At 68.3% G+C, this 57,671-nt stretch carries 47 protein-coding genes and 1 pseudogene (1 of these 48 running past the window's edge); 28 read left to right on the plus strand and 20 right to left on the minus strand.

All coding sequences use genetic code 11. The features are described from left to right. On the plus strand, positions 1-278 hold a 278-nt coding region (locus BM009_RS22820; RefSeq protein ID WP_217644249.1), incomplete at its 5' end, for a hypothetical protein. A gap of 75 nt (positions 279-353) precedes the next feature. Here BM009_RS22820 and BM009_RS20940 read toward each other — a convergent pair. Further along, positions 354-1,538 (minus strand): M24 family metallopeptidase, encoded by a 1,185-nt coding sequence (locus BM009_RS20940; RefSeq protein WP_093299296.1) that lies wholly within the window; start codon positions 1,536-1,538, stop codon positions 354-356. A 12-nt stretch (positions 1,539-1,550) separates the two neighbouring features. Then, entirely contained in the window at positions 1,551-2,777 is a 1,227-nt protein-coding gene (locus BM009_RS20945) for an NAD(P)/FAD-dependent oxidoreductase (RefSeq protein ID WP_093299531.1), read from the minus strand. A gap of 128 nt (positions 2,778-2,905) precedes the next feature. On the opposite strand from BM009_RS20945, the gene BM009_RS20950 reads away from it, so the two are divergent. Continuing rightward, positions 2,906-3,550, plus strand: a complete 645-nt coding sequence (locus BM009_RS20950) for a GntR family transcriptional regulator (RefSeq protein ID WP_093299298.1) — start codon at positions 2,906-2,908, stop codon at positions 3,548-3,550. 4 nt (positions 3,551-3,554) lie between these two features. On the opposite strand, the gene BM009_RS20955 is transcribed toward BM009_RS20950, so the two are convergent. The 3 genes from BM009_RS20955 to BM009_RS20965 are packed head-to-tail and all read right to left on the minus strand — an operon-like array spanning position 3,555 to position 6,916. Then, the gene (locus BM009_RS20955; protein WP_093299301.1) at positions 3,555-4,961 is read right to left on the minus strand and encodes an amino acid permease; all 1,407 of its coding nucleotides are present in this window, start codon (positions 4,959-4,961) and stop codon (positions 3,555-3,557) included. A 25-nt stretch (positions 4,962-4,986) separates the two neighbouring features. Continuing rightward, a complete protein-coding gene (locus BM009_RS20960) occupies positions 4,987-5,985 on the minus strand; it encodes a 4-hydroxyproline epimerase (RefSeq protein WP_093299304.1) in 999 nt (332 codons plus the stop codon). Positions 5,986-5,992: 7 nt separating this feature from the next. Then, entirely contained in the window at positions 5,993-6,916 is a 924-nt protein-coding gene (locus BM009_RS20965) for a dihydrodipicolinate synthase family protein (RefSeq protein WP_093299306.1), read from the minus strand. 209 nt (positions 6,917-7,125) lie between these two features. On the opposite strand from BM009_RS20965, the gene BM009_RS20970 reads away from it, so the two are divergent. The 3 genes from BM009_RS20970 (at position 7,126) to BM009_RS20980 (ending at position 13,763) form a co-directional block, all read left to right on the plus strand. Continuing rightward, positions 7,126-10,065: a TonB-dependent receptor domain-containing protein gene (locus BM009_RS20970; RefSeq protein WP_254772396.1), complete on the plus strand. Its 2,940-nt coding sequence runs from the start codon at positions 7,126-7,128 to the stop codon at positions 10,063-10,065. A gap of 108 nt (positions 10,066-10,173) precedes the next feature. Then, positions 10,174-13,368 (plus strand): helicase-related protein, encoded by a 3,195-nt coding sequence (locus BM009_RS20975; protein WP_093299308.1) that lies wholly within the window; start codon positions 10,174-10,176, stop codon positions 13,366-13,368. Positions 13,369-13,436: 68 nt separating this feature from the next. After that, positions 13,437-13,763, plus strand: coding sequence for a hypothetical protein (locus BM009_RS20980; protein ID WP_093299311.1), 327 nt, complete (start codon positions 13,437-13,439; stop codon positions 13,761-13,763). A gap of 6 nt (positions 13,764-13,769) precedes the next feature. Here BM009_RS20980 and BM009_RS20985 read toward each other — a convergent pair whose 3' ends face one another. From BM009_RS20985 to BM009_RS21010, 6 genes are all read right to left on the minus strand, one after another. Continuing rightward, positions 13,770-14,537, minus strand: a complete 768-nt coding sequence (locus tag BM009_RS20985) for a ThuA domain-containing protein (protein ID WP_093299314.1) — start codon at positions 14,535-14,537, stop codon at positions 13,770-13,772. Beyond that, positions 14,534-15,820 carry a M20/M25/M40 family metallo-hydrolase gene (locus BM009_RS20990; protein WP_093299316.1) on the minus strand — a complete coding sequence of 429 codons (1,287 nt, stop codon included), beginning with the start codon at positions 15,818-15,820 and terminating at the stop codon, positions 14,534-14,536. The genes BM009_RS20985 and BM009_RS20990 overlap by 4 nt, the downstream gene beginning before the upstream one ends. 108 nt (positions 15,821-15,928) lie before the next feature. Continuing rightward, positions 15,929-16,162 carry a DUF6894 family protein gene (locus tag BM009_RS20995; RefSeq protein ID WP_093299319.1) on the minus strand — a complete coding sequence of 78 codons (234 nt, stop codon included), beginning with the start codon at positions 16,160-16,162 and terminating at the stop codon, positions 15,929-15,931. A 531-nt stretch (positions 16,163-16,693) separates the two neighbouring features. Then, positions 16,694-17,872, minus strand: a complete 1,179-nt coding sequence (locus BM009_RS21000) for a replication initiator protein A (protein ID WP_093299321.1) — start codon at positions 17,870-17,872, stop codon at positions 16,694-16,696. Positions 17,873-18,038: 166 nt separating this feature from the next. Beyond that, on the minus strand, positions 18,039-19,124 hold the full coding sequence (locus tag BM009_RS21005) for a ParB/RepB/Spo0J family partition protein (RefSeq protein WP_093299324.1): 1,086 nt from the start codon (positions 19,122-19,124) through the stop codon (positions 18,039-18,041). A 34-nt stretch (positions 19,125-19,158) separates the two neighbouring features. After that, complete coding sequence (locus BM009_RS21010; protein WP_093299326.1) at positions 19,159-20,358, minus strand: AAA family ATPase; 1,200 nt, start codon at positions 20,356-20,358, stop codon at positions 19,159-19,161. A gap of 183 nt (positions 20,359-20,541) precedes the next feature. On the opposite strand from BM009_RS21010, the gene BM009_RS21015 reads away from it, so the two are divergent. Then, positions 20,542-20,823: a type II toxin-antitoxin system Phd/YefM family antitoxin gene (locus tag BM009_RS21015; RefSeq protein WP_093299328.1), complete on the plus strand. Its 282-nt coding sequence runs from the start codon at positions 20,542-20,544 to the stop codon at positions 20,821-20,823. Further along, complete coding sequence (locus tag BM009_RS21020) at positions 20,820-21,152, plus strand: type II toxin-antitoxin system RelE/ParE family toxin (protein WP_093299331.1); 333 nt, start codon at positions 20,820-20,822, stop codon at positions 21,150-21,152. Before BM009_RS21015 ends, BM009_RS21020 begins: the two co-directional genes overlap by 4 nt. Before the next feature lie 7 nt (positions 21,153-21,159). Here BM009_RS21020 and BM009_RS21025 read toward each other — a convergent pair whose 3' ends face one another. Then, complete coding sequence (locus BM009_RS21025; RefSeq protein ID WP_093299333.1) at positions 21,160-21,390, minus strand: response regulator transcription factor; 231 nt, start codon at positions 21,388-21,390, stop codon at positions 21,160-21,162. A gap of 262 nt (positions 21,391-21,652) precedes the next feature. Between BM009_RS21025 and BM009_RS21030 the strand changes: the two genes are divergently transcribed. Beyond that, complete coding sequence (locus BM009_RS21030; RefSeq protein WP_093299336.1) at positions 21,653-22,330, plus strand: FadR/GntR family transcriptional regulator; 678 nt, start codon at positions 21,653-21,655, stop codon at positions 22,328-22,330. Here the strand turns inward: BM009_RS21030 and BM009_RS21035 are convergent. Then, on the minus strand, positions 22,320-22,865 hold the full coding sequence (locus tag BM009_RS21035) for a gluconokinase (protein WP_254772397.1): 546 nt from the start codon (positions 22,863-22,865) through the stop codon (positions 22,320-22,322). The two genes, BM009_RS21030 and BM009_RS21035, sit on opposite strands and share 11 nt — an antisense overlap. Before the next feature lie 137 nt (positions 22,866-23,002). Between BM009_RS21035 and BM009_RS21040 the strand changes: the two genes are divergently transcribed. The 4 genes from BM009_RS21040 to BM009_RS21055 all read left to right on the plus strand — a co-directional run bounded on the left by BM009_RS21040 (position 23,003) and on the right by BM009_RS21055 (position 30,186). Further along, on the plus strand, positions 23,003-26,023 hold the full coding sequence (locus tag BM009_RS21040) for a glycosyl hydrolase family 28-related protein (protein ID WP_093299341.1): 3,021 nt from the start codon (positions 23,003-23,005) through the stop codon (positions 26,021-26,023). Positions 26,024-26,149: 126 nt separating this feature from the next. Then, positions 26,150-29,122, plus strand: a complete 2,973-nt coding sequence (locus tag BM009_RS21045; RefSeq protein WP_093299343.1) for a TonB-dependent receptor plug domain-containing protein — start codon at positions 26,150-26,152, stop codon at positions 29,120-29,122. Positions 29,123-29,255: 133 nt separating this feature from the next. Continuing rightward, positions 29,256-29,462 (plus strand): hypothetical protein, encoded by a 207-nt coding sequence (locus BM009_RS21050; RefSeq protein WP_093299346.1) that lies wholly within the window; start codon positions 29,256-29,258, stop codon positions 29,460-29,462. 112 nt (positions 29,463-29,574) lie between these two features. After that, complete coding sequence (locus BM009_RS21055) at positions 29,575-30,186, plus strand: TetR/AcrR family transcriptional regulator (RefSeq protein WP_093299349.1); 612 nt, start codon at positions 29,575-29,577, stop codon at positions 30,184-30,186. A gap of 29 nt (positions 30,187-30,215) precedes the next feature. Here BM009_RS21055 and BM009_RS21060 read toward each other — a convergent pair whose 3' ends face one another. Beyond that, positions 30,216-30,683 carry a hypothetical protein gene (locus BM009_RS21060; RefSeq protein ID WP_093299351.1) on the minus strand — a complete coding sequence of 156 codons (468 nt, stop codon included), beginning with the start codon at positions 30,681-30,683 and terminating at the stop codon, positions 30,216-30,218. Between the two features lie 495 nt (positions 30,684-31,178). Between BM009_RS21060 and BM009_RS21065 the strand changes: the two genes are divergently transcribed. The 4 genes from BM009_RS21065 to BM009_RS21080 all read left to right on the plus strand — a co-directional run bounded on the left by BM009_RS21065 (position 31,179) and on the right by BM009_RS21080 (position 37,765). After that, the gene (locus BM009_RS21065) at positions 31,179-31,592 is read left to right on the plus strand and encodes a hypothetical protein (RefSeq protein ID WP_093299354.1); all 414 of its coding nucleotides are present in this window, start codon (positions 31,179-31,181) and stop codon (positions 31,590-31,592) included. Then, a complete protein-coding gene (locus tag BM009_RS21070) occupies positions 31,570-32,820 on the plus strand; it encodes an efflux RND transporter periplasmic adaptor subunit (RefSeq protein WP_093299356.1) in 1,251 nt (416 codons plus the stop codon). The genes BM009_RS21065 and BM009_RS21070 overlap by 23 nt, the downstream gene beginning before the upstream one ends. Before the next feature lie 116 nt (positions 32,821-32,936). Continuing rightward, complete coding sequence (locus tag BM009_RS21075) at positions 32,937-36,113, plus strand: efflux RND transporter permease subunit (protein WP_093299359.1); 3,177 nt, start codon at positions 32,937-32,939, stop codon at positions 36,111-36,113. A gap of 245 nt (positions 36,114-36,358) precedes the next feature. Continuing rightward, positions 36,359-37,765, plus strand: a complete 1,407-nt coding sequence (locus BM009_RS21080) for an efflux transporter outer membrane subunit (protein WP_093299362.1) — start codon at positions 36,359-36,361, stop codon at positions 37,763-37,765. A gap of 51 nt (positions 37,766-37,816) precedes the next feature. Here the strand turns inward: BM009_RS21080 and BM009_RS21085 are convergent, their stop codons facing one another. Then, positions 37,817-38,251, minus strand: a complete 435-nt coding sequence (locus tag BM009_RS21085; protein WP_093299365.1) for a pyridoxamine 5'-phosphate oxidase family protein — start codon at positions 38,249-38,251, stop codon at positions 37,817-37,819. Between the two features lie 258 nt (positions 38,252-38,509). Between BM009_RS21085 and BM009_RS22825 the strand changes: the two genes are divergently transcribed. From BM009_RS22825 to BM009_RS21110, 5 genes are all read left to right on the plus strand, one after another. Next, positions 38,510-39,157, plus strand: a complete 648-nt coding sequence (locus tag BM009_RS22825; protein WP_093299367.1) for a PEP-CTERM sorting domain-containing protein — start codon at positions 38,510-38,512, stop codon at positions 39,155-39,157. Positions 39,158-39,279: 122 nt separating this feature from the next. Then, complete coding sequence (locus BM009_RS21095; protein ID WP_254772398.1) at positions 39,280-39,870, plus strand: RNA polymerase sigma factor; 591 nt, start codon at positions 39,280-39,282, stop codon at positions 39,868-39,870. A gap of 3 nt (positions 39,871-39,873) precedes the next feature. Beyond that, positions 39,874-40,500, plus strand: a complete 627-nt coding sequence (locus BM009_RS21100) for an anti-sigma factor family protein (RefSeq protein WP_093299371.1) — start codon at positions 39,874-39,876, stop codon at positions 40,498-40,500. After that, on the plus strand, positions 40,497-41,690 hold the full coding sequence (locus tag BM009_RS21105; protein ID WP_093299373.1) for a S8 family peptidase: 1,194 nt from the start codon (positions 40,497-40,499) through the stop codon (positions 41,688-41,690). The genes BM009_RS21100 and BM009_RS21105 overlap by 4 nt, the downstream gene beginning before the upstream one ends. Beyond that, a complete protein-coding gene (locus BM009_RS21110; RefSeq protein ID WP_175488160.1) occupies positions 41,638-42,372 on the plus strand; it encodes a TorF family putative porin in 735 nt (244 codons plus the stop codon). Before BM009_RS21105 ends, BM009_RS21110 begins: the two co-directional genes overlap by 53 nt. Here BM009_RS21110 and BM009_RS21115 read toward each other — a convergent pair. Then, positions 42,355-43,383: a LacI family DNA-binding transcriptional regulator gene (locus BM009_RS21115; protein WP_093299377.1), complete on the minus strand. Its 1,029-nt coding sequence runs from the start codon at positions 43,381-43,383 to the stop codon at positions 42,355-42,357. The genes BM009_RS21110 and BM009_RS21115 overlap by 18 nt on opposite strands. Before the next feature lie 12 nt (positions 43,384-43,395). Further along, positions 43,396-44,613 (minus strand): MFS transporter, encoded by a 1,218-nt coding sequence (locus tag BM009_RS21120; protein ID WP_368085949.1) that lies wholly within the window; start codon positions 44,611-44,613, stop codon positions 43,396-43,398. A gap of 315 nt (positions 44,614-44,928) precedes the next feature. Between BM009_RS21120 and BM009_RS21125 the strand changes: the two genes are divergently transcribed. The 4 genes from BM009_RS21125 (at position 44,929) to BM009_RS21140 (ending at position 52,809) form a co-directional block, all read left to right on the plus strand. After that, positions 44,929-47,160 carry a beta-glucosidase gene (locus BM009_RS21125; RefSeq protein ID WP_093299382.1) on the plus strand — a complete coding sequence of 744 codons (2,232 nt, stop codon included), beginning with the start codon at positions 44,929-44,931 and terminating at the stop codon, positions 47,158-47,160. A gap of 116 nt (positions 47,161-47,276) precedes the next feature. After that, entirely contained in the window at positions 47,277-50,507 is a 3,231-nt protein-coding gene (locus BM009_RS21130; RefSeq protein ID WP_093299385.1) for a TonB-dependent receptor, read from the plus strand. A 68-nt stretch (positions 50,508-50,575) separates the two neighbouring features. Further along, entirely contained in the window at positions 50,576-51,283 is a 708-nt protein-coding gene (locus BM009_RS21135; RefSeq protein ID WP_093299387.1) for a SapC family protein, read from the plus strand. A 35-nt stretch (positions 51,284-51,318) separates the two neighbouring features. Next, positions 51,319-52,809 (plus strand): tryptophan halogenase family protein, encoded by a 1,491-nt coding sequence (locus BM009_RS21140; RefSeq protein ID WP_093299390.1) that lies wholly within the window; start codon positions 51,319-51,321, stop codon positions 52,807-52,809. 9 nt (positions 52,810-52,818) lie between these two features. Here BM009_RS21140 and BM009_RS21145 read toward each other — a convergent pair whose 3' ends face one another. After that, on the minus strand, positions 52,819-53,028 hold the full coding sequence (locus BM009_RS21145; protein WP_254772399.1) for a hypothetical protein: 210 nt from the start codon (positions 53,026-53,028) through the stop codon (positions 52,819-52,821). A gap of 115 nt (positions 53,029-53,143) precedes the next feature. Here BM009_RS21145 and BM009_RS21150 point away from each other — a divergent pair, with 115 nt between their 5' ends. Both BM009_RS21150 and BM009_RS21155 read left to right on the plus strand, forming a co-directional pair. Further along, on the plus strand, positions 53,144-53,878 hold the full coding sequence (locus BM009_RS21150; RefSeq protein WP_093299395.1) for an ABC transporter ATP-binding protein: 735 nt from the start codon (positions 53,144-53,146) through the stop codon (positions 53,876-53,878). Then, positions 53,875-55,320: a hypothetical protein gene (locus BM009_RS21155; RefSeq protein ID WP_254772400.1), complete on the plus strand. Its 1,446-nt coding sequence runs from the start codon at positions 53,875-53,877 to the stop codon at positions 55,318-55,320. The genes BM009_RS21150 and BM009_RS21155 overlap by 4 nt, the downstream gene beginning before the upstream one ends. Positions 55,321-55,322: 2 nt before the next feature. Here BM009_RS21155 and BM009_RS21160 read toward each other — a convergent pair whose 3' ends face one another. Next, positions 55,323-55,874 carry a hypothetical protein gene (locus BM009_RS21160; RefSeq protein ID WP_093299399.1) on the minus strand — a complete coding sequence of 184 codons (552 nt, stop codon included), beginning with the start codon at positions 55,872-55,874 and terminating at the stop codon, positions 55,323-55,325. A gap of 250 nt (positions 55,875-56,124) precedes the next feature. On the opposite strand from BM009_RS21160, the gene BM009_RS21165 reads away from it, so the two are divergent. Further along, positions 56,125-57,117: a phosphatase PAP2 family protein gene (locus BM009_RS21165; protein WP_093299401.1), complete on the plus strand. Its 993-nt coding sequence runs from the start codon at positions 56,125-56,127 to the stop codon at positions 57,115-57,117. A 13-nt stretch (positions 57,118-57,130) separates the two neighbouring features. Here the strand turns inward: BM009_RS21165 and BM009_RS23050 are convergent. After that, positions 57,131-57,671 (minus strand): annotated as a pseudogene (locus BM009_RS23050) (RNA 2'-phosphotransferase) (it continues 158 nt past the right edge of the window).

A 57,671-nucleotide genomic window follows, 5' to 3' on the forward strand; every position in this document is an offset into this window, starting at 1 on the left:
GCCGCCGCCCACATGTCCCTTCATCTAAACCAACAATGTCAAAGAGCGACAAAAATCGACGCTGCGCCTTTCCCCTTTTTCCGGGGCGGCCGCTGCGCCTGAATTTCGGTGACCGCCGCTGCCTCAGTGAAGAGCACCGCGTCGGTGAAGTGGCTTCTATGCGGGAGGTTCCCACCCGTCAACACCGTTTTGCATTTTTGTGGCGCAGGAGCATCGTGCTGCCTGGAAATCCGCAGAAAACCGCCATTTCTTGGCGGCACAACCTCCGGCTCGCATGACCATTTGATGACCTTTGCGCGCCGAATCACTGCGAATCACAGCCGAATCGCTCCTCAGAACGGGAGAATCGGGGCTCAGGAGAGCCGATCGATCGCCTCTTGCGGTTCGGTGAACCAGCGCGGGCCCGACTCGCTCATGTAGAAATGGTCCTCGAGGCGAATGCCGAAGCGATCGGGCACGACGATCATCGGCTCGTTGGAGAAGCACATGCCGGTATCGAGCGGCGTCCTGTCCCCGCGCACCAGATAGGCCGGCTCGTGGATCGACAGGCCGATGCCATGGCCGGTGCGATGCGGCAGGCCGGGCAGACGATAGTCGGGCCCCAGCCCTGCTTTCTCCAATACGCCGCGCGTGGCGGCATCGACCTGCTCGCAGGGCACCCCCGGTTGGGCAGCGGCGAAAGCGGCGGCCTGGGCTTCCTTCTCCAGCGCCCAGATCGCCTGCTCGTCGTCCGACACCCGGCCGAAGGCATAGGTGCGGGTGATGTCGGAGTGGTAGCCTTCGACGGTGCAGCCGGTGTCGATCAGCACGAGCTGGCCTTCCTCCAGCGCCTGCTCGCCGGGCAGGCCATGCGGGAACGCCGTCGCATGGCCGAACTGGACGATGCAGAAGGTCGAGCCCGCGGCGCCCAGCGCGCGGTGCGCCTGGTCGATGAAGCGCTTGACCGCACCGGTGGTGATGCCGGGCGCCAGGATGCGCGCGGCGGCGTGGTGGACCGCCAGCGTCATGTTCTTGGCCTGCTGCATCAGCGCGAGTTCGGCGGGCGACTTGCGCATCCGGCAGCCGTCGATCGCGGGCGCGCCGTCGACCAGCACCACATCCGGCGCGGCGCGGCGGAGGCGCTCGGCCATCTGGAAGGGGAGCGCGGGGTCGATGGCGAGCGTGGTGACGCCGCCCAGTGCGTCCGCCACCAGCGCGAAGGGATCCTCGTCCTCCTCCCACAGCCGCATGTCCGCGGCATAGGCCATGTCGGCAGTGAGCGAGCCGAGCTCGAAGCGCGGGCAGATCATGATCGGCTCGCCGTGGAGCGGTAGCAGCATCGCTACCAGCCGCTCGGTAGCGCTCCAGGGGACGCCGGCGAAATAGCGCAGCGACATGCCCGCATTCACCAGCAGCGCCTGTGCCCCCATCGCTTCCATACGCTCGCGCACGCGCGCGAGACGATCGCGGCGCTCGCCAAGCGTGATGGCCGGGGCGCGATCGGCCCAGGGCACGAGCGCGGCGAGTTCGATTTCCGCGGTGGATCCGCCGATGGTCATGGGGAGACGTCCTTATGCGTGGAAGCGGTGAAGATCGAAGCGGGCGAGATCGGCTGCCCCGCCCTCGGCCAGCGCGGCGACGCGTTCGCCGGTGATCGCCGCGAGGGTGAGGCCGAGATGCTGGTGGCCGAAGGCGTAGAGCAGATTGCCGGCCTTGCGGCTGCGGCCGATCGCCGGGAGATAATCGGGCAGGGTCGGGCGCGCGCCGGTCCAGCGGCTGAAGGGCGGGCGCAGCGGCAGGCCGAGCGCGACGATATGCGCCTCGAGCCGTTCCCACTTCGCCGGATCGGGGGGCGTGTCGATGCCCGCAAACTCGACGAAGCTCGCCGCCTGCACGCAACCGGCATAGCGGGTGACGATCATCGAGCGGTCCTCGAACACCAGAGGCGGCAGATCGGCGGGCCAGTCGTGATCGGTCGCGCGGAGATGATAGCCGCGCTCGGCGATGATCGGGACGCGGTGGCCGAGCGGTGCCAGCACGCGGCCCGAGGCGACGCCGGCGGCGACCAGCAGCTGGTCCGCATCGGGCACGGGGGCGCCATCGATCGCGAGCCGCGCCTCGCCGCCCGCGAGGCTTAGCGTCGCGTCACCCGAGAGGATGGTCCCGCCCGCTGCGACCAGAGCCGCCCGCAGTGCACGATCGAGCGCGCCGAGGTCGCTGATCTGCGCGGTGTTGGTGAAGCGGATCGCGCCGGCCATCGCCCTGCCCGGCAGCTGGAGCAGTTCGGCGGGGGTGGCGTCGCGAAACGCCGCGGTGCCGATGTCCGCCGACGCCCAGGCGCGCCGCCCCGCCTCGACCGACGCAGGGCTGCCCCAGGCAACGATATGCCCCTGGTCGCGCAGCAGCTCGGGGGTGTCGAGGCTGGCGCTCAGCCGCTGCCAGGCGGGCATTGCCTCGGCGAGCAGCCCGCCCAGCGCCGCCTGCCCGCGCGCGAACACGCTCGGCCGCGCCGCGCCGAGCAGCCGCAGCCCGAAGGGCAGCCAGTGTCGCCAGGCCGAGGGCGGCAAGGACACCGCGCCCCCTGCCCCGAAGCGCCGCCGCGGCAGGCTGCGCACCGTCGCCCAGGAGGCGAGCGGCGCAACCTGCTCGATAGCGATATGTCCGGCATTGCCCCAGGAGGCGGCGCGGCGATCGGGATCGGCATCGACCAGCCGCACCGACCAGCCGGCGCGGGCCAGGGCGAGCGCGCTCGCCAACCCCACCACGCCGCCGCCGATCACCAGGATATTGCACTGCATCAACTTCGCCTTGCCGATTTCGAGGTACAGGTATACCGTATTTGTGCGTTTCGCCTGCCACATTCCGCGCCCTCGGGACGGGGAAATCCCGGTGCCGGCAGCAGGCATTCCAGGGGAAGACCAAGCACATGAGTATCGTCGTCCGCACGCTGTCGGAACAGATCTTCACGATTGTCCGCGAGCAGATCGTCTCCGGCAAGCTGCCGGTGGAGCAGGCGATCCGCCAGGACGCGCTGGCCAACCAGCTGGGCGTGAGCAAGATCCCGCTGCGCGAGGCGCTGGCCCGGCTGGAGCAGGAAGGGCTGCTCGTCGGCCAGGCGAACCGCGGCTATTTCGTCCGCGCGATGTCGTCGGGCGAGGCGGAGGAAATCTTCGCGCTGCGCCTCGCCATCGAGCCCGATGCCGTCGCCGCCGGGGCGCTTTCCGCAACCGACCTCGACCGCGCCGCCGCGCGCGAGGCGCTGGCCGCGCTGGATCTCGCCGCGAACGAGCATCTCGATGAAGTCGCCGCGCGCAACCGCGAGTTCCACATCGCGATGGTCCGCCCCGGCGGACGGCTGCTCACCACGCAACTGGTCGAACGGCTGCAGATCCTCGCCGAGCGCTATGTTCACAAGCATCTTGAGCCCGCCGGGCGCGAGGATCGCGCGCATCTGGAACATGCCGAGCTGATGACGGCGTGGGAGCGCGGCGACGCCGATCGCACCCGCGCGCTCGCCCGCGCGCACATCGAAGGCACCCTCACCGATCTCCGGCGCCAGCTGAACGGCTGAGCCCTCAGCCGCGCGCCAGCACGCTGCGCGCGCGGCCGTAGAGGAAATAGACGGCGAGCCCCGCGACGTTCCAGATCAGGAAGCGCACCAGCGTCTTCTCGGGCAGCGAGAAGAGCAGATAGAGGCAGCCGAGCACCGCCAGCGTGCCGACCAGATAGGGCTGCGGGCAGCGGAAGATGCGCGGCGCATCGGGCGCGCGGCGGCGGAGCAGCATCATGCAGACCCCGACCGCGATGAACGCGATCAGCGTGCCGGCATTGGCCAGCTCGGCGATCTCGTCGAGCCGCAGGAAGCCCGCGACGGCGGCGACGAACAGCCCGGTGATGCCGGTCACTAGCACCGGCGCACCGGTGCGCGGCGAAACCTTGGCCAGGCCGCGCGGCAGCAACCCGTCGCGCGCCATCACGAAGAAGATGCGGCTCTGGCCGTACATCATCACCAGGATCACCGACGGGAGCGCGATCAGCGCGGCGGCGGCGATCGCCCAGGCGGCGAAGGGGTGGTCGAGGGTGCGCAGCACCAGCGCCAGCGGCTCGGGCGAGTTGCCAAGCGTGGTGTAAGACATCGCTCCCACCGCCGCGACCGCGACCAGGATGTAGATGGTGGTGCACAGCGCCATGGATCCGACGATGCCGATGGTCAGGTCGCGGCCGGGATTCTTGGCTTCCTCGGCCGAGGTGGCGACGGCGTCGAAGCCGTAAAAGGCGAAGAACACGATCGCGGCGGCGGCCATCACGCCGCGGGTGCTGGTGCCATCGGCATGGGAGGCGAAGCCATAGGGCATGAAAGGGTGGAAGTTCGCCGCGTCGAAGCCGGGCAACGCGAGGGCCACGAACACGGCGAGCGCCACCAGCTTGATGACGACCAGCACGATGTTGAGCGTCGCGCTCTCGCGGGTGCCGAGCATCAGCATGCCGGCGATCGCGAAGGAGACGAGCACCGCCGGCAGGTTGACGATGCCCCCGGCATGCGGTCCCTGGAGCAGCATCGCGGGCAGATGAATGCCCGCCGATTGCAGCCAGCCGACCAGATAGCCCGACCAGCCCACCGCCACCGCCGAGCAGGCGAGCGAATATTCGAGGATTAGGCTCCAGCCGACCACCCAGGCGATCGTCTCGCCGAGCACCGAATAGCTATAGGTATAGGCGCTGCCTGCCGCCGGGATCATCGTCGCGAGTTCGGCATAGGCGAGCGCGGCGCAGGCGCACACCGCGCCGGCGATGACGAAGGCGAGGATCACCGCCGGCCCTGCCCGCTCGGCACCGACGCCCGTCAGCGTATAGATGCCGGTGCCGACGATCGCGCCGACGCCCAGCGCGATCAGGTGCGGCCAGGACAGCGTGGGGCGCAGCCGATGCGCGCTATGGCCCGTGCTGCGTTCGATCGGCTTGATCGGTCCCCAAAATCCCATGCAACCCCCGCCTTTGTCGTTGTCGTCAGACGACCGAGAAGCCGGCCCAGAACGGGTCCGCGCGGTCGATCCAGATGGTGTTGAAACCGGTGGCGATCGCCGAGCCTTCGATCGAGGGGATGATGCCGGGGCGATTGCCCACCATCACCGCTTCCTCGACCCGGCCGATGAACCGGCTGCCGATATAGCTTTCATGGACGAAGCGATCGCCGACGCTCAGGCGCCCCTGCTGCTCCAGATGCGCCAGCCGCGCCGAGGTGCCGGTGCCGCACGGGCTGCGATCGATCGCGCGCTCGCCGTAGAACACGGCGTTGCGACCATCGGCCCCCTCGCTCCTGGGCCTGTCTGCCCAGAGGACGTGGCTGACGCCGCGGATACGGTCGTCGAGCGGGTGGACCGGCTCCACCTTGTCGCGCACCAGCGCGCGGATCGTCCGACTGAGCTCGACGATGCGCGAGGCGCCGAGATCGTCGAGCCCGGTATAGGGCCCCTGCGGCTCGATGATCGCATAGTAATTGCCGCCATAGGAGACGTCGATGCGCAGCGGGCCGAAGCCCGGCACCTCGATCTCTATGCCGGTCGCCGCGACATAGGCGGGCACGTTGCGGATCCGCACCCAGCGCACCCGGTCGTCCGTCATTTCATAGGCGATATCGATCACCCCCGCCGGCACTTCGATGCGCAGCTGGCCGGGCGTGCGCGGGGTGATCAGCCCGTGTTCGAGCCCGAAGGTCACCATCCCGATCGTGCCGTGCCCGCACATCGGCAGGCAGCCCGAGGTCTCGATGAACAGGATGCCGCAATCGGTATCGTCGCGGGTGGGCGGATAGAGGAACCCGCCCGACATCATGTCGTGCCCGCGCGGCTCGAAGCAGAGGCCGGTGCGGATCCAGTCGAAGCGTTCCTGGAAGTCCGCGCGCCGCGCCAGCATGTCGCCGCCGCGGAGCAGCGGTGCGCCGCCCGCGACCAGCCGCACCGGGTTCCCCGCGGTATGGCCGTCGATGCAGAAGAAGGTGTGGCGCATGGTTTCCTCAGGCTGCCTTGGCGGCGCGCTGGCTCGGGCGGGTCGCCGCGGCTTCCTCCACCCAGCGGATTACCTGTTCGCGGCGGGCACCCGAAAGCGGCAGGCGCGGCAGGCGGACGCGCTCGCTGCCCCGGCCCATGATCTGCTCGGCGAGCTTGATCGACTGGACTAGGTCATGCTCGGCATCGAGGTGGAGCAGCGGCATGAACCAGCGATAGATGGCGCGGGCCTCGTCATAGCGGCCCTCGTTGAACGCCGCGATGAGGCGCACCGACTCTTCGGGGAAGGCGCTGGTCAGGCCCGAGACCCAGCCCGAGGCGCCGAGGAACATGCCTTCCAGCGCGACATCGTCAAGGCCCGCCATCAGCGTGTAGCGATCGCCATAGCGGTTGAAGAGATCGGTGAAGCGGCGCGGATCGGGCGCGCTTTCCTTGACCGCCACGATATTCTTCACATCGGTGAGGCGATCCAGCGTCGCAGTGTCGATCGACACGCGATAGGCCGGCGGATTGTTGTAGAGCATGATCGGCAGCGCGGTCGCCTCGGCCACCGCGCGGAAATGGGCTTCGAGCTCCTCAGGCGTAGGCACATAGACCATCGCCGGCAGCAGCATCAGCGCGTCGACGCCGATCTTCTCGGCATCGCGGGCATATTGGATCGCGCGCGCGGTGGTGAATTCGGAAACGCCGGCGACCAGCGGCACGCGGCCTCCGACTGCCTCGACGCCAGCCTGAAGCACGACGCGCTTCTCGTCCGCCTCGAGCGAATTGTTCTCGCCGCAGGTGCCGAGCAGGATAAGGCCGTCGACGCCGTCATCGACCAGCGCGGTCTGGGTGCGCTGGGTGGCATCGAGATCGATCGAGAGATCCTCGGCGAACTGGGTGGTCGCCGCGGGATAGACGCCGGTCCAGAGCGTCTTGGCTGCAGTCATAAGAACACGATCCTCCACTGGGTTGATCGATTTCGTATACGGTATGCGAGAGTGACGCAAGGGCTGTCTGGATCAACGCATATTTTCGGCATTCCCGAAAGGGGTAACGCCGCGCCCACCTCCAGCATTTAGATATCGTATAATGTATTTGACGGAATGATGCTTCTTATGTTGCATATGCGCGACTCAGAAAAAGGGGTGTGCGGCACATGCGAAATTTTCTTACGATGCGAACGGGTGCGGCGCTTGGCGCGCTGGCGATGGCACTGGTCTCCAGTGCGGCTTTTGCGCAGGACGCAGATAGCGGCGTGGCGGGCGCCGACAACGACCGCGCCGAAATCACCGTCACCGGCACGCGCATCCGCCGCCCCGATCTGGAGAGCAACAGCCCGCTGACCAGCGTCGATGCGCAGGAAGTGCGCTACCAGGGTGCCGTCAACGCCGAGACGATGCTCGCGCGGCTGCCGCAATTCACCGCCGACGGCAACGAGAACGTCTCCAACGGCTCGGACGGATCGGCGCAGATCAACCTGCGCAACCTCGGCTCGAACCGCGTGCTGACGCTGATCAACGGCCAGCGCATCCTCTCCTCGCAGGCGACCGACATCAACTTCGTCCCGACCGCGCTGATCGAGCGGGTCGATGTCGTCACCGGCGGTGCCTCGGCCGTCTATGGCTCGGACGCGATGTCGGGCGTGGTCAATTTCATCCTGCGCGACCATCTCGACGGGCTGCGGCTGGATGCGCAGACCAGCGTCGCGCAGCACACCAACGACAATGCCTATGTCCGCGGCCTCGTCTCGGCCAAGGGCTATCAGCTGGCGCCGCGCAATGTGTTCGACGGCGCCAAGCAGGACATCAACGGCGCGTTCGGCAAGAATTTCGCGGACGGCCGCGGCAACGTCACCGTCTATGGCGGCTATCGCCACACCGATCCGGTGCTGCAGGCGACGCGCGACTATTCGTCCTGCGCGCTCAATGCCGACGGTGCCAGCGCACTGGTCTGCGGGGGATCGAGCAACACCACCTACGGCACCTTTGCGCCGCTCGACGGTCCCAGCAAGGAGCTGGGCTATCTCACCAACGCCCGCGACGGCTCCAAGAGCTGGGTGCCGTACGACGCCAGCTACGCGTACAACTACTCGCCCACCAACTACATCCAGCGTTCGGACGAGCGCTATACCGCCGGCGGCAGCGCCTCGTTCGAGATCGCGCCGGTGGCCAAGGTCTATGGCAGCTTCATGTGGATGAAGGACCATACCTTCTCGCAGGTAGCACCCTCGGCGCTGTTCCTCGGCACCACCTTCACCCTGCCCTGCGACAACCCGCTGATGAGCTCGGGCCAGCAGGCGGCGTTGTGCGGCCCGGCGGCCGGCACCTCCGCCACGATCGACACGCTGATCGGCTATCGCCTCAACGGCGCCTATTCACGCCGAGACGATCTGCGCCACCAGGATTACCGCTATAACGGCGGCGTGAAGGGCGATCTCGGCCGTGGCTTCAGCTACGACGTCGGCTACCTCTATTCGCTGTCGCGCTATAATGAGACCTATCTCAACAATGTCGACAATGTGAAGGCGCAGCGCGCGCTGGACGTGGTGTCGGTGAACGGCACGCCGACCTGCCGCTCGAAGATCGACGGCACCGATCCGGCCTGCGTTCCGATCGACATCTTCCGCGCCGACGGCATCACCACCGATCAGGCGCGCTATCTGTTCAGCCCGTCGAGCACCGCGTCGCGCAACACGCTCGAAGTCTTCTCGGGCTCGATCAACGGCGACCTCGGCACCTTCGGCATCCAGAGCCCTTGGGCGACGCGCGGCGCCGGGCTGGCGGTCGGCGTCGAGCGCCGCCGCGAGACGCTCAACTTCACCGCGGACGAGGTCGCCAAGCAGGGCGGCAGCGCCGATGCCGACGGCTCGATCACCGTCAACGAGGCTTATGGCGAGCTCGAGCTGCCGCTGGTCGCCAATGTGCCCTTCATCCACGACCTGACGGTGAACGGCGGCCTGCGCTATTCAGACTATACCAACCGCCAGGGGTCGACCGCGACCGAATCGCACTACAAGGCCTGGACCTACAAGGCCGAGCTGACCTGGTCGCCGCTCGATGGTGCCCGGTTCCGCGCCAGCTACAACCGCGCGATCCGCGCCCCCAATATCAGCGAGCTGTTCGGCGCGCGCGGCATCGGCAACGTCTCGCTGACCGACCCTTGCGCCGGCGCCACCCCCGACGCGTCGCTCGCGGCGTGCAAGCTGACCGGGGTCAGCGATGCGCAGTACGGCCATATCATCCAGTGCCCGGCCGAGACCTGCTCGCAATCCTATGGCGGCAACCCGGCGGTGAAGCCCGAAGTGGGCGACACCTACACCTTCGGCGTGGTGCTGACGCCCAAGCAGCTGCGCGGCTTCTCGCTGTCGGTCGATTATTACCACATCAAGGTGAAGGGCTATATCAGCTCGATCGCGCCGTCGCTGGTGGTCAGCCAATGCACCTCCACCGGCGATCCCTATTATTGCGGGCTGTTCCACCGCGATCCGCGCTCGGGCGCGCTGTTCGGCACCAACGGCTATGTCGTCGGCAGCACGCTCAACACCGGTTATCTGCTCACCTCCGGCATCGACGTCGCCGCGGCCTATGCGACGAGGATCGGCAATCTCGGCAAGCTCGACGCCAACATCGTCGGCACCTGGTTGCAACAGCAGGTGCAGGAGCCGCTGCCGGGTCTCGGCAGCTACGACTGCAAGGGCTATTACGGCTATAGCTGCGGCCAGCCCAACCCGACCTGGCGGCATGTCGCGCGCCTGACCTGGACCGTGCCCGGCGAGAAGGCGACGCTGTCGCTCGCCTGGCGCCACTTCGCCAAGACGGCGCTGTCGACCTCCTCGTCGAACGCCTTCCTCAGCGAGGCCGGCCCGATCAGCATCATCAACGCGACGATCCCCGCGACCGAATATTTCGACCTCGCCGCGACCGTGGTGCCCGCCAAGCAGCTGCAGTTCCGGATGGGCATCAACAACCTGACCGACAAGTCGCCGCCGGCGATCGCCTCGGGCGTGCTGGCCAGCTTCGGCAACGGCAACACCTATCCAGGCGTGTACGACCCGATGGGCCGCACGCTGTTCGTAGGCGCGACGCTGACCTTCTGAGCTCTCCCCGGGGCCGGTGTTCCCTCACCGGCCCCACCCCTGCCCTCTGGAACGGCGGCGCAGGCCGCTCGTTAGCGGTAGCTCGTCGTTCCAAAGGCTTATTCCCGCATGGCTTCTTCCCGCGATCCCGTTGCCCGCGCGATCGCGCCCACCAAGGCCGCCCCTGCCCTTGCGACCGGCGAGACCGCCGCGCTGCTGGCGGAGGCGCTGGTCGCAGACGACCTGTTCTTCGCCGCCGCCGACGAACCCCGCGGCATCGCGATCGCGCGGGCGCTGACAGCGCTGGCGCCCCAGGCTTGCGTGGTGTTCTGCCCCGGCAGCGACGCACTCCCCGGCGATGCCGCCCCCGCCTCCCCCGCCAATGTCGGCGAACGCGTCGCCGCGCTGCGCCGTCTGCGCCTCGCGCAGGCCGAGGCGGAACGACCCCGGATCGCCTGCATCACCACCGGGGAGGCGCTGGCACGCCTCTATCCCTCGCCCGAGGCCTTCGAAGCCGCCCCGCCCCGCGTGGCGACCGGCGAGCCCATCGACTTGACCCTGTTGTTCGAAGCGCTGGTCGAGGCCGGCTATGTCGAAGACGAACGCGTCGACGAGCCCGGCGAGGTCGCGCTGCGCGGCCAGGTGCTCGACGTTTACCCCGCCGATGCCGAGGAACCGCGGCGGATCGAAGTCGCCGACGGCGTCGTCGTGTCGCTGCGCAGCTATGATCCCGGCACCCAGCGCACCACCGGCGACTGCGAGGCGCAGGAGCTGGGCCGCGTCTCCGAGCCGCCGCTCGGCAAAGACGGCGTGCCGCTCATCGCGCACCTGCCCAGCGCGCTGCTGGCGATCGAACCCGCCGCGGAGGACCGGCGCAAGCGCTTCCTTGCCCTCGCCGCGGACTCGCAGCGCCGCCGCCCGAGCCGCGCGCTGCGCGACGTGCTCGACGACAAGCAGTGGCAGGGTGCGGCCAAAGCGCATCCGCCGCTCGCGCTCGACGCCTCCGGCGATCCTCCGCCGCGCTTCATCGAAGGCCGCGCCCCGCTCCGCGCCTTTGCCCGTGTCGCGCGCGATGCCATGGCAGCGGAGACGCGGCTGGTGTTGCTGGGGAGCGCTCGCGATCTGCGCTTCCTGCGCAGCCGCATCGCGGGCGTACTGAAGACCGATCCGCAGGACGTGCCCGGCTGGGTCGCACTGCAGGACCGGCCGACCGGTGCCGTCGCGCTGCTCGAGGCGCCCGTCGACCGCGGTTTCCGGCGGGAAGGCATTCTCGCGATTGCCGCCGCCGACCTGCTCGGCAGCCGCGCCGAACGCGACACCGCCCAGACCGGCGCCGCCGATCCCATGCTGTTCGGCCAGACCGAGATCCGTCTCGGCGATCTCGTCGTCCACGAGGATCATGGCATCGCCGAGGTCACCGGCCTGGCGCCGATGCCGGGCGAAGCCGAGGCAGGCGGGGACGCGATCGCGCTCACCTATGCCGATGGCGGCGTGCGGCTGGTGCCGGTCGCCGAGGCCGATCGGCTGTGGCGCTATGGCGGCGACGCCGACGCGGTGGCGCTCGACAAGCTTGACGGCTCCAGCTGGCAGAAGCGCCGCGGCGCGATCGACCTTGCCATTGCGGAGACAGCGCGCGGGATGATCGCACTTGCCGAAGCGCGGCTAAAGCTAACCGCTCCGGTTCTTTCCCCGGATGCTGCCGCATATGAACGGTTCGTCGCCGGTTTCCCATATAATGAAACGCGCGATCAATCGCGTGCGATCGAGGCCGTTCGTCACGATCTTGCGGCCGGCACGCCGATGGATCGGCTGGTGATCGGCGATGTCGGGTTCGGCAAGACGGAGGTGGCGCTGCGGGCAGCGGCGCTGGCGGCGCTGTCCGGGCATCAGGTCGTGGTGGCCGCCCCCACGACCGTTCTGGCCCGCCAGCATCTCGAGACCTTCACCGAACGGTTCGAGGGTACGGGAATCGAAGTCGCCGGCCTCTCCCGGCTTTCCAGCGCGGCGGAGAAGAAGCGCGTCAAGGCCGGGCTCGCCGACGGGTCGATCCAGGTGGTGATCGGCACCGGCGCGGTCGCCGGCAAGGGCGTGGCCTACGCCAAGCTCGCGCTCGTCATCATCGACGAAGAGCAGCGCTTCGGCGCGGCCGACAAGGCCAAGCTGCGCGCGCTCGGCGCAGGGCATGTGCTGACACTCAGCGCCACGCCGATTCCGCGCACGCTGCAGGCGGCGCTGGTCGGCATCCAGCACCTCTCGGTCATCGCCACGCCCCCTGCCCGCCGCCAGCCGATCCGCACCGCGGTGGGCGTGTTCGACGAGGCCATGGTGCGCGCCGCATTGCTGCGCGAGCGCAGCCGCGGCGGCCAGAGCTTCGTCGTCGTGCCGCGGATCGAGGACATGGCGCCGCTCGCCGCCAAGATCACGCGGCTGGTGCCCGAGCTGGAGCTGCTCCAGGCGCATGGCAAGATGCCCGCCGCCGAGATCGACGAGGCGATGGTCCGCTTCGGCCGCGGCGACGGCGACGTGCTGCTGGCGACCAACATCATCGAGGCCGGGCTCGACGTGCCGCGCGCCAACACCATGGTGCTCTATCGTGCCGACCGCTTCGGCCTGAGCCAGCTCCACCAGCTGCGCGGCCGGGTGGGGCGCGGCAGCCGGCGGGGGCAGGTGCTGCTGCTCACCGAGCCCGACAAGCCGATCGGCGCGCGGACCCTGAAACGACTCCGCACGCTGGAGGCGTTCGACCGGCTCGGTGCCGGCTTCGCGATCAGCGCGCAGGATCTCGACATGCGCGGCGCCGGCGACCTGCTCGGCGAGGCGCAGGCCGGGCACATGAAGCTGATCGGCGTCGATCTCTACCAGCACCTGCTCGAAGCCGCGCTGCGCACGGCGCGCGGCGAGACGGTGGAGCGCTGGACGCCCGAGCTGCATCTCGGGCTGCAGGGTTGCCTCCCGGAGGCGTGGATCCCCGATGAAGAGCTGCGCGTCGGCTTCTACGTCCGCCTCGCCCGCGCCGAGGACGGGCCTGCCATCGACGCGCTGGAAGCGGAGCTGGAAGATCGCTTCGGCGCCCTGCCCGAGGCCGCCATGACCTTGCTAGCGATCGCCCGCGTACGCGCCCAGGCATTGGCGCTGCGGATCGCGCGGATCGACGCTGGCCCCGCCGCGATCGCCTTCACCCCGCGCGCCGATTTCGCCGGGGATGCGGCCGCGGCGGCCCTCGCCGCCAAGGGCGAGCGGCTGCTGCTCGCCGAGCGGATCGACGATCCCGCCGCGCGGCTGGCTCGGATCGAAACGCTGCTGGAGGCGATGGCGGGCGATTGACGCATTGTGCTGCCCCCTCCCCCGGCCTAGGCTGCCCCTAGAAAACAGAACCGGAGAGGAATGGCGCCATGATTCTGCCCGTCCTGCTGCTGATGCTCCAGACCACCCCGGCGTTCAACGCCGAGGAGGAGATCATCGTCGTCTCGCGCCAGCTACGCATGATCAAGGTCGACCTGAAGACCGACAAGCGCGAGGATGGCCTGCATCTGCGTCGTTGCCGCATCTTGCGCGGCTCGGGGCATAGCGATCTGGATGCGATCCCCTGCGGCGTCGCCGAGCAGTGCGTCGCGGACGGGGTGCCTTCGCGACGCCTGCTGAAGGACTGTGTCGAAGATCGCTCGACCAGCCGGATCAACCTCGTGCTGGCCTCGCGGCGGATGGCGCGGGCCGACTGATCCCGCTCAGCGCTGCTCGCCGAGCCCCGTCGCTGCCCAATAGATGCCGCCCAGCAGGTGCTGGAGATAGCGGTCGTCGCGGTACATCTCCGCCTCGTGGCCGAGCAGGGTGACGAACACCCTCCCCTTCTCGTAGCGATGGTACCAGGCCTCGGGATGGTCCTTGCCCATCCGGTGCCCCACCTGCCCCGGCCAGATTCGGGTGGGATCGTAGCTCGCCTCGTCGACCCCGAGCACGCGGTGGATCGCGATGTCGAACGGATTGCCGGTCACGTAGAACTCGTCGCTCCACAGCCAATGGTCCGGAAGCCCGAACGCCGCCGGAAAGCTCTTGTCGAGCACGTTGACGACGGCGGTCTGGATCATCGGGTGGTTGATGAAGGTCCGCCCGACCAGCTTCTCGTACCAGGGCCACACCCCGGTCGGTATGATCGCCGCGCGGTGCACCACCACTGCATTGCCGCCGGCCTGCAGATAATGCTCTAGACCAACGCGCTGCGTAGGGGAGAATTCGTCGGCAGGCGTGTTGAGCAGCATGATCGCCGCATAGTGGGTGAGGTCGCCGTCGAGCGGCGCGCCGTCCTTGTGCCAGTCGATCGCAAAGGCGTGGAGGCGGCCGAGCTTTTCGAGGCTTTCGCGCGCGACGGGGATGTATTCGTAATGATATTTGCTGGGGGCCGCGATCACCAGCAGCGTGAATTGCGTATCGGCGCGCCCCACCGCCGGCAGCAGCAGTGCGGCGAGCGCCACCAGGGCGCGCAGCAGGCGGCTCATCGCGTCGATCGCTCCGCGCTCAGCCGCGACATCAGGATCGCCGCACGCTTGGCCTGGCGGCGGATGCTGGCAAGGTCCACCGTCTCGCCGGGTGCATGGTCGCCGGTGCTGTAAGTGCCCAGCCCTGCGAGGCTGTCGACATCGGCGGCGACGAACGAGATGTCCCCCGCCCCGCGCTTGAGCGGATCGAGTGCCGGCATTTCCGGCAGCCCGAGGTCGCGATTGACGCCGTTGAGCGCCGCCAGCAGCGCGCGGTTGCCGGCGGTCGGCGCCATCGCCGGATAGCCCTCGCCGAAGCTGATCTTCGCCTCCGTGCCCGGCGCATGCGCGGCGACGATCGCTTCCATCTTGGCCTTCACCCGCGCGGTCTGCTCGGGGCTGAGCGTGCGGAAGTCGCCGGTGGCGATAGCAGTGGCGGGGATGATGTTGGTCTTGCCCGCCGCCGTCGCGTTGCCGCTCTCGTCGACAGTGGCACGCGCCCCGCCGGCGATCACCCCGGTGTTGAAAGTGAGGTTGGGTTCGGGCAGCTCCTTGCGGAAGGCGGCGAGGATGCGCGTGAGCTCGTTGATCGCCCCGTCGCCGAACTCGGATCCGAAGATCAGCGAGCTGTGGCCGGTCTTGCCCGTGGCGGTGATCCGCCAGTCGATCGCCGAGCGCCGCGCGACCGACCCCATGTCGCGCCCACCGTCGATCACCAGCCCCTCGAAATCGAGCGCGACATCGGCGCGCTTGCCGGCCGCGATCAGGTCGGCGCGGGCGATATTCTGCGGGCTGCCCGCCTTTTCCTCGTCGCCGGTCAGCACGATCTCGATATTGGCGTCCTTGAGCGTGCCGGCAGCCTGCATCGCCCGGAGCGCCGCGAGCATCACCACCATGCCGCCCTTGTCGTCCCCTGCCCCCGGCCCTTCCGCCAGATCGCCCTTGCGGACGAATTTCTGGAAGGGCGAGTCGGGCTCGAACACGGTGTCGAGATGGCCGATCAGCAGCAGGCGCTTGGTGCCGGGCTTGCCGCGATGGACGGCGATCAGATGACCCGCGCGTTGCACGGCATCCATCGGCTTCCAGGTCACCGCAAAGCCCAGCGGCGCCAGCTCGGCCCGCATCCGTTCGCCGATCTTGGTAACCCCGGCGAGGTTGAGCGTGCCGCTGTTCTGGTTGACCAGCGTTTCGAGCAGCGCGACGGACCGATCATAGTCGGCGTCTACGGTGCGCGCCATTGCCGTTTCGGCCGCCGAGAGCTGCTGCGCGGCGGCCGGCGCAATGGCAGCGGTGCCCAGCAGCATCGCGGCGCAAAGGCGGGAGAAGCAAGACAGATCGGTCACTGGAGCCCCTTTTGCTGAGGGCTTCTTCAAACCACGCTCTCACCCCTGGAGCAAGCCGCACCCGTCGCGTCAGGAAAGCTGTCGGGCGAGATCCGCGAGCAGGATGCGGGCGACGGGCTGGTCGCCATCGTCCTCTATGTCCAGGCTGCCGCGTACCGGCGTGCGCCCGTTGCGGTGCCGAAGGAGGGCACGAGCTAGACTGTGGCCGGCGATCAGTGCCTGGCGAAGATCGGGCAGTTCGCGACGCTCGGCAGTATGGGGGTGGTGGTCCGGGGTGCAGAGGCGGAAGCGATAGGCGGGCATGCGGGGATAATGCCCATGCCTTCAACAAGTTGCTGCCGGTTGATGTATATCATTGTTGCAGTGGCCTTGCGGGTTGGACGTTGGTGGGCTGGCGCGTCGTTACGTGCGGCTCCCCACGCCTCTATCTCTATCCAAAAAGAGAAAACTCGAAACCTGGTTAGAGGGTTTCTTGAGTCGTTACGGAGTTATGCGACGTCGCCGCTCTGCCGAATCGCGGTAACTCCACGATTCGCCGAAATGCTGCGTTCCCATTGTGTCGAGGATCCGTTCCCAAAAGGTCGACAGTGCCGTTCCCGAAAGGTCGATAGACGGTTCCGGAAGGGTCGAAGGGCGTTCCCGAAGGGTCGAAAGGCGGTGCAGCCTGGCTGATTTATGAGGCGTTTGGGGGTGCGGGATCGCGAGGTTGAATCAGTTGCAGGGTGGCTGTGGATAAAGAGGTTCAAACCACCGTCCCAAATGGCGACGCCTTCTCCCGCGCGCCAACCCTGCCCGACACTTCGGGAACGGTTCGGGGCGGCATCGGCCGAACCTTCAGCGCAGCTGGTGCTTGTTGCGGGCGTGCCACTGGCGAACGAACCCCAGAAAGGCGTTCTGATAGTTGGCAGGCGTCCGCGCCGGATCCGCTTCCACCCAGTCGCGAAACTGGCGGTGGAGATCCTGATAGTCCCAGCCGGGGCATTCGCGCCGGGCCTGTTCCAGCGTCGCGTCGGTGAGCATGCCGCTGGTACCCCGCGTCGCTAGGCTGGTGACCGTCCGGCGGAGCAGCGCGCGGGCCTCGGCACCGAGCGGTTGGGGCTCGACCTCATCGGACTGGTTGGCAGGACGCGTGGCGGGTTCCACCGGCGCGACCGAAGGCGCAGGGCGAACCTCGCCCTCCCCGCGCCGCCGCATACGCAGGCTGGGCTCGCGCTTGCCCGCGGGCGTTTCCAGCGACAGCGTATAGCCCGGCAGCTCGTCGCGCTCGACGATCTTGGCGATCTCGAACTTGAAGCGGCGATATTGCCCCTCGGCGCCCGACTTCTCGAACAGCGTCGGCATAGAGATGGCGAAACCCGCCTCCCCTGCCCCGCCGGCATGTTTGCGCGCGACCTTGTAGAGCCAGCGCTCGCGCCCGCCGGTCAGGTCGAAATAGGCGCGGTCGATCGACAGCACCCCGCCGGTCATCAGCACGCCCTCGTAGAACCAGCTCGACAGCTCGATCGTCATGCCGCGCGAGCGCTCGGTGCGCTCGTCGACCAGCTGGGTCCAGCCGTCGAGCCAGCTGAACGTCGCCTCGCGGCGGTTCTCGGCGCGGATGTTCGTCTTGATCGTCGTCGCCACCAGCCGATCCAGCGACTGGCCGAGCAGTTCATAGGCGCGCCCCGTCGTCGGACGGCCGATCGCGCGGAGCAGGTCATATGGCATCAGATGGAGCTTGCGCGGGATGTCGTTGCGGCCGCGCCGCGCCATGTCGGCAAGCACGCTGGCGCAGTAGATCAGGATGTCGGCGTCCCAGATCGTCGCCATGCCGTAATCGGGATTGGCGGAGACATGGACCCACAGCTTGCCGTCCGGGCTTTTGTAGTCGATCGGCTTCACCCGCTTGGTCTTGGCCAGGCTGAAGAACGGGCGCTCCATCATCTCGCGCTGGTCGCGCAGCGGCATGTCGGCGAGATAGGGAAGGAACAGGTCGAACTGTTCGGGGATCGACTGGCGATCGGCCTGGGTCATGAAGCCTCTGGAAGCAGGGTGGGGGAGGGGCGTTTCCCCGGGGAAACGAAGGGCGATTCCGGGATCGCGAAGTAGGTCGGAGGTTGGAAGGCTCGTGGCCGAAGCCATGTTTCCCGGGGGAAACGGCCGCCGCATTCGGCGCCGTCGTTTCCCCGGGGAAACGCGCTCATGGCTGCAACCCGCGGCCTTCGCGCTCGAGCTGGTCGAGCGCATCGCGGAAGGCGTTGACGAGATGGTCGCGGCTGGCGCCCGAGCCGGCATGGAGCCGCACGGTCACGCCCTGGCGGTTCACCGACAGCACGCTCAGCGCGGTGCGTCCGCTGGGCATCGACCATTGGTACAGCTCGTCGGCCACCTGCGGGCCCGAGGGCGCGGCGAGCAACCGGCGCAGCACATCGGCGGCGGCGATCGGCGCATGCCCGCTGGCGCGGCGATCGGCCTGCTCTCTGGAAAGCGCCTTGGCCTCGGCGACGATCGCCTTTGCCGCGGCCTTGTCGTCCAGCGCCTGGGCGAGCGGATAGGCGGGCTTCAGCAGCATGTCGGCAGGCGACGCGAAGGCAGCGACCACGGCGTCGGGGATGCCTGCCACCTTGATCATCTTCGACAGCCAGCCCTTGGAGAGCTTCAGCCGCTCGGCCATGCGGGTGAGGTGGTTGCCGTAATGCGCCTTGAGCGCCTCGGCATAGTTGCGCGCGCGCTCGAGGTCGGACACGTCCTTGCGGGCGCGGTTCTCCAGGTCGGCGAGGCGGAAGGCTGCTTCGTCATCCAGCTGCGCGACCTGCGCCACGAACTGCATGTCCGGATAGCTGTGCGCGCGCAGCCAGGAGATCGCGAAGTGGCGCCTCGTGCCGGCGATCACCTCATAGTCATGGTCCGGGTCGCCCTCGATCCGCCGCACGACCGCGGGCACCTTCTGGCCGTTCTCCGCGACGATCGAGTCGATCAGCTCCCGGACATTCTCCTCGTTGAGATCGGCATAGACGCGCGCATTGCCGGGCCAGATCCGCACCCGCGAAGGATCGAGCAGCAATTGGGTGACCTGACGCACCTCGCCCGACGCAACCCGAGCGAGCGCGGACTCGCGGCCGAGCAGCGTGGTGCCGCGCGTCCGGGCGAGCCGCGGCGGCAGTTCCGGCTCCGGCGCGGCGGGGGCGGGGAGGGGGGCAGGCGCTGAGGCCGCCGGCGCCGCCGCTTCCGCCGCGGCTTCCTCGGCGAGCAGATCGGCGAGATAGTCTTTCTGGGTACGTGCCACGGTTCAGCCCTTCTGCCCGGTTGCGGCGGTGCGCTCAGGCCGCTTCATTGACGACATCCTCTTCGCTCGCCGGCGCCACCCGGCCCCAGTTGCGGCGGACCAAGGCCTCGACCTGGCCGAGCGCCTCGTCGAGATTGGCCTTGCAGCGCTTGTGGGTGCGCGCGGTGCCGATCGGGCGATCCAGCTCGTAGATCGTCATCATCCGCATCGCTGCATGGCTGATCTCGGCCGATTCGAGGATCGGCACCGGCAGCAGCGCCGGCCCGAACGCCTGCTCCATGATCTGGCGGACCATCGCATGGCTGGGATCGTTGCCGTCGAACTTGGAGCAGATCAGCCGGACGAAATCATAGCGGACGTCGATGCCCGCTTCGGTCAGCTGGTGCAGCACCTGGTCCATCATTGAGAGGAACTGGACGGTGGAGCAGAAGTCCGGCGTGGTCGCGGCCAGCGGTACCAGTAGCGCGTTGGCCGCCTGCATCACCGCCAGGCTTATCGTGCCGAGCGCAGGCGGCGGATCGAGGATCACCACGTCATAGTCGCGGGCCAGATCGTTGAGCCCTGCCTTGAGCTTGCGGAAGCGCGTCGCGAGGATCGAGCCGCCATCGGCACCGGCTGCGGCCAGCTCATATTCCACGTCGAACAGCTCGAGGTTCGACGGGATCAGGTCGACATTGGGCCAGGGCGTCTTCTTCACCGCGTAGAGCAGGTCGGCCTGGGTCGGGTCGATCGAGAGATAGGGGTAGAGCGTCTCTTCGCGGGTGATGTTGAAATGCGGGTTGAAGCCGAACAAGGTGGTGGTGGTCGCCTGGCTGTCGCAATCGACCACGAGCACCCGGTAGCCCTGCACCGCGAAATAATGGGCGAGATGGGTGGTGACGGTCGACTTGCCGACGCCGCCCTTGAAGTTCTGCACCGCGATGATGGCGGGCACATCGAGCGGCGCGCGGGCAGGGGAGGCTCCCAGCACCTGCCGCATGTTGAGCAGTTCCTCGACGGTGTAACCCGGCCGCCGTCCATTCTCGCTCGGCGGGGGCGGGGGGAGACGTCCATCCTCCTCGGCCATGCGGATACGGTTGGTGGAGCAGCCCAGCAGCTGCGCCGCCTCGGCAATGCCGAAACGGACATGGAGTCCCTTGCGGCTTTCCGGTAGAAAGGCCTTGCGGCGCAATCGTTCGATCATGCGCTCGCCGGCATCGGCAAGCTCGCTGATCCGCTCAATGTCTGAATGCATTCGTGCCTCGCCCCGCGCGGTTGAATGAGAGTTATGGGATACATCTCATATTTCGTTCAAACCGGCAAGCTTGGCTCCGGAACGGCGCAACTATCAGGTCACGCGGTTGTTATCACCGAGTATGAAGACTATATTCGGACCGATAATGGTCTGAAATCACACGAATAAGGGTCGGAGACCGAGATGCGCTACACCGAACAGGTCAAGCCTGTCAGCTATTTGAAGGCCAATGCTGCGGATGTGTTGCGCGGGCTGGCGGAAGGCGGCGCGCCGCTGGTGATCACCCAGAATGGCGAGGCGCGCGCCGTGTTGCAGGACGTGGCAAGCTATCAGGCGACGCAGGAAACGCTGGCGTTGCTGAAACTGATGGCGCTGGGAACGCGCGATGTCGAAGCCGGGCGCTTCACGCCCGCGCGCGATGCCATCGCCCGACTGCGCAAGGGCGGCTCCAACAGCGCATCATGAGCGAGCGCTATACGGTCTACCTCACCGCTGGCGCCGAAACGGACCTTGCCGACATTCATGGCTGGATCCGCGAGCATCGTTCGACAGAACAAGCCGACGCCTTTCTCGACGCGATGCTGGCCAAGGTCGATAGCCTGGAAACCTATCCCGATCGCGGCAGCGTGCCCCGCGAGCTCGACGTGCTCGGCATCCACGAGTTTCGGCAACTAGTGGTACCACCCTACCGGCTGATCTACCGGGTGATCGTCGATCACGTGTTCGTGTTTCTCATCGCAGACGGTCGGCGCGACTTCCAGGCGCTGCTGGAGCGCCGGCTGCTCTCGGCCTGAGCCGCGCTCAACCGTGCGACCAGCCGAACTGGCCCGCGGCGATCGCGGCCTGGGTGCGGTTGCGGACGTTGAGCTTGCGCATCACCGCGGTCATGTGGACCTTCACCGTCGCTTCGGCCATGCCGAGCTCATAGGCGATCTGCTTGTTGAGCAGCCCCGAATGGACGCAGCGCAGCACCTGCATCTGCGTGGGCGTGAGGCGCGGCGGAGCCGATGGCTCGGCGCCGGTGCGTTCCATCTGCTGTGCTTGAGTCGCGGCTTGCATGCCCATCCTCCCAAACCGATCCGTTTTCCGAGGCCAGGCCTCCAGATTCGTTAACGTTAACGTAGGCGAACTTGTAGGACAGGTTCAAGTGTAATTTTGCGCGGATCACCGCGCCTAATCGTTTCGCCTGGCAATTTTGACTGGCTGAGCCTAGAAGCTGTCTGATAAGTTACCGCCGACATCCGGCAGGCAAGGGGAGGGGCATGGCGGTTGCAGAGGCCCGGAGTGCGGCGCGGTGAACCAGCCGCGGCTATCCGATCACGCCTATGCGGCGATCGTCGAACTCATCAAGGCGGAGGATCTCGAGGTCGGCGCGCGGCTGCCCTCTGAGGCACGGTTGGCGGAGATGTGCGGCGTCTCGCGCGCGATTGTCCGCGAGGCGCTGGTGCGGCTCGGCTCGGACGGGATCACCGAAGTGCGGCGCGGCGCGGGCTCGTTCGTCAAGGGGCGGCCATCGGAGCGGCTGGCGGCGTTCATGCCGCTCGCCGAACTGCCCGCGACGCTGGGCAGCTACGAAGTGCGCTTCGTGCTGGAGACCGAGGCGGCGCGGCTCGCCGCCGTCCGGCGCACCGCCGAGCAGATGGCGGTGCTGGAAGCCGCGCTGGCGGACCTGCGCGCGGCGCTGCTGTCCAGCGCGCCTGCCCATGTCGAGGATCGCGAACTCCACCGCGCGATCGCCGACGCCACCGGTAATCTCGCCTTCCAGCAGGCGTTCGATGCGCTGTGGCCCGATGTCGAGAAGGTGATGCAGGCCGGCGTCGACATTTCGCGGTCGCGCTCGGCGGACGTGATCGCGGTGATGCTCCACGAGCATGAGGTGATCGTCGATTCGATCCGTGCCCAGGATCCCGAGCGTGCCGCATTGGCGATGCGGTGGCATCTGGGGGAGGGGCGCCGCCGGCTCATGCCCTGAGCGCGGGTTGCTCCAGATGGGCGAGGACGCGGTCGCACAGCGTCGCGGGGGGCAGGGTCGCCGGCAGGATCAGCACGCCCTCGTCGGGCTGCGGACGCTCCAGCGTCTCCAACTGGCTGTCGAGCAGGCTGGTTGGCATGAAATGGCCGGGCCGCGAGGACATGCGGGCGAGGAGCTGGTCGCGATCCGCTTCGAGCAGCACGAATTGCACCGCGCCGGGGATCTCGCTGCGCAGCCGGTCGCGATAGACGCGGCGCAGCGCCGAGCAGGCTGCGACCGACATCCCGCAGGTGTCGATCGACGCTGCCACCGCCGCCCCGATCCGATCGAGCCAGGGCCAGCGATCGGCGTCGGTGAGCGGGGTGCCGTCGCGCATCTTCACCACTGCCTCGGCCGAGTGGAAGGCGTCGCCTTCGAGGAACACGCAGCCCAGCGCCTCGGCGAGCAGCGCGCCGAGCGTCGACTTGCCGGAGCCACTTACCCCCATCACGATCACGGCCGCAGCGGCAGGCGATCGGGCAGGCAGGTCGGACATGGGCAAGGCTCCGGCAAGAGGGGCAGCCTCGCTTGTGAAAGGCTGCAGCGGTGCTGAAAACTACGACCTTCGTCGCAGGTGCCGCTCGCCCTTCAACGGGTTAGCCCATGCAATCAAGAACTAAGCTTAGAATGGGGATGGATATGCGCTGCTTCCTGGCCGGTCTGCTCGTCGCGACCTCGCTCAATGCACCCGCGCTCGCGCAGCAGGCATCGGTCTTCCCCGTGGCGCCGGACGAACCGCGCGCCGTGACCGTGAAGGCGCGCGGCGACGGCAAGACGGACGATACCGCGGCGTTGCAGAAGGCGCTCGACGATGCCCGCGACGCCACGCGGCACGGCATCGTCTTCCTCCCCTCGGGTCGTTACCGCATCACCCGCACGCTGGTCGTGCCGGCGGGCGTGCGCGTCTACGGCGTCGGGCGCACGCGGCCGACGATCCTGCTCGGCGCTAGCACGCCCGGCTTCCAGCAGGGCGTCTCGACGATGATCGTGTTCGGCGGCGACGACCAATATGCGGTCGGCAAGGTGCCGGTGCCCGTCCCCAATGTCGTGCCCCGCGACAAGATCGTCCGCGATGCCAATTCGGGGACCTTCTATTCCTCGATGAGCAATGTCGACATCGAGATTGCCGAGGGCAATCCGGCGGCGGCGGGCGTGCGCTTCCGCATGGCGCAGCATGCCTTTCTCAGCCACATGGAGTTCCGCCTCGGCAGCGCCTTCGCCGGGGTCTACCAGGCCGGCAACGTGATCGAGAAGGTGGCATTCAAGGGCGGGCGCTACGGCATCGTTACCGAGAAGACCTCGCCCGCCTGGCAGTTCACGCTGATCGATTCGACCTTCGACGGCCAGCGCGAGGCGGCGATCCGCGAGCATGAGGTGGACCTGACGCTGGTCAACGTCGCGATCCGCGACACGCCCGTCGGGATCGAGATCGACCGCGGCTATTCGGACTCGCTCTACGGCAAGGACGTGCGGTTCGAACGCGTGGCGAAGGCAGGCGTGGTGATCTCCAACGAGGACAGCGCCTTCACCCAGATCGGCTTCGATAACGCGGTTGCGGTCGACAGCCCGGTCTTCGCCCGCTTCCGGGAGAGCGGCAAGACCGTGGCGGGGAAGGGCAGGGCCTACCGCGTCGGCGCCTTCTCCTATGGCCTGAAGGTGCCCAAGCTCGGCGAGATGGGGAAGACCGACCTGCAGGCGGAGATCCAGCCGCTGGCGAGCGTGCCCGCGCGTCGCGAACTGGCCGTGCGCGCGCTGCCGCCGATGGCCGAGTGGGTCAATGTCCGCAAACTGGGGGTGAAGGGCGACGGCACCACCGACGACACCGCCGCGCTGCAAAAGGCGATCGACGGCAATCGCGTGCTCTATCTGCCGATCGGCTTCTACAAGGTGACCGACCGGCTCAAGCTGCGCCCCGACACCGTGCTGATCGGCCTGCACCCGGCGACCACCCAGCTCTATATCCCCGACGACAATCCGGCGCATCGCGGGCTGGGCAGCGTGATTCCGATCCTCGAGACGCCGCAGGGCGGCGACAACATCCTCTCCGGCCTCGGCCTGTTCACCGGCCGGGTGAACCCGCGCGCTTCGGCGGTGCTGTGGCGCTCGGGCGCGAACAGCCTGATGCAGGACGTGAAGATCATGGGCGGCGGCGGCACCCCCACCGCCGACGGCAAGCCGCTCGGCAGCCTGCAGGGTCGTACCGGCGATCCCGTGGCCGAAGGCCGGTGGGACGCGCAATATCCGAGCATCTGGGTGACCGACAATGGCGGCGGCACCTTCACCGATGTGTGGAGCCCCAACACCTTCGCCCAGGCCGGCTTCTACGTCACCAACACCAGCACGCCGGGCCATGTCTACGAGATGTCGGTCGAGCATCACGTCCGCAACGAGTTCGTGCTCGACAATGTGGCGAACTGGGAGTTCCTCGCGCCGCAGACTGAGCAGGAAGTAGGCGACGGTCCCGATGCGGTCTCGCTGGAGATCCGCAACTCGCGCAACCTGCTGTTCGCCAATTATCATGGCTATCGCGTTACCCGCAGCTACCACCCGGCGAAGAGCGCGGTACGGCTGTTCAATGCCTCGGACATCCGCTTCCGCAACGTCCATGTGAATGCCGAGAGCGGCTTCGCGGCGTGTGACGACGAGGGCTGCGGCACGTTCCTGCGTGTCAGCAAATATCCGTTCGACAATGCGATCGAGGACGTGACCGGAAAGAAGCTGGTCCGCGAACGCGAGTTCGCGCGGCTGGATGTCGGCGCCGTCGAGCGGCAGGTGGCGGAGAAGCCGCTGACCGGCAAGGTCGAGAAGCTCGAGGACGGCCTCTACTCGATCTCCGGTGCGACGGTGGATGCGCAGGGGCGGCTCTACTTCATCGACCGCCGCTTCCAGCGGATCCAGCGCTGGACCGAGGCCAAGGGCCTGGAGATCATCCGCGACCATGCGCTTGATCCGGTGAATCTCGCGGTCGACGCCTCGGGACATCTGCTGGTGCTGTCGTCGCTCGGCGCCAAGGGCGCGGCCTATTCGATCGACCCCGATGGCCCGCGCGACCAGCTCACCCGCATCGAGCCGACGCCGATCGGCGCGAGCACGGGCGCCAAGACGCTGCTGCCGGTAAACTGGTGGGCGAACGGCGAATTCCGCGACCAGCTGAACCAGCAGACCTACCAGTTCACCACCATGGCCGAGCTGTTCGCCAAGGAAGCGATGGAGCCCAAGACGCAAGCCTATGTCTCGCCCGACGGCAGCGTCGCGCTGCCTGCCTTCCGGGTGTGGCAGCAGGGGCCGGTCGACCATGTCGGCTGGCGCTGGTCGCACGCGCTTAACGCCAACGGGCTGGTCGCCGGCAAGCAGGGCGAGCGGCTGTTCGTCACCAACGGATCGGAGAACATCACCTATACCGGCACCGTGGGCCCGGCGGGCACGCTGACCAACCTCAAGCCCTTCGCCAATCGCGGCGGCGAGAGCGTGGCGGTGGCGCCGGACGGGCGGGTCTATGTCGCGAACGGGCAGGTGTTCGTCTACGCCGCCGACGGCAAGGAAGTTGGCCGGATCGACGTGCCCGAGCGCCCGCTCCAGATCCTGTTCGGCGGCACGGACAAGCGCACGCTGTTCATCCTGACGCACCACGCACTCTACGCCGCACGACCCTGAGCGGGACCGGGCCGGGGGCGTCTACCACCTATGTCGTAGATGCCTGCGGTGCTCGGCAGGTCTAGCGTTGCAACATCATTGCCACGGGTCGGATAACGGCCGGAAAACATTGGAGGGGTTCGTCGCATGAAAGCCATTCTCACGTCGCAGCTGCGCCTTGGCGGCGCGAGCCTGATTGCGCTCGCGGCCATGGGATGGGCGAGTGCGGCGAATGCCCAGAGCACCACCACTGCGGAGCCGGCGCCCGCCGCCGAAGTGCCGCAGGCGGACACCGCTGCCCAGACCGAGCAGAACGACCAGATCGTCGTCACCGGCTCGCGCATCATCGCCAGCGGCTTCACCGCCCCGACACCCACCACCGTGATCGGCGCCGAGCAGATCGCCGCCAATGCGCAGCCGAACCTGTTCAACACCATTGCCCAGCTGCCTTCGCTCCAGGGTTCGACCGGCGCGGCGACCGGCACGTTCAGCACCTCGAGCGGTACCCAGGGGCTCAGCTCCTTCTCGCTGCGCGGCCTCCAGCCGATCCGCACGCTGACGCTGCTCGACGGCCAGCGCGTCGCCGCTGCGAACGTCAGCGGGGTGCCGGACATCAGCCTGTTCCCGCAGCTGCTGGTCAAGCGCGTCGACGTGGTCAATGGCGGCGCCTCGGCCACCTATGGCTCGGACGCTGTCGGCGGCGTGGTGAACTTCATCACCGATACCCGCTTTACCGGTTTCAAGGCCAATGTGATGGGCGGCATCACCACCTATGGCGACAACAAGCAGATCCTGGCGCAGGGCGCCTGGGGCGGATCCTTCGCGGGCGACAAGCTGCACGTGATCGTCAGCGGCGAATATGCTCATGACGGCGGTGTCGGCCCCGGCGATTTCGGCACCGATCTCGCCCGCAGCCGCGACTGGTACAAGGCGACGACGCTGCTCAACACCGGCGTGACCACCGGTGGGTCGCCGCAGTTCGTCTACAGCGACTATGCCCAGCCCTATCAATATGCCCGCTACGGCCTGATCAACAACGGCCCGCTCCAGGGCATCGCCTTCGACGCCGCCGGCAACCCGTACAATTTCCAGTACGGCTCGGGCGGCCAGCCGCTCGGCAACGGCCGGGTGAGCAACTGCTATCCGGGCAACAGCTTCTGCGTCGGCGGCGACCTGACCGGCGCGCCGGGTTCGGGCGCGTCGCTGGTTTCCAAGCTGCAGCGCGTCGTCGGCTATACGCGGATCGGCTATGATTTCGCGCCGGGCAACGAATTCTACGGCACGCTCAGCATCGGCCAGGTCAAGACCAACAACCAGCCGAGCCCGGGCTATAACCGCCCCAATTTGACCGTGCAGTGCGCCAACCCGTATTTGCCGCAGCTGGTGCGCGATCGCTGCGCCACGGCGGGGATTACCTCGTTCAACTTCGGCACCAGCAACGGCGCCTTCCCCGATCCGCAGGTCTATACCGATCGCCGCCAGTATCGCGGCGTGCTCGGCGCCAAGGGCAAGTTCTCGGCAGGCGGCGGCGAGTGGAACTATGATGCCTATTACGAGCATGGCGAGACGATCGCGGACATCAACGTCCATGATATCGTCCTGCAGAACCGCTATGTCGCCGCGACCAACGCGATCGCCCTCAACGGCGCGATCGTCTGCGCCGATCCGGTGGCGCGCGCGGCGGGCTGCCAGCCGATCAACGTGTTCGGCGGCTTCGTGCCCTCGGCCTCGGCGCTGGCCTATGTCACCCCGGCGGCCGGACCCTTCCAGCATACCAAGCTGACCCAGGACGTGGTGAGCGCCAATATCTCGGGCAATCTGTTCGACCTCTGGGCCGGCCCGCTCAGCCTGGCGATCGGTGGCGAGTATCGCCGCGAATTCTACCGGGTGAACGCCGATCCGTACGGCGCGGGCGCGACCAGCCCGAACAGCGCCGCCTATCCGGCCGATCCGCTGCTCAACCAGACGCTCGGCAGCAACTGGGCGGCGGGCAACTACAAGAATGGCGGCGGCCGCTACAATGTCTACGAGTTCTCGGCGGAAACCAACCTGCCGCTGCTCGACAGCGCGAGCTTCGGCCGAGCCAATCTGAACGCGGCCGCCCGCTACACGCACTACAGCACCTCGGGCTCGGTCTGGGCGTGGAAGATCGGGGGCACCTGGTCGACCCCGATCGACGGGATCCGCCTGCGCGCGGTCACCTCGCGCGATGTGCGGGCGCCGAACCTCTCCGAGCTGTTCGCCGCGCCCACCGTCACCACGCTGCCCAACTTCAACGATCCGTTCCGCAACGTCGCGGTGCAGGCGTTTCAGAACACCGTGGGCAACCCCAACCTCAAGCCCGAAATCGCCCGCAACACCGAAGTGGGGATCACACTGGCCAACCCGACCTGGCTGCCGGGCCTGAGCCTCTCGTTCGACTATTACACGATCAAGCTGAGCGGCGTCGTCTCCACCCTGTCGCCCGACCAGATCGTCCGCTTCTGCTTCGAGGGCAACCAGGCCTTCTGCGGCGGCTTCGTGCTCAACAGCCCGGTGCAGGGCGGCAATTTCATCAACGTCCAGCCGTTCAACCTGGCGAGCTGGAAGACCAGCGGCTTCGACATCGAGGCGAGCTATCGCTGGCAGCGCCCGCTCGGCCTGCCGGGCAACTTCACCGTCCGCGCGCTCGGCACGCATGTGCAGGAGTTCCTCGTCCGCGCCGGCATCGCCGGGGTGGCGACGGTGGATAATGCCGGCGCCAACAACGGCGCGACGCCCGACTGGAAGTGGCTGGCGATCCAGACCTACGATACCGACAAGTTCAGCCTGCTGGTGCAGGAGCGCTGGTTCTCCGACGGCAATTTCGGCAACCAATATGTCGAGTGCCAGAGCGGCTGCCCGGTCTCGACCGGCAACAACCCGACGATCAGCCGCAACTTCATGCCCGGCGCCTTCTATGTCGACGTCGGCGGCTCCTACAAGGTGACCCGCGGGCTGGAGGGCTATTTCAAGGTCGACAACCTTTTCAATGTCGATCCCGCCCCGGCGCCGCAGACCAATACCGGCCTCGACGTCAATCCGGCGCTCTACGACACGATCGGCCGCACCTATCGCATCGGCGTGCGCCTGAACTTCTGATCCTTTCGTCCCCCCGACGATCTCCTGGTCCCGGCCGCAAGGTCGGGACCTTTGTTTTGTGGCGGAAACCGGAACGGCGGCAGGCGTTGAGGGCGGGTGCGCAACGCTGCGCCCCGAACAACGGAGACGAAGCATGACCGAAGCCACCCAGAACGCCGCCAAGACCGTGTCGAACGGCAAGACCGCGCTGACCGACGATATCCGCGCCCATTTCTCGGGCGACGCCCCGATCACCGAAAAGGCCAAGAGCTTCGCTAAGGCGCGGCCCTGGACCAGCGCAGCCTTTCTCGGCATTGCCGCGCTGGCGGTGCTGAACGGCGTGCGCGGCGTCCGTCCGTAATCCGGTGCCGGGTGGCGGCCCGTTCGCCGTCACCCGGGCCTTGCAACCTTCGTGCCGTGCGGAAATACGCGTACTGGCAATTGGCCGCCGCCGGGGTTATATACCGCTCGTTATGAAAACCGCAGCCTGTACCGTAGCCAAGGGTCGCCCCCGCGAGTTCGACGTAGAAGATGCGTTGGCGGCAGCGCTCCGCATCTTCTGGACCAAGGGCTATGAAGGTGCCTCGCTAACCGATCTGACCGAGGCGATGGGCATTACCCGACCCAGCCTCTACGCCGCGTTCGGCAACAAGGAATCCTTGTTCTGCAAGGCGCTGGAACTCTACGAGCGCGAGAAGCTCTGTTATATCGGTCGCGCGCTCGAAGCGCCGACGGCGCGCGGTGTTGCCGAGGCCCTGCTGCGCGGGGCGCTCGAGCGTCAGCGCGATAGCAGCGATCCCAAGGGCTGCATGGGCGTGATCAACTCGGTGGCGTGCGGTGCCGAGGCCGAGTCGATTCGCGAGGAAGTGCTCAAGCGCGGCGAGTCCGCCAAGCGTGCGATCGTCGAGCGGTTCGAACGCGCCAAGGCCGAAGACGACCTTCCGCCGCACGCGGATCCGGAGGGGCTGACCTCCTACATCATCGCGCTGATCCAGGGCATCGCGCTGCAGGGTGGGGCGGGCACAAGCTGCGCCGATCTCGAGCGGCTCGTCCAGACCAGCCTGTCGATGTGGCCGGCGCGCTGATGCCGGCCATTTGTTAGGGCGGCTTCGGCTCAGTCGTTCGGCACGGTCAGCACGATCCCGGTCTTGCCTTCCTGCTTCGAGACCATCACCGACACCTGCTTGCCGTCCTTCTCGCCGGTGATCATCGCCGCGTCGGGCATCAGCATGGACTGGGGCAGCTTCCACCCTTCCCTGGCCAGCGCGGCCTTGTAGAAATCGGCGACCTTGGCGACCGGATCCTGGGTCGCGAGCGTCACCATCTTGGTCTTGCGGCCGCCCGATTCGGTTTCCATCACGCCGTCGACGGTCGCGCCCGGATAGGCCGGCGCGTAGGCGGGCATCACCACCGCGGCCGCGGCGGCGCCCCGGATCGTCTTGATGCTGCCGTTCGCCGTGGTGATCGATGCGGTGCCGGCGCTCTCGTCGGTCTTGTACGTCGTGCCCGCGATCGTCGCGGACTTCTCCTTGGACCCGCATGCGGCGAGCAGGACGGCGGCAATAAGGACGACAGGGCGCATCGGGATCTCTCCAACAGACGACGACGATGCAGACGTTTGGAACGCCTGGGCAACGGTCGTGTAGCTCCCGTCCGCTGGGATGGCAAACGCGCCGCCAGCCCCGCTTGAAGCGGTTTGACAAGAAATCGTTTCGCGCCTGCAAAACACTCTTGCGAGGAAAAATACCGGGCGGTATAAAAAGGCTGTTGACGCACCGCAGCGCGACTTATATACCGACTGGTATAGAAAGTGAGCCGCCGCCCCCACGGGGTTGCGGGCAGACGGAGACGCGGACATGCGCCAGCTTGCACGCAAGAAACGGGGTGAGCCCTAGGCTCTATCCGCTCATACCCACGTAGTAACAGGCGCTGCCTTACGGCAGATGGACGTAGCGAGGCATCGCTGCGATCCATGGCCCGCAACCAACTGAATTCATCCCGGCACCCGGAACCGCAAGAGGCGCTTTTCGGGAGGGCGGAGCCTTGCTCCCCGCCGGCGCAACCGAGGGAGTATGACATGGCATATCTCGATCTGAACGAAATGGCCGGCAACGCCGCCGCGCTGCCCGCCTTCCTCGCTGCGTCGCGCGAGGAGACCAAGCTGAGCGCGCTCGAATGGCAGGTCGTCGCGATCGCCCAGCGCGACCGCATGTCCTCGCTGGAGGCGCCGAGCCGCCTTTCGATCGCGGTGGGCGTGATCTTCGGCGGCGAGCGCGGCAATCCGCGGCTGGCCGATCCCAAGCTCGAGGCGCTGCGCCGCATCGCCGTCATTTCCTGGCACCGCGGTTTCCGCGTGCCCCAGTCCGAAATCCAGCGCTTCCACGAAGCCGGCTACACGCCCGGCCAGTTGGAGACGCTGCTCACCAGCATCAGCCGTGGTCGCGCGGCGATGAATCAGGGGAACCATCATGAATATGCACGCGCCCATTGAGGGCGAAGCGGTGGCAGAACGCCGCCCCAAGCGTCTGCGCACCTGGCAGAAGGCGGCTTTGGTCGTCGTGCCGGTGGGCGTGGTCGCCGCCGGCTTCAGCCTGAGCGGGCGCAATGCGCCCGCCGTGGCTGCGCCGGCCGCACCCGTCGTCACCGTCGCCACCCCGCTCGCACGCGAAGTGAATGAGTGGGACGAATATGTCGGCCGCTTCGAGGCGAGCCGCACCGTCGAGGTGCGGCCGCGCGTGTCGGGCGCCGTCACTGCGATCCACTTCAAGGACGGCATGGTGGTAAAGCAGGGCCAGCTCCTCTTCACCATCGATCCGCGTCCGTTCACCGCCGCGCTGGCCGAGGCCAAGGCGGGCGTGGCGAGCGCGCAGAGCGATCTCGCACTCGCCCGCTCCGACCTCGACCGCGCCCAGCGGCTGGTCAGTGTCGAAGCCGTGTCGAAGAGCGATGTCGAACGTCTCCAGGCCCGCGTCCGCGCGGCCACTGCCGCTGTCGCCGCGGCAGAGGCCCGGGTCCGTGCCCGTGCGCTCGACGTCGAGTTCACCCAGGTGCGTGCACCGATTTCGGGCCGCATCTCCGACCGCAAGGTCGATCCCGGCAATCTGGTCGCCGCCGGGGAAGGGCAGGGGGGCACGCTCCTCACCACGATCAATGCGCTCGATCCGATCTACTTCACCTTTGACGGCTCGGAAGCCCTGTTCCTCAAGGCCAAGCGCGCGGCGGGATCGTCGGCCAGCCCGGTCGAGATCCGGCTGCAGGACGAAGGCGATTATCGCTGGAAGGGGCAGATCGACTTCACCGACAACGGGCTCGATCCCAAGTCCGGCACGATCCGCGGCCGCGCGGTGCTGGCGAACAAGGACATGTTCCTGACGCCGGGCATGTTCGGCAACATGCGGCTCGCCGCAGGCGGCAAGGCACAGGCGCTGCTGGTGCCCGACGCCGCGATCCAGACCGACCAGGCGCGCAAGCTGGTGCTCACCGTCGGTGCCGACGGCACCGTGGTGCCCAAGCCCGTGGTGCTCGGCCCGGTGGTCGACGGCCTCCGCATCGTCCGCTCGGGCCTGGCGCCGCAGGACAAGGTGGTGATCGCCGGCACCCAGTTCGCCCAGCCCGGCGGCAAGGTGCAGCCCAAGGCAGGCACCATCGCGCCGAACGCCGCGACCGACACGCCCGTCGTTTCCGCTCCGGTCACGGGCCAGGCGACCTTCGCCCGCTGACCGAACTGCCGCCGGGCGCACCCCAGATGCCCGGCGGCAGGTAGTTTCCCGTGTGCCCGTCCGCGTGATTGCACGCGGGCGCGAGCACGCGCGTCCGCTAGGAAAAGGAGAAGGCCATGCGCCTCTCACGCTTCTTCATCACCCGCCCGATCTTCGCGGCGGTGATCGCGATCATCATCACGATCCTGGGCGGCATCGCCTATTTCGCGCTGCCCATCTCGCAATATCCCGACATCGTGCCGCCGACGGTCACGGTGACGGCCAGCTATCCCGGCGCCTCGGCGGAGACCGTGGCGGAAACCGTCGCCGCGCCGATCGAGCAGGAAATCAACGGCGTCGACGACATGCTCTACCAGTCGTCGCAGTCGACCGGCGACGGCAACGTGACCATCACCGTCACCTTCAAGACCGGCACCAATCTCGATGCCGCGCAGGTGCTGGTGCAGAACCGCGTCGCGGTCGCGATCCCGCGCCTGCCCGAGGAAGTGCAGCGGCTCGGCGTCGTCACGCGCAAGACCAGCCCCGACTTCCTGATGGTAGTCAACCTGATCTCGCCGGACAACTCGATCGATCGCAGCTACATCTCCAACTACGCCCTCACCCAGGTGAAGGACCGCCTCGCGCGGCTCGAAGGCGTGGGCGACGTGCGCATGTTCGGTGCGCGCGACTATGCGATGCGGGTGTGGATCGATCCGGGCCGCGCGGCCGCGCTGAACCTCACCGCGGGCGATATCGTCCAGGCGCTGCGCGGGCAGAACATCCAGGTCGCGGCGGGCTCGCTCGGCCAGCCGGGGTCGCAGCGCAGCGGCAACGCCTTCCAGCTCAACGTTGAGACCCAGGGCCGCCTCAAGACCCCGGCCGAGTTCGGCCGCGTCGTCATCCGTACGGATAACGAGGGCCGCCAGGTCCGCGTGAGCGACGTCGCGCGCGTCGAGCTCGGCGCCGCCGACTATTCCTCCAACACCTATCTCTCGAACCAGCCGACCGTGATCCTGGCCGCCTTCCAGCGCCCGGGCTCCAACGCGCTCGCCGCTGCGCTGCGGATCAAGGCGGAGATGGACACGATCTCGAAGACCTTCCCCAAGGGCCTCGAATATCGCGTGATCTACAACCCCACCGAGTTCATCGCCCAGTCGATCGACGCGGTGTACCACACGCTCGGCGAAGCGGTGGTGCTCGTCGTCCTCGTCGTGATCGTGTTCCTCCAGAAATGGCGGGCGGCGATCATCCCGGTGGTGGCGATCCCCGTGTCGCTGATCGGCACCATGGCGGTGCTGCTGCCGATGGGCTATTCGCTCAACAACCTCTCGCTGTTCGGCCTGGTGCTCGCCATCGGCATCGTCGTCGACGACGCGATCGTCGTGGTGGAGAATGTCGAGCGCAACCTCGCCCGCGGCATGACGCCGCTGGAGGCGGCGCGTACCTCGATGGACGAAGTGTCGGGCGCGCTGGTCGCGATCGTGCTGGTGCTGTTCGCGGTGTTCCTGCCGACCTTGTTCCTCAACGGTCTGTCGGGCGCTTTCTACAAGCAGTTCGCCGTGACGATCTCGGTCGCCACCGCCATCTCGCTGCTCGTGTCGCTGACGCTCTCCCCGGCGCTCGCCGCGGTGCTGCTCCGGCATCACGAGGGTGAAGCAAAGGGCCGGATCGGGCGGGTGTTCGGCCGCGCGGCGGATGCCTTCAACCGTGGCTTCGAGCGGATGAGCAATGGCTATGCCCGCCTCACCCACAAGCTGGTCACGCGGCCGAAGCGGATGATGATTGCCTATCTCGGCCTGATCGCCGCGACGGTCGCGACCTTCTGGGTGACGCCGGTGGGCTTCATCCCGGCGCAGGATCAGGGCTATTTCCTCACCGTGATTCAGCTGCCGCCGGGCTCTTCGCTCGAGCGTACCGATGAAGTGATGCGCAAGGTCGTCGCGCGCATCCTGCCGATCCCGGGCGTGAAGGGCTCGGTGATGCTCGCGGGCTTTGACGGCCCGTCGCAGACGCTCGCTCCGAACAGCGCCGCCGCCTATGTCCCGCTGCAGAGCTTCGAGGAGCGCAAGAAGCTGGGCGTCAACATCCAGGGCATCATGGCCGAGGCGCGCAAGCGCACCGCCGACATCAACGAGGCGATGCTGCTCGTGGTCCCGCCGCCGCTCATCCAGGGCATCGGTTCGGCCGGCGGCTACCGCCTGATGGTGGAGGACCGCAGCGAGCATGGCTATCAGGCGCTGGGCAACACTGCCTTCGGACTGATCGGCCAGGCCAACAAGACGCCGGGGCTCGCCCAGGTCTATACCTTCTTCAACACCGCGACGCCGCGCGTCTTCGCCGATATCGATCGCCGCAAGGCCGAGATCCTCGGCGTGCCGCCCGAGCGGGTGTTCGAAGCGCTCAACGTCTATCTCGGCTCGGCCTTCGTGAACGACTTCAACATGCTCGGCCGCACCTACCGCGTGACCGCGCAGGCTGACGCGCCCTTCCGGGCGACCGAAGCCGACATCGCCAACCTCAAGACGCGCTCGGACGCCGGCGGCATGGTGCCGATCGGATCGGTCGCGACCTTCGAGAACAAGACGGGCCCGTATCGCGTGACGCGCTACAACCTGTTCCCGGCGGTGGAAGTCGATGGCGATACCGCGCCGGGCTACAGCTCGGGCGCGTCGCTCGACGCGATGGAGAAGCTCTCGGCCGAACTGCCTGCGGGCTATGCGGGTGAGTGGACCGGCATCGCCTATCAGCAGAAGATGGCGGGGAGCACGGCAGGCCTGGTGTTCGCGCTGGCGGTGCTGTTCGTCTTCCTCGTGCTGGCGGCGCAATATGAAAGCCTGACACTGCCGCTGGCGATCATCCTGATCGTGCCGATGTGCCTGCTGGCGGCGATGGCGGGCGTGAACCTGCGCGGCATGGACAACAATGTGCTGACGCAGATCGGGCTGGTCGTGCTGATCGCGCTCGCCGCCAAGAACGCGATCCTCGTGGTCGAGTTTGCCCACCAGGCGGAAGTCCGCGACGGCCTGTCGCCGGTGGAGGCCGCAGTGCGGGCGGCGCAGGACCGGTTGCGGCCGATCCTGATGACCAGCTTCGCCTTCATCCTCGGCGCGGTGCCGCTGCTGATCGCGAGCGGGGCGGGCGCCGAGCTTCGCCAAGCGCTGGGTACGGCAGTGTTCTTCGGGATGATGGGCGTCACCGGTTTCGGCCTGCTTTTCACGCCGACCTTCTACGTGGTGTGCCGCGCGCTTGGTGCGCGGCTCGCCCGGCGGCGCGGACAGGGTGGCGAGCACCACCAGCTCCAGCCGGCCGAGTAAGAGCGGTGGGGCTCGCGCTCGACCTTGGTCCCCCTCACCCTTCCGCCGCTTCGCGGCTCCCTCCCTCTCCCACAAGGGGAGAGGGACCAGGACGCCGAAACTCCCTCTCCCCTTGTGGGAGAGGGAAGGGGCCCGCCGCCGGAGGCGGTGGGAAGGGTGAGGGGGACGAGGGGCGAGGCGAAGAGCCCCGCCACCCAAACAGACCAGACCGGCGGTATCAGCAAGCCCGCCGCAGGAGATTTCACATGCAACGCATGGCTTCGATCATGGCCGCAGTCTCGGCGCTGGCGCTTTCCGCCTGCGCCGTCGGCCCGAATTACAAGGCACCCGCGCGGCCGCAGAGCGCCGCGGGCGCGTTCCTCTCGACCAGCCCGGCGGTTTCGGCCGCGCCGGTGCAGGAAGGCTGGTGGCGGCTTTACAACGATCCGGTGCTCGATCGGCTGGTGACGGAGGCGCTCGCCGCCAACACCGACGTTCGCGTTGCTGTCGCCCGGATCGAGCGGGCCCGCGCAACGTTGCGCGGCGCAACTTCCGACCGGCTGCCCCAGGCGACCGCAAATGCCGGCGCCAATTACGGGCGCCTGCCGCTCGGCCAGCGCCCGATCGGGTTCGGCAAGGAGGATTGGCAGGTCGATCTCGGGCTCGACGTTTCCTATGAAGTCGATCTGTTCGGCCGCATCTCGCGCAACGTCGAGGCTGCGCGCGGCGATGTCGCGGCGGCGCAGGCCGATGCGGACGCGGTCCGTGTGGTCGTCGCGGCGGATACCGCGCGCGCCTATGCCGATGCCGTATCCTCGGCCGAGCGGCTGGCGGTGGCCGAGCGGATCGTGGCGCTGCTCGATCAGTCGATCGACCTGACCCAGCGGCGCCGCAATGTCGGGCTGGCGACGCGGCTCGACGTCGCCCGCATCGCCGCGCTGCGCAACCAGCGCCAGGCCGATGTGCCCGCGCTCGCCGCCCAGCGTGACGCGGCGCTGTTCCGCCTTGCCACGCTGATCGGCAAGACCCCCGCCGAGCTGCCCGCCGAGGCGCGCGAGCGGCACACCACGCTTCGGCTCGACCAGCCGATCCCGGTCGGCGACGGCGCGGCATTGCTCGCCCGTCGGCCGGACGTGCGCGCGGCCGAGCGCCGGCTGGCCGCCTCGACGGCGCGCATCGGCGTTGCCACCGCAGACCTCTACCCGCGCATCTCGCTGGGCGGTTCGGGGGGATCGACCGGCAATGATTTCGGCAACATCTTCGGCGCGGGGCCGCTGCGCTGGCTGGTCGGCGGGCTGATCAACTGGACGGTGAACCCGGCCCCGGCGCGCGCGCGGATCGCGGCGGCCGAAGCCGACAGCCGGGAAGCGCTTGCCACCTTCGACGGCACAGTGCTCACCGCGCTGCAGGAGACCGAGACCGCGCTCTCCGCCTATGGCCGCGCGCTCGAGCGGCGCACCGCGCTGCAGGCGGCGCTCAACGAAGCCGAGGCGGCGGTGCGGATCGCCCGCGCGCGCCAGACCGAGGGCGACATCAACTCGCTCGACCTGCTCGACGCCGAGCGGACCTTCGCCGATGCCCAGGCCGCGTTGGCCACGGCCGACGCCGCGATCGCCGAGGCGCAGGTCAACCTGTTCCGCGCGCTCGGCGGCGGCTGGCAGCAGCAGGCCTGAACAACCGCGCCCGACGCCGCTTCCGAAAGGTGGCGGCGTCGGGGGCAAGCCTCAGAGGGCGATCTCGCCCTCGTCGCTGCCATTCCAATAGTGCAGCCGGCGCGCGCGGACATGGATCATCACCACGCCCGGCGTGTCGATGCCCTGCTCGAACCAGCGATCGAGATCCTTGGTCCAGTGCGCGGCGAACTGCGCCTTGTCGCGCACCAGATCGGCATCGCCTTCCACCGCGACGAACAGCGGCGGCCCACCGAGCAGCCCCGCGGCGCCGGTGAAGGTGAGGCCCACGCGCGGTTCGGCCTCGATGTCGGCGATGGTGCGCGCGCTGTCATAGCTGAAGAAATAGCTGTCGCCGCGATACTCGACCTCGCCATTGTTGCTCATCGGCCGGCTGGCGATGGCGCCGCCGTCCGTCCGGGTGGAGAGCATGCCGAAGTCGATCTTGCCCATCTTCTTCGCCAGCGATTCCAACGTCATTTCCGCCATGATGCACTCCTTCACAGGACCGGTGTGCCGGTCGGAGGCATCAACCATGGCGGAGGGCGTGGGTTGCGCCGACTTCCCCTTTCGACAGCCGGAAAAACTTCCTCCACTTTGAACCATTCCCCCGGCCCTCGGCACATACGGCATGCGAACGCTTCCGGCCGCGGCGTTCCCCCTGTGTGCGGCCGAGGCCGACGTGCGTGTCCGATCCGGTGTCCGCCCCTGTGCACCGGATCGGACCAATCAAGGGAGAACCAATTGATGCGTATCTTGTTGGGCGCAGCCGCGCTCGTCTCGCTCGCCGCCGCACCTGCGCTGGCCCAGACCCAGACCGTCTCTGACGCGACCGGCGATTTCCTCTCGGGCTATACCGGCCCGAAGCTCGCCGATCTCGATGTCACCAGCTTCTCGGTGAGCTATGATGCCGGATCCCAGCTGTTCACGCTCGGCACCACCTTTGCCGGCGCGATCACCCCGGGCACGGCCGGCTTCTATGTCTTCGGCGTCAACACCGGCAAGGGCGCGATCCGGCCGTTCGGCGGGATCGGCCAGGGCAATGTGATCTTCGACCAGGCGATCGTGGTGCAGAAGGACGGCACCGGCGCGATCGGCGGCACTGCGCTCGATTCGAACTGGGTGGCGATCGCGGGCAACATCCTGACGGTGAAGGTGCCGCTGTCGCTGCTGCCGAGCACCGGCTTTGCGCCGGGCAAATACGGCTTCAACCTCTGGCCGCGCACCGGCTTCGGCAACAATGCCCAGATCAGCGACTTCGCGCCCGAGAACGCCACGCTCTCGGCGGCCGTGCCCGAGCCGGCGAGCTGGGCGATGCTGATGCTCGGCGCCGGCGCCGCGGGCGGCATGCTCCGCTATCGCCGCCGCCGCCAGGCGACGCCTGCACTCGCCTGACCTCCCGCCGCCGGCCGGGCGCGCAAAAAAACCACCCGGCCGGCGAAAAAATGCACCTCGGGTCGCACCGATTGAACCTTCGCTCCCCGCTGCGCCACTACAGTGGGAGCGAAGGCAGGTGCGTGACACAGAAGGATCCTCAGGCGCGGCGATCGATCGCAGGGCAGGACGACGAGGAGATGGGCCTCGTCGCCGCGGTGCGCGCGCGCGACCTGCGGGCGTTCGAGCAGCTCTACCGCCGCTACCAGCCGCGGCTCACCCGCTTCGTCGGCACGCTGCTCCGCTCGCCGGGGCTGGTCGAGGAAGTGGTCAACGATACGCTGATGGTGCTGTGGCAGAAGGCGAGCGACTTCACCGGCGCCAGCCGGCTGTCGACCTGGCTGTTCGCCATCGCCTATCGCAAGGCGGTGCGTGCCCGGGCCCGCGAGCCGCTCGCCGCCGATGGCGAAGCCGTGCTGGCGGAGCTTGCCGATGACAGTGCTGCAGATACGGGCCTGGCGCGCGACCGCACCCGGCAGGCGCTGCAGCGCGCGATGGGCGTGCTCTCGGCCGATCATCGCGCGGTGGTGGACCTCACCTATTTTCACGAGATCGGCTATCGCGAGATTGCCGAGATTCTGGGATGTCCGGTCGATACGGTGAAGACGCGGATGTTCCACGCCCGCCGCCAGTTGCGGCGTGCGATGGCGGGCGAATTGGCGGACTGGATCTAGACGATGGGCGACCTACTCCATTTGCGCGGCGATCCGCACGAGGCGACGATGCTGCTGCTGCCCTGGTATGCGACCGGGGAGATCGAACCCGGCGACCGGCTGCTGGTCGACGCGCATCTCGCGGATTGCGCCGAATGCCGCGACGAGCTTGCCGCGGAGCGGCGGCTGCGCGGTGCCGTGGCGGACCTGCCCGCGCCGAGTGCTGCCGGCTGGGATCGCATGATGCTCGAACTTGCCGAGCCCGAGGCGCCTGCGCAGCTGCCGCGAAGTTTTCTCCGCCGCGCCGGCTGGATGCTGGCGGCGCAGGCGGCGGTGCTGGTGCTCGGCGTCGGCGTGGTGCTGCACCTGCAGCGTCAGGTGCCGCCGGTCGCCGCCCCGCAATCCTATCACGCGCTGGGGTCGCCGGAGCAGCGGCAGGCGGGCAATATCCTCGTGATGTTCGCGCCCGAGACGCGCGAACCCGTGTTGCGCAAGGCGATCGAGGCCTCGGGCGCGCGGCTGGTCGACGGGCCTACGGCGGCGGGCGCCTATCTGCTCGCGATCGCGCCCGGCGAGCGCGCGGCGGCGCTGGCGCGGTTGCGGGCACAGGCGGGGGTGACGCTGGCGCAGCCGGTCGACGCTGCGCCATGAGGCGGCTGGGCGCGGCACTGCTGCTCCTGCTGCTCGCGGCGGTGCCGTTGCAGGCACGCGCCGCCGAGGAGGACGCGCCGCGTATCCTGATGATGCTCCGCCTCGCACCCGCGCACTTCCGCGCCGGAAGCGGCTATGGCGGCGGCTATGGCGAGGATCAGTCGGCAGCGGCACGGCGGCGGATCGCGGCGGCGGTGGCCAAGCGCAACGGACTCCGCCTCGCGGGCAACTGGCCGATGCCGATCATCGGGATCGACTGCTTCATCCTGACCGTGCCCAAGGGCCGTGCGCCAGCGGAGGCGGCTTCGCAGGTCGCGCGCGATGCGGCGGTCGAATGGTCCGAGCCGATCGAGACCTTCGAGGCCAAAGGCGATCCGACACCCAATGATCCGCTCTACCCGGCCCAACCGGTGGCGCGCGCCTGGCACCTGGCGATGCTCCACCGCACCGCAACGGGCCGCGGCGCCCGGATCGCGGTGATCGACAGCCAGGTCGATGCCCGGCACCCGGATCTGGCGGGGCAGGTCGCGGTCGAGCGCAACTTCGTCGACGGCGCGGGCGTCACGGCGGAGCGGCACGGTACCGGCATCGCCGGGGTGATCGCGGCGCGGCCGGACAATGGCGTGGGCATCGTCGGCATCGCGCCCGGCGCCCGGCTGCTCGCGCTGCGCGCCTGTGCGGAGCAGGGGACAGGGGCAGGCGCCGCGACGCTCTGCGACAGCCTGAGCCTCGCCCGCGCGGTGAGCTTCGCGGTCGAGCAGCGCGCGGATGTGATCAACCTCAGCCTCGCCGGGCCGCCGAGCCGGTTGCTCGAGACGCTGCTGCGGATCGGCGTCACGCGCGGGGCGACGGTAGTCGCGGCCTATGATCCCAGGCTGCCCGGCGGCGGCTTCCCGGCCTCGATGCCCGGCGTCGTCGCCGTGGCGGAGTCGGCGGTGGGGCAGGCGGGCGGCCCCTATGCCGCGCCCGGCCGCGACATTCCCACGGCGCAGCCCGGCGGGCGCTGGTATCTGGCAAGCGGGTCCTCCTATGCTGCCGCCGAGGTGAGCGGGCTGATCGCGCTGATCCGTGAAGGGCATGCGACACCCGGCAGACGAACCGCGCTCGTTTCTGCTAGACCCGGCGGCGGAGAGATCGATGCCTGTGCGAGCGTGGTGGGGAAGGCGAAATGCGCGGGCCTGCGCCCCTGAGGCGCTGCTGGCGCTCGCCCTGCTGAGCGCAGCACCGGCACAGGCGCAGTGGAGCGGGCAGGTCTCCGCCACCAACGACGGACGCTGGCGCGGGCGCAGCATCAGCGCGGGACGGCCGGCCGCGACCCTCTCCCTCGGCTATGATGATCGTTCGGGCATCTATGCCGACGCCTCGGCGACCGCGGCGGCGCTGCCTGGGGGCGTATCCCTGGTCTCGGCGGGCGTGGATGCCGGCTATGCCTGGCGGCTGCCCGGCGGGCGCGTTCTCGACCTCGGCGTGACGCGGCGCGAGTTCCGCAGCACCGCCGCGACGCCGCGCCGATCGGGCTATACCGAAGCCTATGTCGGCATCGGCGGCCGCAGCCTTTCGGCGCGGCTGCACTATTCCCCCGACTATCTGTGGCGCGACACCGCGACGCTCTACGCGACGCTCGACGGTGTCGTGCGCCCGGCGCCCGGCTGGCGGCTGCTCGCCCATGGCGGGGCGATGCAGTTCCTGGGGACGGTGCCCCGCTACAGCGCCGACCGGACGCAGTTCGATTACAGCCTCGGCGTGGCGAAGCGAGTGGGGCGGATCGACGCCCAGCTCGCCTGGAGCGGCGGGGGCCCCGGCGCCGATTTCTATCGCGGCGCCGAGCATGCGCGGCGCGCGGTCACGCTGGCGCTATCGCTCGGCTTCTGAACTAGGGGCGGGACCGGTGCTGTCGCGCAGCGTCAGCGTATAGGGCAGGCGCAGCGACGGCGTTGCCTTGTGCTCCCCTGCCGGGCGGGTGAGCAGCTCCACCGCCGCCGCCGCCATCTCGACATGCGGCTGGTGGACGGTGCTGAGCGGCGGCCACGCCATGCGGGCGATGGCGGCGTCATCGAACCCGGCGATCGAGAGCTGGTCGGGCACCGCGATCCCCGCGCGCATCGCCGCGACCAGGACGCCCAGCGCCATCTCGTCATTGGCGGCGAAGATCGCGCTCGGCCGGTTCGCGCCCGACAGCAACTGCTCGCCGGCGGCAAGGCCCGAGCGGAAGGTGAAGTCGCCGGGCAGCGTCCGCTCCGGCCGCAACGCTAGCCCCGCCGCCGCGATCGCCGCCTCGAACCCTTCCTGCCGACGAGCAGCGGCATGATGCTCGGGATTGCCCTGGATGAAGCCGATGTCGCGGTGGCCGAGCGCGATCAGCGCCTCGGTCAGCTCGCGCGCGGCGCCGCGCTCGTCCATCTCCACCGCGGCGGTGCGCTCGTCCAGGTCGCCCGGCGAGATCCGCACCACGGCGACATGCATCCGCGCGAACAGGTCGAGCAGTTCGGGCCAATCGCACAAGGGGGGCGTGAGGATCGCACCGCCCAGCCGCATTGACCGCAGCGAGGCTTCGCACTCCTCCAGCCAGCCTGCCCGGTCGCGGGTCACCTGCTCGACGACGAGGTGGTAGCCCAGCGCCCGGCAGCGGGCGAGCGCGCCGCGCTGGACGTCGGCGGCATAGGCCGAGGCCGGGTCGTCAAAATAGAGGCCGAGCAGGAACGAGCGCGCGCTGGAAAGCTCGCGCGCAAAGGCATTGGGGCGATAGCCGAGCGCGTCGACCACCTTCTGCACCGCCGCGCGCACCTCGGGCCTGACATAGGCCTCGCCGTTGATCACGCGCGAGACGGTCTTGGGCGAAACGCCCGCCTGCCGGGCGACGTCCTTGAGGGTGAGCGGCTTCATGCGTGCGCCGTCTTATCGTTTCGCGGGCGATAGCGCTATCATGCATGCGAAGCCGGCGATCCCCAGATAGCACAGCAGCGGCAGCACCAGCGCGGCGGCGAGTCCCACATGGTCGGCAAGCGCGCCGGTAGCGAGCGGCACCACCGCGCCGCCGACGACCGCCATGCACAGGATCATCGAGGCATAGGCGGCAAGCCCGCGTTCCTCGGGCAGCGCCAGCGCGAAGATCGTCGGGTACATGATGGCGTTGCACAGCCCCACCGCGATCAGCGCCGCCGCGCCCGCCATGCCGTGCGCCCCGCTCGCGATGCCGACCAGCAGCACGGCCCCGAGGGCCACCCCCGCAAGAAGCCGCGCCGGTGCGATCCGCGCCAGCCCCAGCGCACCGGCGAAGCGCCCGAGCATCGCCCCGCCCCAATAGAGGCTGACCAGCCGCCCGGCGCTCGCCGGATCGATGGCGAGGATCGTCGGCAGCGCGAGATAATTGGCGAGCAGGCTGCCGATCGTCACCTCCGCGCCGACATAGCCGAACATCGCAAGCGCACCCAAAGCGAGGCGCGGCTGGCGCAGCACGCGACCGAGCGCCGCCAGCGGCAGCCGCTCCGGCGCGGGATGGGACGCCAGCAGGTCGCGCGCGCGCCAGAAGACGATGCACAGCCAGCCCAGCACCAGCGCGCAGGCAAGGAACGGCAGCGCCAGCGGCAACCGCCCCAGAGCGCCGAGCTGGAGCAGGAAGCCCGCGCCGATCAGCGGCGCCAGCACGGTGCCCACCGAGTTGAACCCCTGTAGCAGGGTCAGCCGTGCCGCCCCGCCCCCCTCAGTCGCGACCAAGGGCTGCACGACATTGGCGGCGATCTGGAGAAAGGTGATGCCGGTCGACAGGCAGAGCAGCGCGAGCAGCAGCAGCGGGTAGCTGCCGATCCAGGCCGCGCCGCCCAGCGCCACGCAGGCGCAGGTCATCACCGCCAGCCCGGCGGCGATCGCGCGCATATAGCCGGTGCGGACCAGCAGCGCGGTGATCGGCAGCGCGAACAGCAGATAGCTGGAGTGGAAGGCGAACGGGACCAGCGCCGCGCGCGTATAGTCGAGCCGATCGATCAGCGTCAGCCGCGGTACCAATAGGCCGACCAGCGCGGTGACGAAGCCGCCCATGAAGAAGATGCCGATCGACCGGCGAAACAGCCGCGCGACCATGTTCGATGCCAGGGAGGGGACGGAGGTGGGTGCCACCGCCGGACCTTAGCGAACGCTGCTGGCGGGGCAATGCCGATCGGCTTTGCGCTTGACATCGATGTCAGATGTATCCAGACATCGCTGTCAGAAAATAGCGCGCAATAATGCGGGTTGAAATGGGGGAGAGGATATGCAGGGCATTGCTGCCGTTCGCCGCGCGACCGCGCCGACGCACGCCTCCACCCAGATTCGCTTTCCGGTTCCGGCCCCCTCCTCAAGGGCGGATTACCTGCGGCCGTCGTCCGCCCCGATGGACGGCGGCCGCATTTTTCGGGCCGCTCCCTCCTTCCAGCATCAGGAACTCTCGCGCCGATGAACGCTGCCCGTGCCCTTGCCCTGCTTCTCCTGGCCGGTACCGCGCCCGCGGCGTCCTATGCGCAGAGCGCGCCGCCGGCCTGGCAGGATAGCAAGCTGGCCCCCGAAGCGCGCGCGGCAGCGCTGGTCCGGGCGATGACGCATGCCGAGAAGCTGAAGCTGGTCCACGGCCTGTTCCCGCCGCGCGCGCAGCCCGCCCCTGCCGACATGATTCCGTCCGCAGGCTATGTCCCCGGCATCCCGCGGCTCGGCATCCCGACGCTGCGCGAGAGCGACGCCAGCCTCGGCGTCGCCAACCAGGTCGAGCAGCGCAAGGGCGATGTCGCGACCGCACTGCCCTCGGGGCTCGCCACCGCCGCGACCTTCGATCCCGAACTCGCCCGCGCGGGCGGCGCGATGATCGGCGCCGAGGCACGCGCCAAGACCTTCAACGTGCTGCTCGCCGGCGGCGTGAACCTCACCCGCGACGCGTGGAACGGCCGCAACTTCGAATACCTCGGCGAGGATCCGATCCTCGCCGGCACGATGGCCGGGGCGGCGATCGACGGCGTCCAGTCGAACCATATCGTCTCGACGATCAAGCATTTCATCCTGAACGCCCAGGAAACCGGCCGCACCGTGCTCAACGCGCGGATCGGCGACGCTGCGTTGCGCGAAAGCGACCTGCTCGCCTTCGAGATCGCGATCAAGGCCGGCAAGCCGGGTTCGGTGATGTGCGCCTATAATCGCATCGAAGGCGATTATGCCTGCGAGAGCGCGCGCATGCTCACCGACGTGCTGCGCCGCGACTGGGGCTATACCGGCTGGGTGATGAGCGACTGGGGTGCGGTGCACTCCACGGTCAAGGCGGCGATGTCCGGCCTCGACCAGGAATCGGGCCAGGAACTCGACCACGCAATCTACTTCGCGCCCGAGACGATCGACGCGGCGATCCAGGCCGGCCAGATCACCGAGGCGCGGATCGACCAGATGGTCACGCGCATCCTCACCGGGGTGATCGCCAGCGGCCTCTACGACCATCCGACGCCGACCACCGCCCAGCCGATCGACTATGCGGCGCACGCCCAGGTCGCGCAGCGCGTCGCCGAGGCGGGCATGGTGCTGCTGCGCAACCAGGGCGACCTGCTGCCGCTGGCCAAGTCGGCCAAGAAGATCCTGCTGATTGGCGGCCATGCCGATGTCGGCGTGCTGTCGGGCGGTGGCTCGAGCCAGGTCCGTTCGGTCGGCGGCGCGCCGGTCGAGATCCCGCTGACCAAAGGTGCCGCCGCATCGTTCGCGCGGGTGACCTGGCATGCCTCGTCGCCGCTCCAGGCGATCCGCGCCAAGGCCCCCCAGGCGCAGGTGACCTATGTCGACGGCAGCGATCCCGCCGCGGCTGCGGCCGCCGCGCGCGCGGCGGACATGGTCGTGCTGTTCGCGACGCAATGGGCAACCGAGGCGCAGGACGTCGACTCGCTGGCACTTCCCGACAAGCAGGACGCGCTGATCGCCGCGGTCGCCAAGGCGAACCCGAAGACGGTGGTGGTGCTGGAAACCGGCGGCCCGGTGCTGATGCCGTGGCTGGAGCAGGTGCCTGCGGTGCTGCAGGCCTGGTATCCCGGCCAGCGCGGCGGCGAGGCGATCGCCGGTATCCTGTTCGGCGACGTCAATCCGTCCGGTCACCTGCCGATCAGCTTCCCCCGCAGCGCCGACCAACTGCCGCGGCCCAAGCCGGTGGTGCCCGCGGGGCTCGATTCCAACGCGGCGAGTGACGCTGGCGCGGGCGACGGCAGCGTGCTGCCGAGCTGGGACGTGACCTATAGCGAAGGCGCCGATGTCGGCTATCGCTGGTATGCCGCCAAGGGCACGCAGCCGCTGTTCCCGTTCGGCTATGGCCTCAGCTACACGCGGTTCGGCTTCAGCGATGCGCGCTTCACGGGCGGGGCGGCGCCTTCCGTCACGGTCACCGTCCGCAACCAGGGCGTGCGAGCCGGCGCCGTTGTGCCGCAGCTCTATGTCGCCGGACCAGAGGGCGGCGCACCGCGGCTGGCCGCGTGGAAGCGGCAATGGCTCAAGCCCGGCGAAGCCGCGCAGGTGACGCTCACCGCCGACCGCCACGCGCTGGCCCGCTGGAAGAACGGCGGCTGGGTCATCCCGGCCGGCACGTATCGCCTTGCCGTCGGGCAGGATTCGGCTTCCGCGACCATGGCGCGCGAAGTGGCGGTACCTGGCGGAGCAGTTCGTGAATGAAAACATAATGAAAGGGGAAAATGTGAAGAAAAGTAAAACAACGTTGTCGCCGACGATCGTCGGTACTCAGCGGATCATCACGGCCTAACGGCCGGTTCAGGAGGGGAAGAAACCCAATGCGTATTCGTTCGTCATCGCGCGTCCGCGCGGTATCCATGCTCGCCGTCGCGACGGCACTTGCCATGCCCGGCATCGCCGCGGCCCAGACCAGCACCGCAACCGATTCGGCCGCGGCCGATACCAGCGCGGCGCAGGACGCAGGCCAGGACAATGGCGAGATCATCGTCACCGGCATCCGCGCCTCGCTCGAGCGCTCGATCGCGCTGAAGCGCGATTCCACCGGCATCGTGGACGCGATCTCGGCCGAGGACATCGGCAAGTTCGCCAACACCAACCTCGCGGAATCGCTCCAGCGCATCACCGGCGTGTCGATCGACCGCGTCAACGGCGAAGGCTCGACCGTGACGGTCCGCGGCTTCGGCGCGCAGTACAACCTGGTGACGCTCAACGGCCGCCAGCTCGCGGCCTCGAACATCGTCGCGGTGGGCGGAGACCAGAATGGCGACGGCGCCGGCGGCTTCGGCCGTTCGTTCGACTTCGCCAACCTCGCCTCGGAAGGCGTGAAGACGCTGGAGGTCTACAAGACCGGCCGCGCCGCGATTCCGTCGGGCGGCATCGGCGCGACCATCAACATCGTCGGCGTGCGCCCGCTTGACGGCAAGGCCGGCTTCACCGGCTCGGTCGGCGCCAAGGCGAGCTACGACACCTCGGCCGACGACTGCATCAGCTGCGGCAGCCATGTGACCCCGGAATTCTCCGGCATCGCCAGCTGGAGCGACCAGGAGCAGCGCTTCGGCGTCAGCCTGTTCGGCAGCTACCAGAAGCGCAACTTCAGCTTCCCCAGCCAGGCGAACAATTACTGGAACATGCCCCGCCTGTCGGACTTCCTCGATCCGTCGAAGGGCTATATCAACGCCAACACCAAGATCAACAATGCGCCGACCAACGGCAACACGCTGGTCGCCGTGCCCGACGACTATCGCCACCACTATTCGGAAGCGAGCCGCGAGCGTATCAACGGCCAGGCCGTGGTGCAGTATCGCCCGTCGGACAGCATGACCTTCACGGTCGACGGCCTGTTCGCGCAGCTGCGTTCTTCCGAGCGCCGCTCGTCGCAGTCCAACTGGTTCTCCAAGCCGTTCGATGAAGTCACCTTCGACGATGCGAGCAACGGCATCGCGACCACCAAGTATCTGCACGAGACGCTGCCGGGCGTGAAGGACGAAGGCTTCGAACAGGCCTATCGCGCGCAGAAGAACCGGCTGTGGGATATCGGCGGCAACCTGAAGTGGCAGCTGGCCGACAATTTCACGCTGAACTTCGACGGCCATATCGGCAAGGCGGAGAGCCTGCCCGACAATCCCAACGGCCAGACCTCGACCACGGTGGCGTTCAACGGCAACATCGTCTCGTCGCATGGCCTGACCTGGGACAAGGACGGCTTCCCGACCCAGACGCTGACGATCAACGACTGCTTTGCCCAGAACATGCCGAACGCGCAGAAGACGCCGTTCACCAACGGCAACTGCAACGGCGTGTTCGATGCCGGCGACCTGTCTGCTGCGGTGCAGCGCCAGTTCGCCTCGACCCAGTCGCAGAAGATCAAGGAAGCTCGCATTGACGCAGGCTGGGATCTCGGCGGCGGCAGCCGCTTCGATTTCGGCGGCGACTTCCGCACCACGAACACGCGCCAGACCCAGTACAACACCCGCCAGGTGCTGGGTGACTGGAACAACGCGCTGCCGCCCGACGTCGCGGCTTTTGCCCCGGGCACGGTCCAGCAATATTGCCTGGTCTGCCAGTTCCACCACAACAACGCGACCGCCGATGCGGTTGGCAAGATTGCGTGGCGCGCCGAGGATGCCACCAAGCTCTACAACGCGCTGTATAACCACTATGTCGGCATCCCTCTGGCGAATGATCCGACCAATCCGGGGCGCTCGATCGACGGTATCAATCACCAGAACATCATCGATGCGAACAACGACAATCGGGTAAAGGAAGATATCTGGGCGGCCTATGGCCAGCTCACCTGGAAGGGTGAAGTAGGGGGCCGCAATGCCACGCTGGTCGCGGGCATCCGCTACGAGCATACCACGGTCAAGGCGACGTCCTACCAGACGATCCCGCTCGCGGTGGTGTGGGAAGCCGACAACGACTTCTCCGTGCTCAACTCGACCGACCAGCAGGCCGTGAACGGCCGCGGCAGCTACGACAATCTGCTGCCGCAGGTCGACTTCCAGATCGAGGCCGCGAAGAACCTGATCGGCCGCGTCTCGTACAGCAAGACGATCTCGCGCGCGCCGTTCGGCAGCCTGTTCGCCTCCACCGGCGCGGGTGCGCTCAACAACCCGACTTCGCTGGGCGGCGTTGCGACCGGCAACCAGAACAATCCGGCGCTGAAGCCGCTGGATTCGGATAACTTCGACGTTTCGCTCGAATGGTATCCGCGGCGTGACGTGTATCTGTCGGTCGGCTTCTTCGACAAGCGGGTGCATAACTTCATCGGCAACTCGGTGGTGCAGCGCAACCTGTTCGGCCTGCGCGACCCAACCGCCGGCCCGATCGCACAGGCCGGGCGGAACATCGTCACGGGCCTTGGCGGCGACATCAGCAACGTCAACCTGTTCACCAGCGCAGCTGTACTGCAGAAGTACAACGGCAACGTGGCGCAGGCGACTGCCGAGCTGACCAGAAACTATGATCCGGCTACGCGTACGTTCGAGTCAGGCTATGTCACCAGCACGCTTGCTGCGCTGAACGTGAACCCGACCTCGGCTGATCCGCTGCTCAACTTCGCCGTCAATACGCCGATCAACAACCGGGATGCGGAAATCTACGGCGCCGAGTTCGCCGGTCAGTATTTCCTCGGAAATACCGGCTTCGGTATCGCCGCGAGCTACACGCTGGTGCGCGGCAATGTCGGGTTCAACATCACCGCGGATCCGAACGACAACCAGTTCGCGCTGGTCGGCCTGAGCGACACCGCCAACGCCACGCTGATCTATGACAAGCACGGCATCTCCGCCCGCCTGTCGTACAACTGGCGCGCCAAGTTCCTGAGCGACGTCAATCGCGGCGCGGCGCACAACCCGGTGTTCAACGATCCGTACGGCCAGGTCGATCTCAGCATCAACTATGACCTGACCAAGAACATCGCGCTCAGCTTCGAAGGCATCAACCTCCTCGAGGAAGGCGTCCGCAGCTACAGCCGCGACTACATCAACACCTGGTACGAGTCCGAAGGCTCGGCCCGCTATCTGGTCGGCGCGCGCTTCCGCTTCTGAAGCCCGCCTGTACACTAGGGAAAGGCCGCTCGCTTCGGGCGGCCTTTCTCGTTTAAGGTTCGCACATCATGCCCCGCGCCGTGCTCAACAATATCGACCATGCCGATCTGCGGATCCGGCTCGACCGTGGCGCCGCGTTCGGCGATGCGGTAAACCAGATGACGGTGTTCCCCACCGAATTCGAAGCGCTCCAGCGCGACTATGTGCTGATCTTCCGTCGCGACGACGACGGCAGCTGGCGCTCGACGGTGCTGCTCGGCCTCGATGCCGACGAGAATCTGTACTTGGACGGGGATCGCTGGAATGCCGACCAGCTGCCCGCGCTGATGGAAATCGGCCCCTTCTCGATCGGCCTGCCGCCGGCCGGCGCCCAAGGCGAGCCGATGATCCACATCGACACCGATCATCCTCGCGTCTCGACCAGCGAGGGCGCGCCGCTGTTCCTCGAGCAGGGCGGCAGCGCGCCCTATCTCGACCGGGTCGCGGCGACGCTGCAGGCCATCTATGTCGGCGACCAGCTTTCGGCGCCGATGTTCGCCGCGTTCGAGGCGGCAGGGCTGCTCGAGCCGGTCACCTTCGACATCGAGCTGACCAGCGGCCGGCGCTACAAGGTGCCCGATTGCTGGGTGATCGACGGCGGCCGCTTCGCCGCGCTCGGGCCGGAGGCGCTGGCAGCGCTGCACGCGCAGGACTTCCTGCGCTGCGCGGTGTGGCAGCTTTCCTCGCTCGGCAACCTGCCGCGCCTGATCGCGCGCAAGGAACGCCGCGAAGGCTGAGCGCAGAACGACAGAAATTTCGGAGGGGATCGGCAATGGACGAGCAGAAATTCCGGGTGGTGATCGCCGGCGGCGGCACGGCGGGCTGGGTGGCGGCGGCGGCGCTGGTGCGGCATCTGGGGCCGAACCTCGACATCACGCTCGTCGAATCCGATGCGATCGGCACGGTGGGCGTGGGCGAGTCCACCATCCCCACCGCCTGGACCTTCCACAAGCTGCTCGGCATCAACGAGCAGGTCTTCCTCCGCGAGACCAACGCGACCTTCAAGCTCGGCATTTCGTTCGAGAACTGGCTGCGCGACGGCGAGCACTATTTCCACCCCTTCGGTTCGGTGGGCCGGGCGCTGCCCTTGTGCGACTTCCAGCATTTCTGGCTGGAGGCGCAGCGGCGCGGCTTCGACGGTGCGCTCGCTGACTATTCGCTCGAGACCCAGGCAGCGCTCGCGGAGAAATTCGCCACCGGCGATCCGATGCCGCTGGCCTATGCCTATCATCTCGACGCGACCGCCTATGCCGCCTTCCTGCGCGGTCTTGCCGAGCCGGCCGGCGTGCGCCGGGTCGAGGGCCGCATCACCGAGGTCGAGCAGACGGAGAATGGCGACATCGCGGCGCTAGTGCTGGAGGCCGGTCTGCGCGTCGACGGCGACTTCTTTATTGACTGCACCGGTTTCCGCGCGCTGCTGATTGAGGAGACGCTCAAGACCGGCTTCGACGACTGGAGCCACTGGCTGCCGACCAACCGCGCCTTCGCCGTCCAGTCCGAGACGACCGAGGCGCCGGTACCCTATACCCGCGCGATCGCGCACGGCGCCGGTTGGCGCTGGCGGATCCCGCTGCAGCATCGGATGGGCAATGGGTTTGTCTATGCCAGCGACTATCTGTCGGACGACGAGGCGAAGGCGCAGCTGCTCGCGGCAGTGCCGGGGCGCGCGCTGTTCGATCCGCGGCTGATCCGCTTCACCACCGGCATGCGCAAGCAGGCGTGGAACCGCAACTGCGTGGCGCTGGGGCTGGCGAGCGGGTTCATCGAGCCGCTCGAATCGACCAGCATCCACCTGGTGATGATCGCGGTGACGCGGCTGCTGCAGAACTTCCCGTTCCGCCGCGACATGGCGGCGCTCTCGGCGCGGTTCAACGCCCAGTCGCGCGCGGAGTCCGAGCATATCCGCGACTTCATCATCCTCCACTACAAGCTGAACGACCGGCCCGAGCCCTTCTGGCGCGACCATGCCGCGCGCGCGGTGCCGGACAGCCTGGCGGCGCGGATCGCCTTGTTCGAGGAAGGCGCGGCGACCTATCAGGAAGGCACCGACCTGTTCCGCATCGACAGCTGGAACGCAGTGATGCTGGGCCAGGGGGTGCGTCCGCGCGACCATCACCATATGCCCGCGCAGATCCCGAGCGAAGATCTGGAGCGGGCGCTGGGCGACCTGCGCGCCGGGATCGCGGCCCAGCTCGCCAAGCTGCCGGGCCATGCCGACTTCATCGCGCGCTATGCGGCGGCGAAGGTGCCGGCCGCCGCCTGACGCGAGAGCTTAGCGGCGGCTGCCGATTAGCGCGAGTTCGGCCACGCGCAGGCTCAGCTGGTCGGCGGCGGCAGGATCGGCCTCGCCCCAGGCAAAGGCAGGGCGGGCATTGCCCAGGTCTGCGCGCACACGCCGCGCGACCTGCTCGAGTTCGTCCGGCGTCGGCGGGCGCCCCTCGGCGATGCAGGCGATCACTTCCGGTGCGATCGTACTTGGCATTGCGAACATCCTCACCCCTCCCGGTATCTCGCGGAAGCTGGGGACGAATGAACGCGAAAAAAGGTCCATAACGGCGCGCTTGCGACGAACCGCGCGGCCGCTAGGATCGGTGCCGATGTCCTCCCCCGCACTCCGCATCACCGGCCTGCACAAGGCGTTCGGCAAGCCTGTCATCACTGGCCTCGACCTCACCGTCGGCGCAGGGCAGCTCTACGCGCTGCTCGGGCCGAACGGCGCCGGCAAGACGACGACGCTGCGCATGGCGGTGGGACTGACCGAGCCCGATTCCGGCAGCATCGAGATCTTCGGCGTCGATGCGCGGCGCGACCCCCAGGCGGCCAAGGCGATCACCGCCTGGCTGCCCGACGAGCCGATGCTCTACGACAAGCTGACCCCGGCCGAATATCTTGGCTTCGTCGCCGGGCTGTGGCGCATTCCGCCCGATCGCGCCGCGCCCGAGGCGGAGCGGCTGCTCCGCTGGCTGGAGCTGTGGGACGTGCGCGACACCCGCTGCGAGGGCTTCTCGCGCGGTATGCAGCAGAAGGTGGCACTTGCCGGCGCGCTGATCCACGATCCGCAGCTGCTGATCCTCGACGAGCCGCTGACCGGGCTCGACGCCGCGATGGCGCGATCGGTGAAGGACGCGCTGCGCGCCGCGGTCGACCAGGGCAAGACGGTGATCGTGACCACCCATATCCTCGAGGTCGCCGAGCGGCTGGCCGACCGGATCGGGATCATCGCCGGCGGCAGGCTGCTCGCCGAGGGCACGCTGGAGGAACTGCGCGCGCTTGCCGGGGCCGACGAGGCGACGCTGGAGGATACGTTCATCCGCCTGACGAGCCGCCCGTGATCGGCTGGACGATGCGGCGGCTGCCGCCGGGCAGTCTCGCCTGGCTGACGCTGCACGAGTTGCGCGGCAATCTTCGCGCTGCCGGGCGCAGCAAGCTGGGGCAGATTATCCTTGCGCTGGTGCTGCTCGGCTATACCGGGCTGGGCGTCGGCCTCGGGCTGCTGCTGGCGGATGAGCATTGGCAGGCGGGGCCGCTCGCCTGGCTGATCGCGCTGATCGCCGCGATCCTGCTGTTCACCTTCATGACCACCCAGGCACTGCTCGCCAGCCAGCGGACCCTGTACGAGGCGGGCGACCTCGACCTGCTCTTCTCCGCCCCGCTCGATCCGCGCACCGTCGTCTCGGCCAAGCTGCTCGGCATCGCCGGCGGGGTGATGCTCACCTTCTCGATCTTCCTGCTGCCGATCCTGCTGCCGGTGGCGCTGCTCGGCCATCCCGAGCTGCTCGGCGCGCTGGCGCTGCTGGTGGCGCTGGCCCTGACGGCGGCCTGCGTCGGGCTGGGGGTGACGCTGCTGCTCGCGCGGACCGTGGGGCCGCGGGCGGCGCGGACGCTGGGGCAGATCCTTGCGGCGCTGACCGGCGCGAGCGTGTTCCTCGCCAGCCAGCTCCTCAACCAGCACGATGATCGCCGCGAATCCGGCACCGTGCTGCTGTTCGATGCGCTGCGCAACGCCGGCTATGGCAAGAGCGGCCTGAGCAGCCTGCCGGGCCGTGCCGCGTTCGGCGAGCCGCTGGCGATGGCGCTGCTGCTCGGGGCTGCGCTGGCGTTATTCGCGCTGGCGGGCTGGGGGATGCGGCACGCCTTCCTGCGCAGCTACCGCGCCGGCGGTGCACGCCCCGCAGCGAAACGCGCGGCGAAAGGCGGCATCACTCGCCACTTCCATCGCAGCCTGTTCGCCGCGATCTTCGCCAAGGAACTGCGGCTGTTGCTGCGCGATCCGGCGCTGATCTTCCAGGTGCTGCTGCGGATCGTCTATCTCGCCCCGATCCTGCTGGTCGCCTTTCGCGACAGCGGTTCGCTGCCGATGGCGCCGACGCTGGCCTTCACCAGCGTGGTGATCGCCGGGCAGCTGGTCTCAAGCCTCGCCTGGCTGGCCGCCTCGGGGGAGGATGCGCCCGACCTGCTCAAGGTGGCCCCCGTAGAGAAGGATGATCTCGATCTCGCCAAGCTGCTCGCGGCGATGGCGCTGGCGGCGCCCCTGGGGATGCTGCTGCCGGTGGCGATCGCGATCGAAACCATCCCGGGCGCGCTAATCACGTTGCTCTTCACCGCCGGGGCGGGCGGGGCGGTCGGCTATCTGGAGGTGGCGCATGCCCAGCCGGCGCCCCGCTCCACCTTCCAGCGGCGGCAGAAGGGCGGGGGGATCGTCCGCAACCTGGTCGAGTTCGTGATCGCGCTGCTGCTCGGGCTCGCCGCCGGGGTGATCGTCTATTTCCTCTGACCTCAGCCGCCGGGCAGGAGTGCCCGGCGTGCCTCCTCGGTCACCGCATAAACGGCATGGCGCTGGGCGCCGCGATTATGGTGGTCGACGCGGAAGCCCTGGTAATGCCGCCGCACCAGCCCTGCCCGGACCAGTTCGGAGACCGCCCGGCTGACATTGGTGCGGCCGGACAGGCGGATGCGATGCTGCACCTCCGCCTCGATCGCCGCCTGCGCCGCGTCCGGATCGGCGGGGAGGGTGCCCGCCTTTTCCAGCTCGGCGCGGGCCCGTGCAGCCAGCCCCAGCCGGCGCGGATCGCGGCGAGCGACCGGCGACAGCGCCTCGCTCAGCCAGTCGCGCACCGAGAGACGGCGGCCGTCGCGCTCGATCCAGGGCCCCGCCCAGCCGGTGCGGTCGCTCGCCTGGGCGATCAGCTGGAGCACCATGAAGCTGTAGCGGGGGCGCTCGCAGGTGGCGCTCAGCCGGTCGAGCACCGCGGGCAGGTCCATGGCGGTGGGGGAGGCCGCATCCGGCCGAACGCGGGGGGCGGCGGCGAAGAGATCGGGCTGGAACATAGCAGGAATCTAAGCACATCGCGATTCGCCTGTGAATCCCCTGTGTGCACCCAGCTGCAATTGGACCAGCCATGGCACTTTGCCGCGCGCGGGAAACGGCCGGTCGTGGCACTCTACCCTCGGGCAAAGTGCCACAGGCGGCAGGCCCAGCGGAGGGCTAGGCGTGGCGGCATCGGCGCGATAGGATCGCCCACGACACGCGGACAGCAATGGCAGGCGGGTCGCTCCGCCCTCTCGACGAGCTACGCCCTTGAACGATCCGCATCCCTCCGCCGCACTGCTTGCCCCCACCGCGGTGCTCCCCGCGCCCTCGACCGATCCACGGGCGGCCGTGGGTTTCTCGGGCGGGCAGGTGCTTGGCGCGGTGATCGCCGCGGTGGCGGCCTGCGCGCTGCTGCTCTGGATGGCGGGGCTGCACATCGATCCCTTCGCACGCACCAACATCCCCTATTATGCGATCCTCGCCATCGCGCCGATGCTGCGGCTATGGTGCCTGCGCGACGGCCGGCGCTGGAGCCTCGTCCTCGCCCAGGTGGTTGAATATTATACGCTGTTCATGGCGCTGGCGCTGATCGGGGCGGTGAGCTCCTATCCGATCGCCGCGTTGAGCCAGGGCTTCGCCGATGCCGGGTTGCAGCGGGTGGACGAGCTGCTCCAGTTCGATTGGCTCGCCTGGTACCGGTTGGTGGCGGCGCACCGTTCGCTCCAGTTGCTCGGCATCGTCGCCTATCAGAGCATCTTCCTCACGCCGGCGCTGCTGCTCGGCTGGTTCGCGCTGATGGGCATGCGGCGCGAGGCGCACCGTTTCCTCGCCGCCTTCGCGATCGCCGCGGTGCTGACGCTCGCCATCTACAGCCAGATGCCGGCGGTGGGGCCCTTCTCGTACCTCTGGCATGGGCCTATTCCCTATATGCCGTTCAGCGAGTTATGGCAGCCCGACCTGATCCCGGCGCTGCGCGACCACAGCCTGACGCTGGTCGATGTCGGCCAGCTGCGCGGGCTGGTCTCGGCGCCGAGCTTCCACGCCGCGTCGGCCACGCTCTACATCGCCGCGGCCCAGCGCTGCGGGCCGTTGCGCTGGTGGCTTACCGCGATTCCCTCGGCGATGCTGCTGTCGACCCCGGTGGAGGGTACGCACTATCTGATCGACCTGATCCTCGGCGCCGGCGTCGCGCTGGTCGCCTGGTTCTTCGCGACGCTGCTGGTCCGCTGGCGGGTGCGGACGGCGCTCGCGACCGGCTGATCATCCGTCGGCGCTAGGCAAGGGCAAGGAACGCTGGCGGGACCGCTTCCGCCAACCAGACACCGTTGCTCGACAACCGGAAGACAGCGCCTTGCCGTGCCATCTCTCCGGCAGCTATTTTGAGAAGGACCGGCGTCCCGCGTCTTTCGCCGACACGCGCGGCGGTCTCGACATCGGGTGACAGGTGCACATGGTGCCGCGCCATGGGCTTGAGCCCCTCCGCCAAGATCGCTTCCAGAAACCGCTCGACGGTACCGTGGTAGAGCGTCTCCGGCGGAGTTGCGATGGGCCAGTCCAGATCGACACCGACCGAATGCCCCTGTCTCGCCCGGATGCGGGTGCCGTCGGCGGAAAGCTCGAAACGCTACTTGTCGCTGCTTGCAACCACCTGTTCCAGCAGCGCGGGATCGGCCCCTTCACGCGCCAGTGCGGCACGCACGGTTTCGACCGAGGCCCAGCCCGCCTCGTCCAGCGCGAGGTCGCCGGCCTCGGGCGCATGGCGCAGCCAATAGGATAGAAGCTTGGAGAGTTTCTGTGTCATCGGCGTCCGGTCT

The sequence above is a fragment of the Sphingomonas sp. NFR04 genome (genome assembly GCF_900114095.1).
In the GTDB taxonomy this organism is placed as follows: Bacteria; Pseudomonadota; Alphaproteobacteria; order Sphingomonadales; family Sphingomonadaceae; genus Sphingomonas.

Coding starts and splice junctions, on each gene's coding strand:
- BM009_RS21050 (WP_093299346.1), top strand. CDS start 29,256: ATGACCGAAGCCACCCAGAACGCCGCCAAGACCGTGTCGAACGGCAAG.
- BM009_RS20975 (WP_093299308.1), top strand. CDS start 10,174: ATGGCTTCTTCCCGCGATCCCGTTGCCCGCGCGATCGCGCCCACCAAG.
- BM009_RS20940 (WP_093299296.1), bottom strand. CDS start 1,538: ATGACCATCGGCGGATCCACCGCGGAAATCGAACTCGCCGCGCTCGTG.
- BM009_RS21010 (WP_093299326.1), bottom strand. CDS start 20,358: ATGCATTCAGACATTGAGCGGATCAGCGAGCTTGCCGATGCCGGCGAG.
- BM009_RS21100 (WP_093299371.1), top strand. CDS start 39,874: ATGGGCGACCTACTCCATTTGCGCGGCGATCCGCACGAGGCGACGATG.
- BM009_RS20980 (WP_093299311.1), top strand. CDS start 13,437: ATGATTCTGCCCGTCCTGCTGCTGATGCTCCAGACCACCCCGGCGTTC.
- BM009_RS21025 (WP_093299333.1), bottom strand. CDS start 21,390: ATGGAACGCACCGGCGCCGAGCCATCGGCTCCGCCGCGCCTCACGCCC.
- BM009_RS21040 (WP_093299341.1), top strand. CDS start 23,003: ATGGATATGCGCTGCTTCCTGGCCGGTCTGCTCGTCGCGACCTCGCTC.
- BM009_RS21015 (WP_093299328.1), top strand. CDS start 20,542: ATGCGCTACACCGAACAGGTCAAGCCTGTCAGCTATTTGAAGGCCAAT.
- BM009_RS21160 (WP_093299399.1), bottom strand. CDS start 55,874: ATGTTCCAGCCCGATCTCTTCGCCGCCGCCCCCCGCGTTCGGCCGGAT.
- BM009_RS20970 (WP_254772396.1), top strand. CDS start 7,126: ATGCGAAATTTTCTTACGATGCGAACGGGTGCGGCGCTTGGCGCGCTG.
- BM009_RS22825 (WP_093299367.1), top strand. CDS start 38,510: ATGCGTATCTTGTTGGGCGCAGCCGCGCTCGTCTCGCTCGCCGCCGCA.
- BM009_RS21080 (WP_093299362.1), top strand. CDS start 36,359: ATGCAACGCATGGCTTCGATCATGGCCGCAGTCTCGGCGCTGGCGCTT.
- BM009_RS21070 (WP_093299356.1), top strand. CDS start 31,570: ATGAATATGCACGCGCCCATTGAGGGCGAAGCGGTGGCAGAACGCCGC.
- BM009_RS21130 (WP_093299385.1), top strand. CDS start 47,277: ATGCGTATTCGTTCGTCATCGCGCGTCCGCGCGGTATCCATGCTCGCC.
- BM009_RS21125 (WP_093299382.1), top strand. CDS start 44,929: ATGAACGCTGCCCGTGCCCTTGCCCTGCTTCTCCTGGCCGGTACCGCG.
- BM009_RS21145 (WP_254772399.1), bottom strand. CDS start 53,028: ATGCCAAGTACGATCGCACCGGAAGTGATCGCCTGCATCGCCGAGGGG.
- BM009_RS20985 (WP_093299314.1), bottom strand. CDS start 14,537: ATGAGCCGCCTGCTGCGCGCCCTGGTGGCGCTCGCCGCACTGCTGCTG.
- BM009_RS21105 (WP_093299373.1), top strand. CDS start 40,497: ATGAGGCGGCTGGGCGCGGCACTGCTGCTCCTGCTGCTCGCGGCGGTG.
- BM009_RS21085 (WP_093299365.1), bottom strand. CDS start 38,251: ATGGCGGAAATGACGTTGGAATCGCTGGCGAAGAAGATGGGCAAGATC.
- BM009_RS21135 (WP_093299387.1), top strand. CDS start 50,576: ATGCCCCGCGCCGTGCTCAACAATATCGACCATGCCGATCTGCGGATC.
- BM009_RS20990 (WP_093299316.1), bottom strand. CDS start 15,820: ATGCTGCTGGGCACCGCTGCCATTGCGCCGGCCGCCGCGCAGCAGCTC.
- BM009_RS20945 (WP_093299531.1), bottom strand. CDS start 2,777: ATGCAGTGCAATATCCTGGTGATCGGCGGCGGCGTGGTGGGGTTGGCG.
- BM009_RS21045 (WP_093299343.1), top strand. CDS start 26,150: ATGAAAGCCATTCTCACGTCGCAGCTGCGCCTTGGCGGCGCGAGCCTG.
- BM009_RS21140 (WP_093299390.1), top strand. CDS start 51,319: ATGGACGAGCAGAAATTCCGGGTGGTGATCGCCGGCGGCGGCACGGCG.
- BM009_RS21075 (WP_093299359.1), top strand. CDS start 32,937: ATGCGCCTCTCACGCTTCTTCATCACCCGCCCGATCTTCGCGGCGGTG.
- BM009_RS20950 (WP_093299298.1), top strand. CDS start 2,906: ATGAGTATCGTCGTCCGCACGCTGTCGGAACAGATCTTCACGATTGTC.
- BM009_RS21000 (WP_093299321.1), bottom strand. CDS start 17,872: ATGACCCAGGCCGATCGCCAGTCGATCCCCGAACAGTTCGACCTGTTC.
- BM009_RS21035 (WP_254772397.1), bottom strand. CDS start 22,865: ATGTCCGACCTGCCTGCCCGATCGCCTGCCGCTGCGGCCGTGATCGTG.
- BM009_RS21020 (WP_093299331.1), top strand. CDS start 20,820: ATGAGCGAGCGCTATACGGTCTACCTCACCGCTGGCGCCGAAACGGAC.
- BM009_RS20965 (WP_093299306.1), bottom strand. CDS start 6,916: ATGACTGCAGCCAAGACGCTCTGGACCGGCGTCTATCCCGCGGCGACC.
- BM009_RS21150 (WP_093299395.1), top strand. CDS start 53,144: ATGTCCTCCCCCGCACTCCGCATCACCGGCCTGCACAAGGCGTTCGGC.
- BM009_RS21060 (WP_093299351.1), bottom strand. CDS start 30,683: ATGCGCCCTGTCGTCCTTATTGCCGCCGTCCTGCTCGCCGCATGCGGG.
- BM009_RS20960 (WP_093299304.1), bottom strand. CDS start 5,985: ATGCGCCACACCTTCTTCTGCATCGACGGCCATACCGCGGGGAACCCG.
- BM009_RS21065 (WP_093299354.1), top strand. CDS start 31,179: ATGGCATATCTCGATCTGAACGAAATGGCCGGCAACGCCGCCGCGCTG.
- BM009_RS21055 (WP_093299349.1), top strand. CDS start 29,575: ATGAAAACCGCAGCCTGTACCGTAGCCAAGGGTCGCCCCCGCGAGTTC.
- BM009_RS20995 (WP_093299319.1), bottom strand. CDS start 16,162: ATGCCCGCCTATCGCTTCCGCCTCTGCACCCCGGACCACCACCCCCAT.
- BM009_RS21115 (WP_093299377.1), bottom strand. CDS start 43,383: ATGAAGCCGCTCACCCTCAAGGACGTCGCCCGGCAGGCGGGCGTTTCG.
- BM009_RS20955 (WP_093299301.1), bottom strand. CDS start 4,961: ATGGGATTTTGGGGACCGATCAAGCCGATCGAACGCAGCACGGGCCAT.
- BM009_RS21110 (WP_175488160.1), top strand. CDS start 41,638: ATGCCTGTGCGAGCGTGGTGGGGAAGGCGAAATGCGCGGGCCTGCGCC.